This is a genomic window from Pseudomonas sp. AC247, from assembly GCF_979258015.1.
The window spans coordinates 335,001-392,408 of record NZ_OZ409829.1 but is presented as its reverse complement, the minus strand read 5'-3'; the positions used below and the strand labels follow the sequence as shown (position 1 = coordinate 392,408).

At 59.0% G+C, this 57,408-nt stretch carries 47 protein-coding genes, 2 tRNA genes, 2 rRNA genes and 3 pseudogenes (1 of these 54 cut by a window edge); 26 read left to right on the top strand and 28 right to left on the bottom strand.

Annotated elements, in window-relative coordinates:
• Positions 1 to 42: 42 nt before the first annotated feature.
• From ACZZ0B_RS01905 to hemA, 6 genes are all read right to left on the bottom strand, one after another.
• Positions 43 to 561 (bottom strand): acyloxyacyl hydrolase, encoded by a 519-nt coding sequence (locus ACZZ0B_RS01905; protein ID WP_008086172.1) that lies wholly within the window; start codon positions 559 to 561, stop codon positions 43 to 45.
• Positions 562 to 674: 113 nt separating this feature from the next.
• A complete protein-coding gene (gene murI, locus ACZZ0B_RS01900) occupies positions 675 to 1,466 on the bottom strand; it encodes a glutamate racemase (RefSeq protein WP_463544261.1) in 792 nt (263 codons plus the stop codon).
• Positions 1,459 to 2,214, bottom strand: a complete 756-nt coding sequence (locus tag ACZZ0B_RS01895; RefSeq protein ID WP_463544260.1) for a molybdopterin-synthase adenylyltransferase MoeB — start codon at positions 2,212 to 2,214, stop codon at positions 1,459 to 1,461. The genes murI and ACZZ0B_RS01895 overlap by 8 nt, the downstream gene beginning before the upstream one ends.
• Positions 2,208 to 3,038: a peptide chain release factor N(5)-glutamine methyltransferase gene (gene prmC / locus ACZZ0B_RS01890; RefSeq protein ID WP_463544259.1), complete on the bottom strand. Its 831-nt coding sequence runs from the start codon at positions 3,036 to 3,038 to the stop codon at positions 2,208 to 2,210. Before prmC ends, ACZZ0B_RS01895 begins: the two co-directional genes overlap by 7 nt.
• A complete protein-coding gene (prfA, locus tag ACZZ0B_RS01885) occupies positions 3,039 to 4,121 on the bottom strand; it encodes a peptide chain release factor 1 (RefSeq protein WP_008086180.1) in 1,083 nt (360 codons plus the stop codon).
• Positions 4,118 to 5,404 carry a glutamyl-tRNA reductase gene (gene hemA, locus ACZZ0B_RS01880; RefSeq protein ID WP_007951716.1) on the bottom strand — a complete coding sequence of 429 codons (1,287 nt, stop codon included), beginning with the start codon at positions 5,402 to 5,404 and terminating at the stop codon, positions 4,118 to 4,120. Before hemA ends, prfA begins: the two co-directional genes overlap by 4 nt.
• A gap of 350 nt (positions 5,405 to 5,754) precedes the next feature.
• On the opposite strand from hemA, the gene ACZZ0B_RS01875 reads away from it, so the two are divergent.
• From ACZZ0B_RS01875 to ychF, 8 genes are all read left to right on the top strand, one after another.
• Positions 5,755 to 7,479 (top strand): tetratricopeptide repeat protein, encoded by a 1,725-nt coding sequence (locus ACZZ0B_RS01875; protein ID WP_008079556.1) that lies wholly within the window; start codon positions 5,755 to 5,757, stop codon positions 7,477 to 7,479.
• A gap of 3 nt (positions 7,480 to 7,482) precedes the next feature.
• A complete protein-coding gene (gene lolB / locus ACZZ0B_RS01870) occupies positions 7,483 to 8,100 on the top strand; it encodes a lipoprotein insertase outer membrane protein LolB (RefSeq protein WP_440094329.1) in 618 nt (205 codons plus the stop codon).
• Positions 8,101 to 8,103: 3 nt separating this feature from the next.
• Positions 8,104 to 8,955 carry a 4-(cytidine 5'-diphospho)-2-C-methyl-D-erythritol kinase gene (gene ispE, locus ACZZ0B_RS01865; protein WP_064387645.1) on the top strand — a complete coding sequence of 284 codons (852 nt, stop codon included), beginning with the start codon at positions 8,104 to 8,106 and terminating at the stop codon, positions 8,953 to 8,955.
• 36 nt (positions 8,956 to 8,991) lie between these two features.
• Positions 8,992 to 9,066: transfer RNA gene (locus tag ACZZ0B_RS01860), tRNA-Gln, on the top strand.
• Positions 9,067 to 9,111: 45 nt separating this feature from the next.
• Positions 9,112 to 10,053, top strand: a complete 942-nt coding sequence (locus ACZZ0B_RS01855) for a ribose-phosphate pyrophosphokinase (protein ID WP_003171603.1) — start codon at positions 9,112 to 9,114, stop codon at positions 10,051 to 10,053.
• A 142-nt stretch (positions 10,054 to 10,195) separates the two neighbouring features.
• Complete coding sequence (locus tag ACZZ0B_RS01850; RefSeq protein WP_463544258.1) at positions 10,196 to 10,795, top strand: 50S ribosomal protein L25/general stress protein Ctc; 600 nt, start codon at positions 10,196 to 10,198, stop codon at positions 10,793 to 10,795.
• Between the two features lie 171 nt (positions 10,796 to 10,966).
• Positions 10,967 to 11,551: an aminoacyl-tRNA hydrolase gene (gene pth, locus ACZZ0B_RS01845; RefSeq protein WP_008079560.1), complete on the top strand. Its 585-nt coding sequence runs from the start codon at positions 10,967 to 10,969 to the stop codon at positions 11,549 to 11,551.
• A gap of 22 nt (positions 11,552 to 11,573) precedes the next feature.
• On the top strand, positions 11,574 to 12,674 hold the full coding sequence (gene ychF, locus ACZZ0B_RS01840) for a redox-regulated ATPase YchF (protein WP_158836197.1): 1,101 nt from the start codon (positions 11,574 to 11,576) through the stop codon (positions 12,672 to 12,674).
• A gap of 180 nt (positions 12,675 to 12,854) precedes the next feature.
• Here the strand turns inward: ychF and ACZZ0B_RS01835 are convergent, their stop codons facing one another.
• Positions 12,855 to 14,072 carry an MFS transporter gene (locus tag ACZZ0B_RS01835; protein ID WP_463544257.1) on the bottom strand — a complete coding sequence of 406 codons (1,218 nt, stop codon included), beginning with the start codon at positions 14,070 to 14,072 and terminating at the stop codon, positions 12,855 to 12,857.
• 441 nt (positions 14,073 to 14,513) lie between these two features.
• On the opposite strand from ACZZ0B_RS01835, the gene ACZZ0B_RS01830 reads away from it, so the two are divergent.
• Entirely contained in the window at positions 14,514 to 16,571 is a 2,058-nt protein-coding gene (locus ACZZ0B_RS01830) for a methyl-accepting chemotaxis protein (RefSeq protein WP_463544256.1), read from the top strand.
• Here ACZZ0B_RS01830 and ACZZ0B_RS01825 read toward each other — a convergent pair.
• Positions 16,564 to 17,466, bottom strand: coding sequence for a LysR substrate-binding domain-containing protein (locus ACZZ0B_RS01825; protein ID WP_463544255.1), 903 nt, complete (start codon positions 17,464 to 17,466; stop codon positions 16,564 to 16,566). The two genes, ACZZ0B_RS01830 and ACZZ0B_RS01825, sit on opposite strands and share 8 nt — an antisense overlap.
• Before the next feature lie 226 nt (positions 17,467 to 17,692).
• Between ACZZ0B_RS01825 and ACZZ0B_RS01820 the strand changes: the two genes are divergently transcribed.
• From ACZZ0B_RS01820 to ACZZ0B_RS01795, 6 genes are all read left to right on the top strand, one after another.
• Positions 17,693 to 18,811 (top strand): ABC transporter ATP-binding protein, encoded by a 1,119-nt coding sequence (locus ACZZ0B_RS01820; protein WP_463544254.1) that lies wholly within the window; start codon positions 17,693 to 17,695, stop codon positions 18,809 to 18,811.
• A 15-nt stretch (positions 18,812 to 18,826) separates the two neighbouring features.
• Positions 18,827 to 19,747: an ABC transporter permease gene (locus ACZZ0B_RS01815; RefSeq protein WP_008079565.1), complete on the top strand. Its 921-nt coding sequence runs from the start codon at positions 18,827 to 18,829 to the stop codon at positions 19,745 to 19,747.
• A complete protein-coding gene (locus ACZZ0B_RS01810; RefSeq protein WP_034156044.1) occupies positions 19,747 to 20,553 on the top strand; it encodes an ABC transporter permease in 807 nt (268 codons plus the stop codon). Before ACZZ0B_RS01815 ends, ACZZ0B_RS01810 begins: the two co-directional genes overlap by 1 nt.
• Before the next feature lie 27 nt (positions 20,554 to 20,580).
• The gene (locus ACZZ0B_RS01805; protein WP_463544253.1) at positions 20,581 to 21,627 is read left to right on the top strand and encodes an ABC transporter substrate-binding protein; all 1,047 of its coding nucleotides are present in this window, start codon (positions 20,581 to 20,583) and stop codon (positions 21,625 to 21,627) included.
• Positions 21,628 to 21,687: 60 nt separating this feature from the next.
• Positions 21,688 to 23,142 carry an amidase gene (locus ACZZ0B_RS01800; RefSeq protein ID WP_463544252.1) on the top strand — a complete coding sequence of 485 codons (1,455 nt, stop codon included), beginning with the start codon at positions 21,688 to 21,690 and terminating at the stop codon, positions 23,140 to 23,142.
• An 86-nt stretch (positions 23,143 to 23,228) separates the two neighbouring features.
• Positions 23,229 to 23,305 (top strand) — tRNA-Met (locus tag ACZZ0B_RS01795).
• Between the two features lie 73 nt (positions 23,306 to 23,378).
• On the opposite strand, the gene ACZZ0B_RS01790 is transcribed toward ACZZ0B_RS01795, so the two are convergent.
• Together ACZZ0B_RS01790 and ACZZ0B_RS01785 are read right to left on the bottom strand one after the other, a co-directional pair.
• The gene (locus ACZZ0B_RS01790) at positions 23,379 to 23,771 is read right to left on the bottom strand and encodes a helix-turn-helix domain-containing protein (RefSeq protein ID WP_463544251.1); all 393 of its coding nucleotides are present in this window, start codon (positions 23,769 to 23,771) and stop codon (positions 23,379 to 23,381) included.
• 190 nt (positions 23,772 to 23,961) lie between these two features.
• Positions 23,962 to 24,264, bottom strand: a pseudogene (locus ACZZ0B_RS01785) (DUF2817 domain-containing protein); the annotation flags it as partial.
• 569 nt (positions 24,265 to 24,833) lie between these two features.
• Between ACZZ0B_RS01785 and ACZZ0B_RS01780 the strand changes: the two are divergent.
• Complete coding sequence (locus ACZZ0B_RS01780; RefSeq protein ID WP_463544250.1) at positions 24,834 to 27,749, top strand: aldehyde dehydrogenase family protein; 2,916 nt, start codon at positions 24,834 to 24,836, stop codon at positions 27,747 to 27,749.
• Positions 27,750 to 27,797: 48 nt separating this feature from the next.
• Complete coding sequence (locus ACZZ0B_RS01775; RefSeq protein ID WP_440094308.1) at positions 27,798 to 28,955, top strand: MFS transporter; 1,158 nt, start codon at positions 27,798 to 27,800, stop codon at positions 28,953 to 28,955.
• Positions 28,956 to 29,167: 212 nt separating this feature from the next.
• Here ACZZ0B_RS01775 and ACZZ0B_RS01770 read toward each other — a convergent pair whose 3' ends face one another.
• Complete coding sequence (locus tag ACZZ0B_RS01770; protein WP_463544249.1) at positions 29,168 to 30,268, bottom strand: DUF2817 domain-containing protein; 1,101 nt, start codon at positions 30,266 to 30,268, stop codon at positions 29,168 to 29,170.
• 269 nt (positions 30,269 to 30,537) lie between these two features.
• Here ACZZ0B_RS01770 and ggt point away from each other — a divergent pair, with 269 nt between their 5' ends.
• Positions 30,538 to 32,370 (top strand): gamma-glutamyltransferase, encoded by a 1,833-nt coding sequence (ggt, locus tag ACZZ0B_RS01765; RefSeq protein WP_463544248.1) that lies wholly within the window; start codon positions 30,538 to 30,540, stop codon positions 32,368 to 32,370.
• A 136-nt stretch (positions 32,371 to 32,506) separates the two neighbouring features.
• Here the strand turns inward: ggt and ACZZ0B_RS01760 are convergent, their stop codons facing one another.
• The 7 genes and pseudogenes from ACZZ0B_RS01760 to ACZZ0B_RS01730 all read right to left on the bottom strand — a co-directional run bounded on the left by ACZZ0B_RS01760 (position 32,507) and on the right by ACZZ0B_RS01730 (position 37,640).
• The gene (locus ACZZ0B_RS01760) at positions 32,507 to 33,139 is read right to left on the bottom strand and encodes a LysE family translocator (protein ID WP_463544247.1); all 633 of its coding nucleotides are present in this window, start codon (positions 33,137 to 33,139) and stop codon (positions 32,507 to 32,509) included.
• A gap of 81 nt (positions 33,140 to 33,220) precedes the next feature.
• Positions 33,221 to 33,442: a helix-turn-helix domain-containing protein gene (locus tag ACZZ0B_RS01755; protein WP_463544246.1), complete on the bottom strand. Its 222-nt coding sequence runs from the start codon at positions 33,440 to 33,442 to the stop codon at positions 33,221 to 33,223.
• Positions 33,443 to 33,449: 7 nt separating this feature from the next.
• Positions 33,450 to 34,010, bottom strand: a complete 561-nt coding sequence (locus ACZZ0B_RS01750; RefSeq protein ID WP_008079576.1) for a DUF2975 domain-containing protein — start codon at positions 34,008 to 34,010, stop codon at positions 33,450 to 33,452.
• Between the two features lie 92 nt (positions 34,011 to 34,102).
• Complete coding sequence (locus tag ACZZ0B_RS01745; protein WP_463544245.1) at positions 34,103 to 34,714, bottom strand: flavin reductase family protein; 612 nt, start codon at positions 34,712 to 34,714, stop codon at positions 34,103 to 34,105.
• A 179-nt stretch (positions 34,715 to 34,893) separates the two neighbouring features.
• Positions 34,894 to 35,331 (bottom strand): annotated as a pseudogene (locus tag ACZZ0B_RS01740) (methyl-accepting chemotaxis protein); the annotation flags it as partial.
• Positions 35,332 to 35,433: 102 nt separating this feature from the next.
• Positions 35,434 to 36,120: pseudogene (locus tag ACZZ0B_RS01735) on the bottom strand (PAS domain-containing protein); the annotation flags it as partial.
• Between the two features lie 206 nt (positions 36,121 to 36,326).
• A complete protein-coding gene (locus ACZZ0B_RS01730; protein ID WP_463544244.1) occupies positions 36,327 to 37,640 on the bottom strand; it encodes an MFS transporter in 1,314 nt (437 codons plus the stop codon).
• 313 nt (positions 37,641 to 37,953) lie between these two features.
• On the opposite strand from ACZZ0B_RS01730, the gene ACZZ0B_RS01725 reads away from it, so the two are divergent.
• Positions 37,954 to 39,372, top strand: a complete 1,419-nt coding sequence (locus ACZZ0B_RS01725; protein WP_440094296.1) for a short-chain fatty acid transporter — start codon at positions 37,954 to 37,956, stop codon at positions 39,370 to 39,372.
• A gap of 36 nt (positions 39,373 to 39,408) precedes the next feature.
• Here ACZZ0B_RS01725 and ACZZ0B_RS01720 read toward each other — a convergent pair whose 3' ends face one another.
• A complete protein-coding gene (locus tag ACZZ0B_RS01720) occupies positions 39,409 to 39,624 on the bottom strand; it encodes a HepT-like ribonuclease domain-containing protein (protein ID WP_440094295.1) in 216 nt (71 codons plus the stop codon).
• 125 nt (positions 39,625 to 39,749) lie between these two features.
• A complete protein-coding gene (locus ACZZ0B_RS01715) occupies positions 39,750 to 40,040 on the bottom strand; it encodes a nucleotidyltransferase family protein (RefSeq protein WP_045123053.1) in 291 nt (96 codons plus the stop codon).
• A 147-nt stretch (positions 40,041 to 40,187) separates the two neighbouring features.
• On the opposite strand from ACZZ0B_RS01715, the gene ACZZ0B_RS01710 reads away from it, so the two are divergent.
• From ACZZ0B_RS01710 to ACZZ0B_RS01700, 3 genes are all read left to right on the top strand, one after another.
• A complete protein-coding gene (locus ACZZ0B_RS01710) occupies positions 40,188 to 41,888 on the top strand; it encodes an acid phosphatase (RefSeq protein WP_463544243.1) in 1,701 nt (566 codons plus the stop codon).
• 103 nt (positions 41,889 to 41,991) lie between these two features.
• Complete coding sequence (locus ACZZ0B_RS01705; protein ID WP_463544242.1) at positions 41,992 to 43,158, top strand: hypothetical protein; 1,167 nt, start codon at positions 41,992 to 41,994, stop codon at positions 43,156 to 43,158.
• A 179-nt stretch (positions 43,159 to 43,337) separates the two neighbouring features.
• Positions 43,338 to 43,862 carry an SET domain-containing protein-lysine N-methyltransferase gene (locus tag ACZZ0B_RS01700; protein WP_158836225.1) on the top strand — a complete coding sequence of 175 codons (525 nt, stop codon included), beginning with the start codon at positions 43,338 to 43,340 and terminating at the stop codon, positions 43,860 to 43,862.
• Between the two features lie 8 nt (positions 43,863 to 43,870).
• Here the strand turns inward: ACZZ0B_RS01700 and can are convergent, their stop codons facing one another.
• On the bottom strand, positions 43,871 to 44,515 hold the full coding sequence (can, locus tag ACZZ0B_RS01695) for a carbonate dehydratase (protein ID WP_008079586.1): 645 nt from the start codon (positions 44,513 to 44,515) through the stop codon (positions 43,871 to 43,873).
• Positions 44,516 to 44,656: 141 nt separating this feature from the next.
• On the opposite strand from can, the gene ACZZ0B_RS01690 reads away from it, so the two are divergent.
• Complete coding sequence (locus tag ACZZ0B_RS01690) at positions 44,657 to 45,061, top strand: hypothetical protein (RefSeq protein WP_008079587.1); 405 nt, start codon at positions 44,657 to 44,659, stop codon at positions 45,059 to 45,061.
• 138 nt (positions 45,062 to 45,199) lie between these two features.
• Here the strand turns inward: ACZZ0B_RS01690 and rimI are convergent, their stop codons facing one another.
• Positions 45,200 to 45,652 carry a ribosomal protein S18-alanine N-acetyltransferase gene (rimI, locus tag ACZZ0B_RS01685; RefSeq protein ID WP_463544241.1) on the bottom strand — a complete coding sequence of 151 codons (453 nt, stop codon included), beginning with the start codon at positions 45,650 to 45,652 and terminating at the stop codon, positions 45,200 to 45,202.
• Positions 45,645 to 46,391, bottom strand: coding sequence for an energy transducer TonB (locus tag ACZZ0B_RS01680; protein ID WP_463546902.1), 747 nt, complete (start codon positions 46,389 to 46,391; stop codon positions 45,645 to 45,647). The genes rimI and ACZZ0B_RS01680 overlap by 8 nt, the downstream gene beginning before the upstream one ends.
• 232 nt (positions 46,392 to 46,623) lie before the next feature.
• Here ACZZ0B_RS01680 and mksB point away from each other — a divergent pair, with 232 nt between their 5' ends.
• The 3 genes from mksB to mksF are packed head-to-tail and all read left to right on the top strand — an operon-like array spanning position 46,624 to position 51,444.
• Positions 46,624 to 47,916 carry an Mks condensin complex protein MksB gene (mksB, locus tag ACZZ0B_RS01675; protein ID WP_008079590.1) on the top strand — a complete coding sequence of 431 codons (1,293 nt, stop codon included), beginning with the start codon at positions 46,624 to 46,626 and terminating at the stop codon, positions 47,914 to 47,916.
• Complete coding sequence (gene mksE, locus ACZZ0B_RS01670; protein WP_463544240.1) at positions 47,906 to 48,607, top strand: Mks condensin complex protein MksE; 702 nt, start codon at positions 47,906 to 47,908, stop codon at positions 48,605 to 48,607. The genes mksB and mksE overlap by 11 nt, the downstream gene beginning before the upstream one ends.
• Positions 48,604 to 51,444, top strand: coding sequence for an Mks condensin complex protein MksF (mksF, locus tag ACZZ0B_RS01665; RefSeq protein ID WP_008079592.1), 2,841 nt, complete (start codon positions 48,604 to 48,606; stop codon positions 51,442 to 51,444). The genes mksE and mksF overlap by 4 nt, the downstream gene beginning before the upstream one ends.
• Before the next feature lie 181 nt (positions 51,445 to 51,625).
• On the opposite strand, the gene ACZZ0B_RS01660 is transcribed toward mksF, so the two are convergent.
• From ACZZ0B_RS01660 to ACZZ0B_RS01640, 5 genes are all read right to left on the bottom strand, one after another.
• The gene (locus ACZZ0B_RS01660; RefSeq protein WP_463544239.1) at positions 51,626 to 53,929 is read right to left on the bottom strand and encodes a PqiB family protein; all 2,304 of its coding nucleotides are present in this window, start codon (positions 53,927 to 53,929) and stop codon (positions 51,626 to 51,628) included.
• The gene (locus ACZZ0B_RS01655; protein ID WP_008079595.1) at positions 53,922 to 54,545 is read right to left on the bottom strand and encodes a paraquat-inducible protein A; all 624 of its coding nucleotides are present in this window, start codon (positions 54,543 to 54,545) and stop codon (positions 53,922 to 53,924) included. The genes ACZZ0B_RS01660 and ACZZ0B_RS01655 overlap by 8 nt, the downstream gene beginning before the upstream one ends.
• On the bottom strand, positions 54,532 to 55,191 hold the full coding sequence (locus ACZZ0B_RS01650; protein WP_008079596.1) for a paraquat-inducible protein A: 660 nt from the start codon (positions 55,189 to 55,191) through the stop codon (positions 54,532 to 54,534). The genes ACZZ0B_RS01655 and ACZZ0B_RS01650 overlap by 14 nt, the downstream gene beginning before the upstream one ends.
• Positions 55,192 to 55,342: 151 nt before the next feature.
• A 5S ribosomal RNA gene (gene rrf / locus ACZZ0B_RS01645) occupies positions 55,343 to 55,458 on the bottom strand.
• A gap of 150 nt (positions 55,459 to 55,608) precedes the next feature.
• Positions 55,609 to 57,408, bottom strand: a 23S ribosomal RNA gene (locus ACZZ0B_RS01640); it runs 1,094 nt beyond the window's last position.

Below are 57,408 nucleotides of genomic sequence, written 5' to 3'. Positions count from 1 at the left end.
CACCTGTAGGAGCTGCCGAAGGCTGCGATCTTTTGATCGTGCTTACAACGGCATGGTGTAGTGCAGCGCGTAGCTTTCTACGCCGTCGTTACTGCTGGCCAGGCCGGCGTTGGAATAGTGCGTCGCACGGATTCCGACTTCATGTCCGCCGTTGAAACGCAGACCAAAACCGAGACGGTCTTCGAACTGGAATGAGCCGCCAATGTTGTTGGATTCGTACTTGGTGTTGGAGAACGCGGCGACACCGATCCCCGCTTCGATATACGGTTTGACCGACTGACCGGCAAACTCGTAAACAAACACCGGAGAGAACGACAGGCTGTTGTTGCTGGAGGTCTTGTCACCTTCCCAATAGGTATAGGCGCCGCTCCAGTAACCGGTCAGGCGACCGACGTCACTCTGTAGCCAGCTCTTGTCCCAATCAAAATTCATCCCCAGGCGGTAGGTCATGGTCGAATCGCTGGTGGCCCCCACTGCGAATTCAACGCCTGCGGCTTGTGCGGTAATGCTTTGCCCCATTAGTGCGGCCGCAATCGCGGCCAAGCAGAATAGTCGCTTCACTTTGAAACTTCCTTTTCCGGAACGATCGTTTGGTTTTTAAGGTGATTCAACGCTATAGAAATCTGCGCTTCAACAGAAGTTCAGCCTATTTCCATGTTTGTTTCACATTATTTTTACAAATCGAAGGATTGCACGCTGCCAGACGAATGCCACAGCACAGGAAGGACTTTTCTGAAATGACCCGGATCGGCGCTGGTCCAGAACTTCGCCGCTTGACTTGGCCCTTCGGCGAGTAGCTCGCGGTCGATCAGCAAGCGCTGCAGTTGCCGCGCCACGGCGGCGCCGGTGTCGATCAAACTGATGTCCGCAGGGATCATCGACTTGAGCATCGGTTTGAGAAAAGGATAGTGGGTGCAGCCGAGAATGATCGTGTCGCAACCGCTGGCCAACAGCGGATCGACATAACTTTGCAGCAGCGTGCGCAACGCAGCGCTGTGCAGATCGCCGCTTTCAATCAACTCGACCAGCCCGGGGCAAGGTTGGGTGATCACGCGCACATCGGTGGCGAAGCGATCGAGCAACGCGGCAAACTTGGCGCTCTGTAACGTGCCGGTGGTGGCGAGTACGCCGACCACACCGCTGCGGGTCGCGGCAGCCGCCGGTTTGACCGCAGGCTCCATGCCGACCAGCGGCCAATCGGGAAAATCACGCCGCAGATCGGCGACACCGGCAACGGTCGCGGTATTGCAGGCCAACACCAACGCCTTGGCGCCCTGCTCGCGGAAAAAACCGGCCATCACGCTACAACGCTGACGAATGAATTCCGGGGTTTTCTCGCCGTAGGGAATGTGCCCGCAATCGGCGACGTACAGCAGCGATTCATTGGGCAGCAAGCGCTGGATTTCTGCCAGGACCGACAAGCCGCCGACCCCGGAATCGAACACGCCGATCGGCGCTTCACGCATGGCGCGAGCCACAGACGCTGCAACCCGGATCACGCTTGACGCGCAGCTCACGGAAACGCGAGCCCAGTGCATCGATCAGCAACAGACGGCCTACCAGCGGTTCGCCGAAACCGACCAGCACCTTCAACGCTTCCAACGCCTGAAGGCTGCCGACCAGACCCACCAGAGGCCCGACCACACCTGCTTCGCTGCAGGTCAGTTCGGCTTCGCTGCCGTGGCCGTACAAGCAGTGATAGCACGGGCTCTCGTCGCGGCGCGGGTCGAACACCGATAGTTGCCCTTCAAGGCGAATCGCCGCACCGCTGACCAGCGGTTTGCGCGCCGCCACACATGCAGCGTTGACCGCCTCGCGGGTGGAAAAATTATCCGAGCAGTCGAGCACCAGATCCACCGCTGCCACGGCGGCGGCGAGGGAATCCTCGTCCAGTGCCTGACGATGCGCGATCAACTGGACCTCCGGATTGATCGCGCTCAGACGCTTGAGCGCCGAGTCGACCTTGCTCATGCCGACGCTGTCGGTGTCGTGAATGATCTGCCGCTGCAGGTTGGTCAGATCGACTGTGTCGAAATCCGCCAGATGCAACTCACCGATACCGGCCGCCGCCAGATACAACGCCACCGGCGCGCCGAGCCCGCCGAGGCCGACGATCAGCACGCGACTGTCCTTGAGCTTCAACTGACCATCGATGTCAATGTGTTGCAGCAGAATCTGCCGGCTGTAGCGCAGCAATTCCTGATCATTCAGCACGGCAGGCGCCCCAGACTGATGCGTTGATGGCCGCCCAGATCGGTGCGGCTGTGGACTTCTTCAAAGCCGCGCGTTAGCAACAGATCACGCACGGCTTCGGCTTGATCATAGCCGTGTTCGAGCATCAGCCAGCCACCGGCCTGCAGATGCTCCGGGGCTTGCGCGACGATCAAGCGCAGATCATCGAGGCCGTCTTCACCGGCGACCAAGGCGCTGGCCGGTTCGAAGCGCACATCGCCTTCGACCAGATGCGGATCGGCGGCGGCAATGTACGGCGGGTTGCTGATGATCAACTGAAAACGCTGACCTTCCAACGCGCTGAACCAATGGCTGCTCAGTACCGTGGCGTTGTTCAAATGCAGGCGCTGGCGATTGCGTTCGGCGAGGGCCACGGCTTCGAGCACACGATCCACGGCAGTGACTTTCCACGCCGGACGCTCGCTGGCCAACGCCAGGGCAATCGCGCCGCTACCGGTGCCGAGATCGAGCACTGTGGCCGGAGTCGCGGGGAGCAATTCCAGCGCCGCTTCCACCAGCAATTCAGTGTCCGGACGCGGGATCAGCGTGTGCGGCGCGACTTCCAGATCGAGTTTCCAGAAACCCTGCTGCCCGAGAATGTAGGCCACCGGTTCGCCGCCACGGCGACGTTGCAGATACTCGGCAAAGGTCAGCGCCGCGTCACTCGGCACGATGCGCTCGGGCCAGGTGTGCAGAAAGCTGCGCGACTTGCCCAGTGCGGCGGCCAGAAGCAATTCGGCGTCCAGACGCGCGGTGGGCGAGTCCGGCAGTTCGGCGGCGCGCAACAGGCTGGCAATGATGGTCATTTATTCACCTATCGCGGCGAGTTGGTCAGCCTGGTATTCGGCCAGTAACGGCTCGATCACCGCTTCAACGCCACCGGCGAGAATTTCATCAAGGGAATACAGGGTCAGGTTGACGCGATGGTCGGTGACCCGGCCCTGAGCAAAGTTGTAGGTGCGGATGCGCTCGGAACGGTCGCCGGAACCGACCAGCAACTTTCGCTCGCTGGCGATGGCATTGGCCGCCGCTGCGGTTTGCTGATCGTTGAGTTTTGCCGACAGCCAGGCCATCGCCCGGGCACGGTTCTTGTGCTGGGAACGTTCTTCCTGACACTCGACGACGGTGCCGGTCGGGATGTGCGTGATGCGGATCGCCGAATCGGTGGTGTTGACGTGCTGACCACCGGCCCCGGAAGAGCGGAACGTGTCGACGCGCAAATCCGCCGGGTTGATCTCGATGGCCTCGCGCTCGTCGGGCTCGGGCAACACCGCCACGGTGCAGGCCGAGGTGTGGATACGGCCCTGGGATTCGGTGGCGGGTACACGCTGAACGCGGTGCGCGCCGGATTCGAATTTCAGTTTGCCGTAAACGTTGTCGCCTTCGATGCGCGCGATGACTTCTTTATAGCCACCGTGTTCGCCTTCGTTTTCCGAAAGGATCTCCACACGCCAGCCACGACGTTCGGCGTAACGCGAGTACATGCGGAACAGGTCGCCGGAGAAGATCGCCGCCTCATCGCCACCGGTGCCGGCGCGAATTTCGAGGAAGACGTTGCGACCGTCATTCGGATCCTTCGGCAGCAACATACGCTGCAGATCGGCTTCCAGGGTGATCAGCGATTCTTTGGCTTCGCGGACTTCTTCCACGGCCATTTCACGCATGTCCGGGTCATTGTCCTTGAGCAGCGCCTGCGCGCTTTCCAGATCGCTTTGTACGCTGAGCAGCTTTTTATAGCCTTGTACGACCGGCTCGATTTCGGCGTATTCCTTGGAATAGGCGCGGAATTTGCTCTGATCGGCAATGACTTCACCGTCGCCGAGCAGCGCGGTCAGTTCCTCGAAACGGTCCTGGAGGATGTCCAGCTTATTGTGCAGTGACGCTTTCATTGCGGTTTTTTATCCGAAAAGCTATCCGGTGAGCCCTCAAGGGCAAAGAGTTCCTGGGCCATGGCCAGCGCATCGAGGCGGCCTTCGGCAGAAAGCTTTTTCAGTTGCACGCTGGGCGCATGCAACAGTTTATTGGTCAGGCCACGGGCCAGTTGCCCGAGCACGTCTTCGGCGTTGCCGCCATTGGCCAGCAGGCGCAGGGCTTTTTGCAGCTCTTCGTCGCGCAGGCGTTCGCTCTGTTGACGATAGGCCTTGAGCACATCGACCGCCGCCAGCTCGCGCAGGCGCACCATGAAATCATCGGCGCCTACCGACACCATCTCTTCAGCGGCTTGCGCTGCGCCCTGACGGCTCTTGAGATTTTCGGCGACCACTTCGTGCAGATCGTCGACGCTGTAGAGGTAAACGTCGTCCAACTCGCCGACTTCTGGCTCGATATCACGGGGAACGGCGATGTCGACCATGAAGATCGGCTTGTGCTTGCGCAGCTTCAGTGCACTTTCTACCGCGCCCTTACCGAGAATCGGCAACTGACTGGCAGTCGAACTGATCACGATATCGCTGCGCACCAGTTCTGCCGGGATGTCCGACAGCAACACCGCGTGAGCACCGAATTGTTCGGCGAGCAGACTGGCGCGCTCCAGCGTGCGGTTGGCGACGACGATGCGCTTCACACCCAGCTCATGCAAATGGCGGGCGACCAGCGTGATGGTCTCGCCAGCGCCAATCAACAACGCCTGGCTGCGTTGCAAATCACTGAAAATCTGTTTGGCCAGGCTGACCGCAGCAAATGCCACGGACACCGGGTTTTCACCGATCGCCGTGTCGGTGCGCACTTGTTTGGCGGCATTGAACGTCGCCTGAAACAGTCGCCCCAGCAGCGGACCAATGGTGCCGGCCTCGCGGGCCACGGCGTAGGCCGATTTCATCTGGCCGAGAATCTGCGGCTCGCCCAACACCAGCGAGTCGAGCCCGGAGGCGACGCGCATCATGTGACGAACTGCCGCATCATCTTCATGCACATAAGCACTCGCGCGCAGCTCATCGAGGCTTAAATGATGGTAATCGGCCAGCCAGCGCAGCACGATATCCGCCGACAGCTGATCCTGTTCTATATAAAGCTCACTGCGATTGCAGGTCGAAAGGATCGCAGCTTCGCGGCTGTCGGTCAGTCGGCAGAGCTGCTGCAAGGCTTCCACCAGCTGCTCAGGCGTAAAGGCCACGCGCTCGCGGACGTCTACTGAAGCAGTCTTGTGGTTGATACCGAGTGCAAGGAAGGCCATTCAAAGTCGCTGATGGTGACGTGAAGCCGGCAATTGTCCTACTTCGCCAGATTCAGAACAACTATTGGATATCTATCGCCCTTATTGTATCCACCTTATGCTGCGATCCATTCTCGTTCATGTACACACCACCGTGTAGGAGCTGCCGAAGGCTGCGATCTTTTGATTGATCGTTCCCCCGCTCGGCGTGGGAATGCAGCCCGGGACGCTCCGCGTCTCAATCAACGTCAAAAGATCGCAGCCTGCGGCAGCTCCTACAGGGCGATCAGCGTAAATTGCCAGAGCGGTTATGTTTGGCCGAAGGCTTGTGTCATGATGATCCGACCGCAGGTTAGTCGTCCTCTTCCTATATGAATAGATCTTCCGCGTTGCTCCTTGCTTTTGTCTTCCTCAGCGGCTGTCAGGCCTTGGCACCCGTGTCGCCGGACGGTACACCGCCGGTCGAAGACACCACGCCCGTGCCTGAAAAGCCCAAGGTTTACAGCTCGTTCAGCGAGGAAACCGTTTTCAGCCTGTTGAGTGCCGAACTCGCCGGCCAGCGCAATCGTTTCGACATTGCCCTGGACAACTACGTGACTCAGGCGATCAATACGCAGGATCCGGGCGTCTCCGAGCGTGCATTCCGTATCGCCGAATATCTGGGCGCCGATCAACCGGCCCTCGATACCGCACTGATCTGGGCGAAAAACGCGCCGGACGACCTCGAAGCGCAACGCGCTGCTGCCGTGCAACTGGCGCGCGCGGGGCGTTACGACGACTCGATGGTCTATATGGAGAAAGTCCTGCAGGGCAAGGGCGATACCCACTTCGACTTCCTCGCCCTGTCAGCGGCCGACACCGACCAGGAAACCCGCAACGGTCTGATGAAAAGTTTCGACCGTCTGCTGCAGCGTCACCCGAACAACAGCCAACTGATTTTCGGTAAGGCGCTGCTCCTGCAGCAGGACGGCGACAATAAAGCGGCCCTGACCCTGCTCGAAGACCATCCGCCGGAAGAAGGCGAAATCGCCCCGATTCTGCTGCGCGCCCGTCTTCTGCAGATCATGAACCGCGGCGACGAAGCCCTGCCACTTCTGCAAAAAAGCATCAAGAAATACCCGGACGACAAGCGCCTGCGCCTGACTTACGCGCGCATGCTGGTTGAGCAAGACCGGATGGACGATGCCAAGGCAGAGTTTTCCAGCCTCGTTCAGCAATACCCGGAAGACGACGAACTGCGCTATTCGCTGGCATTGGTGTGTCTGGAAGCCAAAGCCTGGGACGAGGCCAAGGGTTATCTGGAAGACCTGATCGCCCGTGAAAGCCACGTCGATTCGGCGCACCTGAACCTTGGTCGCATCGCCGAAGAGCGTAACGATCCGCAAGGCGCACTCATCGAGTACGCCCAGGTCGGCCCCGGCAACGACTATCTGCCGGCGCAATTGCGTCAGGCCGATATCCTGATGAACAACGGCAAGACCGCTGAAGCACAAAGCAAACTCGCCGCCGAGCGTGACGAGCAACCGGACTACGCGATTCAGCTGTACCTGATCGAATCGGAAACCCTGTCGGCCAACAAACAGGACGACAAGGCCTGGAAAGTCTTGCAGCAAGCCTTGCTGCAATACCCGGACGATCTGAATCTGCTCTACACCCGGGCGATGCTCGCGGAAAAACGCAACGACTTGGCGCAGATGGAAAAAGACCTGCGCCTGATCATCAAGCGTGATCCGGACAACGCCATGGCGCTGAACGCTTTGGGTTACACCTTGTCCGACCGCACCACCCGCTACGCTGAAGCCAAGGCGCTGATCGAGCAGGCGCACCAGATCAATCCGGAAGACCCGGCCGTACTCGACAGCCTCGGCTGGGTGAATTACCGCATGGGCAATCTGGATGACGCCGAGAAATACCTGCGTCAGGCGCTGGAGCGTTTCCCTGACCACGAAGTCGCCGCTCACCTGGGCGAAGTGCTGTGGACCAAGGGCAATCAGCGTGAAGCCAAACAAATCTGGGGCAAATTCCTCAAGGATCAGCCCGACAGCACCATTCTGCGCAGCACCATCAAGCGCCTGACCGGATCCGAGACTCTTTAACTCATGTTTTTGCGCCACGTTATTGTTTTCAGCTTCATCGCCCTGCTCGCCGGCTGCTCGGGTTTCGGCACCCGTGAATCGGTCGAGGGCCACGGCAGTCCGGCTCAATGGGCCGCGAACAAACAGCAACTGACCGGCCTCGACGGCTGGCAGATCGACGGCAAGATCGGCATCCGCGCAACGAAAGATTCCGGTAGCGGCACGCTGTTCTGGCTGCAACGTCAGGATTACTACGATATTCGTCTGTCCGGCCCGCTGGGTCGTGGCGCTGCACGCCTGACCGGGCGTCCGGGCAAGGTGTCGCTGGAAGTCGCCAATCAGGGCCGCTACGAATCGCAATCCCCGGAAGCCCTGCTGGAAGAGCAGTTGGGCTGGAAACTGCCGGTGTCGAATCTGGCCTGGTGGGTCCGTGGCCTGCCGGCTCCGGACAGCAAAAGTCGCCTGAATCTGGACGCCGACAGCCGTCTGGCCAACCTGGAACAGGATGGCTGGAAAGTTGAATACACCGCGTACACCGAACAAAACGGTTACTGGTTGCCCGAGCGCATCAAGCTGCACGGCACCGACCTCGACGTCACGCTGGTGATCAAGACCTGGCAACCGCGCAAGTTGGGGCAATAACGCATGACCGCTGCACGCCTGACCCTGCCCTCGCCGGCCAAACTCAATCTGATGCTGCACATTCTCGGTCGCCGTGAAGACGGTTATCACGAGTTGCAGACGCTGTTTCAGTTTGTCGATTACGGCGACGAAATCACTTTTGCCGTGCGCGATGACGGCGTGATTCAGCTGCACACCGAGTTTGCCGGCGTGCCGCATGACAGCAATCTGATCGTGCGCGCAGCAAAAATGCTTCAGCAACAATCGGGCTGTCCGCTGGGTATCGACATCTGGATCGACAAAGTGCTGCCCATGGGCGGTGGCATTGGTGGTGGCAGTTCAAATGCGGCGACCACTTTGCTCGGCCTCAATCATTTGTGGCAACTGGGCTGGGATGAAGATCGCCTGGCTACTCTGGGCCTGACGCTGGGTGCCGACGTCCCGGTTTTCGTCCGTGGTCACGCAGCTTTCGCCGAGGGCGTGGGCGAGAAACTGACCCCGGTCGATCCCGAAGAACCGTGGTATCTGGTGCTCGTACCGCAAGTCTCTGTAAGTACGGCAGAAATTTTTTCCGATCCTTTGTTGACACGTAACACGCCGCCCATTAAAGTGCGCCCCGTTCCCGAGGGAAACAGTCGAAATGACTGCTTGCCGGTGGTTGCAAGGCGTTATCCAGAAGTACGTAACGCATTGGATTTGTTAGGTAAATTTACCGAAGCAAAACTCACCGGAACTGGAAGTTGTGTGTTTGGGGGCTTCCCAAGCAAAGCTGAAGCTGATAAAGTCTCGGCCCTTCTGACAGAGACCCTTACAGGGTTTGTAGCAAAAGGCAGCAACGTTTCGATGTTGCACCGCAAGCTGCAAAGTCTGCTCTAAAGGAACCAAGTGCTCGGCACTTGATGCAACAGATACAGGGGCGTCGCCAAGCGGTAAGGCAGCAGGTTTTGATCCTGCCATGCGTTGGTTCGAATCCAGCCGCCCCTGCCATTTTCTATACTCATCCAGGTTACCCTCAGCCTCTAGGTACTGCGCGTGTCCAAGATGATGGTCTTTACGGGGAACGCTAACCCCGATCTGGCTCGGCGTGTTGTACGTCAGCTGCATATCCCTCTCGGTGACATCTCTGTCGGTAAGTTCTCCGACGGCGAAATTACTGCCGAGATCAATGAAAACGTTCGCGGTAAAGACGTTTTCATTATTCAGCCGACTTGCGCTCCGACCAACGATAACCTGATGGAACTGGTAGTGATGGCTGACGCCTTCCGCCGCTCCTCGGCTACTCGTATCACTGCTGTTATTCCTTATTTTGGTTATGCCCGTCAGGATCGCCGTCCGCGTTCCGCACGTGTGGCTATCAGCGCGAAAGTCGTTGCTGACATGCTTACCGTAGTCGGCATCGACCGTGTTCTCACGGTTGATCTGCATGCTGACCAGATTCAGGGTTTCTTCGATATTCCGGTAGATAACATCTACGGCTCCCCAGTATTGGTGGATGACATTGAAGATCAGCGCTTCGAAAACCTGATGATTGTGTCCCCGGACATTGGTGGCGTCGTGCGTGCACGTGCTGTTGCCAAATCCCTGGGCGTGGATCTCGGGATCATCGACAAACGCCGTGAGAAAGCCAATCACTCTGAAGTGATGCATATCATCGGTGATGTCGAAGGGCGTACCTGTATTCTGGTCGATGACATGGTCGATACCGCCGGCACTCTGTGCCACGCGGCAAAGGCCTTGAAAGAGCATGGCGCAGCCAAGGTCTTTGCCTATTGCACACACCCTGTGCTGTCGGGTCGGGCCATCGAGAATATCGAAAATTCCGTGCTGGACGAGCTGGTGGTGACTAACACCATCCCGCTGTCCGCTGCAGCACAAGCCTGTGCACGTATCCGTCAACTGGATATCGCACCGGTTGTTGCCGAAGCGGTTCGCCGCATCAGCAATGAAGAATCGATCAGCGCGATGTTCCGTTAAGGGCCCTGCCCTTCTCGAAATGTCTCGTTGACGAAAAGCGCCCCGCCCCGGCATTCCTGCCGGGGCGGGGCTTTTTTGCCCATACCGTGTTTGGCGCTGGTCGCAAACGTCAACCCGGTCATGGCTATTTTGGAGATACACAATGAACGATTTTACTCTGAATGCTGAAGTGCGTTCCGACCTGGGGAAAGGTGCGAGCCGCCGCCTGCGTCGTCTCGCCGCTCTGGTTCCAGCTGTTGTTTACGGTGGCGAAAAAGCCCCTGAATCCATCAGCATGCTGGCCAAAGAAGTTGCCAAACTGCTCGAAAACGATGCTGCCTACAGCCACGTTATCGAACTGAACGTTGGCGGCAAAAAGCAGAACGTCATCATCAAAGCTCTGCAACGTCACCCGTCCAAGGGTCACGTTCTGCACGCTGACTTCGTACGTGTCGTAGCCGGCCAGAAACTGACCGCTATCGTGCCTGTGCACTTTGTTGGTGAAGAAGCTCCGACCAAGAAAGGCGGCGAGATCTCGCACGTCCTGAACGAAATCGAAGTAACTTGCCTGCCGAAAGATCTGCCTGAGTTCATCGAAGTCGACCTGTCGGCTCTGGAAATCGGCGCAATCGTTCACCTGTCCGACCTCAAAGCCCCTAAAGGCGTTGAGTTCGTTGCACTGGCTCACGGTGACGACAAAGCTGTTGCAAACGTACACGCTCCACGCGTTGCTCCAGAAGCTGAAGAAGGCGCAGCAGAGTAATTCACTCTGTTCAGCCTGAGTGAGCAAGTAACATCGCGGACTGGAACGTAGCGAGAAAGCGGGCGAGATCGCGGAGTTTACATTCATGGTAAATGAGCATTTTTCGTCCACTTTCGCCGCTATCCCTGATCGCGGCGATGTTATCCACCACTCAAAGGAAGGGCCCCTATCGTGACTGCCATCAAACTGATCGTTGGCCTGGGAAATCCAGGCGCCGAATACGACCAGACCCGGCATAACGCAGGGGCCCTTTTTGTTGAGCGCATCGCCCACGCACAGAATGTGAATCTTGTGGCCGATCGCAAATATTTCGGCCTGACCGGGCGCTATTCGCACCAGGGTCAGGATGTTCGTCTGCTGATTCCCACCACCTACATGAACCGCAGCGGCCAGGCCGTGGCGGCACTCGCCGGTTTCTTCCGCATCAAGCCTGAAGAAATCCTCGTGGCGCACGACGAACTCGACTTGCCTCCGGGCGTTGCCAAGCTCAAGCAGGGCGGCGGCCATGGCGGTCACAACGGGTTGCGCGACATCATTGCGCAACTGGGCAATCAGAATACGTTCTACCGCCTGCGGCTTGGCATTGGCCACCCGGGCGTCGCCAGTATGGTTTCAAATTTCGTCCTGGGTCGTGCGCCACGCGCCGAACAGGAAAAACTCGATGCCAGCATCGACTTTGCCCTCGGCGTGCTGCCGGATATCCTCGCCGGTGAATGGAACCGCGCGATGAAAAACCTGCACAGCCAGAAGGCCTGACTCTACTCCGAGGGGAAACACCATGGGATTCAATTGCGGCATCGTCGGCCTGCCTAACGTCGGCAAGTCCACCCTGTTCAACGCCCTGACCAAATCCGGTATTGCGGCCGAGAACTTCCCCTTCTGCACCATCGAGCCGAACAGCGGCATCGTGCCGATGCCGGATCCGCGTCTGGAAGCACTGGCGGCCATCGTCAATCCGAAGCGCATCCTGCCGACCACCATGGAATTCGTCGACATCGCGGGTCTCGTTGCCGGCGCCTCGAAAGGTGAAGGCCTGGGCAACAAGTTCCTCGCCAACATCCGTGAAACCGACGCGATCGCTCACGTGGTGCGCTGCTTCGAAGACGAAAACGTGATCCACGTTTCCAACAGCGTCGACCCGAAGCGCGACATCGAAATCATCGACCTGGAACTGATCTTCGCCGACCTCGACAGCTGCGAGAAGCAACTGCAGAAAGTCGCGCGTAACGCCAAGGGTGGTGACAAGGATGCAGTGGTTCAGAAAGGTCTGCTGGAGCAGTTGATCGCGCACTTCACCGAAGCCAAGCCGGCACGCAGCCTGATGAAGAACATGAACGCTGACGAAAAGGCAGTGATCAAGGGCTTCCACCTGCTGACCACCAAACCGGTCATGTACATCGCCAACGTCGCTGAAGACGGTTTCGAGAACAACCCGCACCTGGACGTGGTTCGCGCCATCGCCGAAGAAGAAGGCGCGATGGTCGTTCCGGTGTGCAACAAGATCGAAGCGGAAATCGCCGAGCTCGATGACGGCGAAGAGAAGGACATGTTCCTTGAGGCCCTGGGCCTGGAAGAGCCTGGCTTGAACCGCGTGATCCGCGCCGGCTACGAAATGCTGCACCTGCAGACCTACTTCACCGCCGGTGTCGAAGAAGTCCGCGCCTGGACCGTCAAAGTCGGCGCCACCGCACCTCAGGCCGCCGGCGTGATCCACACCGACTTCGAGAAAGGCTTCATCCGCGCCGAAGTGATCGCCTACAACGACTTCATCCAGTACAAGGGCGAAGCCGGTACCAAAGAAGCCGGTAAATGGCGTCTGGAAGGCAAGGATTACATCGTCAAGGACGGCGACGTGATGCACTTCCGTTTCAACGTGTAAGCATTACGCCCAAGAAAAAGCCGCGTTTGATACGCGGCTTTTTTGTGCCTGACATTTATGCCTCAACACATTCCCCTGTAGGAGCGAGCCTGCTCGCGATAGCGGTATGTCTGTCGAATCAACTGTAACAGACACTCCGCTATCGCGAGCAGGCTCACTCCTACAATGGTCATGTGTGAATCAGGCCTTTTTGGTACGCGGCAAGAAAATCGCCAACACGCCAAACAACGGCAGGAACGAACACAGGAAATACACGTACTCAATCCCGTGCACATCCGCCAGATGCCCCAGCAACGCCGCGCCAATCCCGCCAAAACCAAACATTAGACCGAAGAAGATTCCGGCAATCATCCCGACATTCCCCGGCACCAGTTCCTGCGCATACACCACAATCGCCGAGAACGCCGAAGCCAGAATGAAGCCGATCACCACGCTAAGGACAGTCGTCCAGAACAGATCAACGTGAGGCATCAGCAGCGTGAACGGCGCCACGCCGAGGATCGAGAACCAGATCACCGCCTTACGCCCGATCTTGTCGCCAATCGGCCCGCCGAAGAAGGTCCCCGCCGCTACCGCACCGAGGAACAGGAACAGGTGCAGTTGCGAACTCGCCACCGACAGGTCGAACTTCTCGATCAGGTAGAACGTGAAGTAACTGGTCAGGCTGGCCATGTAGAAATACTTCGAAAACACCAATAGCCCCAGCACCACCAACGCACTGGTCACCCTGCCCTTCGACAGCCCGTGAGTTGCCGCCTGGCCGGCCTTGAGTTTGAACAGGTTCAAGTGATGGGCGTACCAGCGACTGATGCGGTACATCACGAACAGCGCAAACACAGCGAACAAACCGAACCACGCGACGTTGGCCTGACCGAACGGAATGATGATCGCCGCCGCCAGCAGCGGACCGAACGCGGAGCCGGCGTTACCGCCGACCTGGAAGGTCGATTGCGCCAGACCAAAGCGTCCGCCAGAGGCCAGTCGCGCAATTCGCGATGCCTCGGGGTGGAACGTCGAGGAGCCGATGCCGATCAGCGCCGCCGCCAGCAGAATCAATGGGAAACTGCCGACCATCGACATCATCACGATGCCGATCAACGTGCAGATAGAACCGGCCGGCAGTAGCCATGGTTTCGGATGCCGATCAGTGTGATAGCCAACCCACGGCTGCAACAGCGAGGCCGTCAGCTGGAAGGTCAAGGTGATCAGGCCGACTTGAGTAAAACTCAGATCGTACTTGGCCTTGAGCATCGGGTAGATCGACGGCAGTACCGACTGGATCAGGTCGTTGATCAAATGCGCCAGCGCCACCGCGCCGATGATGCGCATCACCAATGGACTGCTTTGCGGAGCAGCGGGCGCCGAGGCAGCGGCGGTCTGAGCGTTGCTGATAGCCATGAGAATTTCCGGACAACAGATGGGTGCGCACAGGCAGGTGCGTCAATGTGCCATTTTTCAGTGCGCGAGCGCCATCCCCTTAGCCAGCTAACTAACCAACAAAACCTGACCAACTGACTGACCAACTGACATGAATTATGTAGGAGCTGCCGAAGGCTGCGATCTTTTGATCTTGAAAACAAAGATCAAAAGATCGCAGCCTTCGGCAGCTCCTACATGGGATAGGTGATAGCGCAACGCCATGGTCTGAATCTTGCCTTGTTTCATCTCTTGAACGCGGCGCCCTTACAAAGGGCACCGACAATGGGAAGTTTCGCTACAGAGCCGGCCTACAGAGCGGGCGAGAGTGAACTTTCGAGGCCTTTTAGCAGGGCACAACATCCAGGTCGCACGACCGCGATGCACGCCATTGGTGCGTGGTGTCCAGAGGAGTCATGGGGCATGCAGGCTTTCCTTTCACCGGGGATCAAATTGCTGGGGCGGTTTGGCTTCGCAGGTAAATTCCAGTTGTTGTTTCTGCTGTTCATTCTGCCGTTGGCCGGCAGTCTGCTGATGATCGGCCAAGACTATCGCGACAAGCTCAATCTGATTTCCGGCGAACGTGCCGGCGTGCGCCAGTTGCTGGCGCTGGATGCGCTGGACAACCTGCTCGCCGCCCAACGTGATCGCGCCGCCCGTTGGCGCGCCACGGAAACCAATCGCCAGCCGACGCCCGCTACCCTCGCCGCCATGGGCGCATTCGACACAGTGCAACCGGCAGTTGTGCAAGCCACCACGGACTTGGGTAACGCGCTGAAAAACGAAGGTGCCGAAGGCGAAACCCTCAGCCGCTTTCAGGCGCTGCAAACCGCGCTCAATGGCCTGGACTCGAAAAGCCTCAGCAGCGTCGGCTGGTGGCCAGACGGTTACGATCGTTTCACCAACGCCCTCAGCGCTCTGCAGGCGTTGCGCGAACAGATCGTCATGGACAATCGCCTGACCCTCGCGCCGTGGCTGGAAACCTACCTGTTGACGCAGATTTCCACGCAACACGCGCCGGACCTGATCGAACGGGTCGGCCGCCTCGCCGCCGTCGGTCAAGCCTCGGTGGTCTCCGGCCAATTCACCCTGCAAAGCCGTTTGCAATTACGCGACCTGCGCAGCCGCATCGGCGATGCCCGCGAACAACTGGTGAAAACCGCCACGCTGCTCGAAGCACGCTTGCCAAAAGATCAACAGACCTGGGCCAGCCAATACCACGACAGCCTGAAACGTCTCGACAGCGGCCTGAAGGTGCTCGACGACGGCGTGTTCGGCGGCAGCATCACGCTCAAACCGGACGACTTCGAGCGCAACCTCGATGCCCTGCTGACCGATCTCGCCGCCCTGCGCCAGCAATCACTGGTATCGCTGGATCAGCGACTTGACGCCTATCACGGCTCGGCGATCCGTCAGTTCATCCTCGTCGCGGCGATCTTCGGCTGCTTGCTGCTCGCGGCGCTGTATCTGTTCATCTGCCTGCAAGCTTCGATTCGCCGCAGCGCCAGCGGCATCACCCTGCTCGCCGAAGCTCTGCGTGACGGCAACCTGAGCCTGCAAGTGCCGGTGGTGGGCCGCGATGAGTTGGCGGCGATCAGCACTGCGCTCAACGTGGCCGTGGTGCAACTGCGCACGAGCATGCTCGGCGTCGATCACGAGACCTCGCAGTTGAGCCATGCCGTGCGCAGCCTCAACGAGCACTCCAGCGGCGCCCTCGGCGAAGTCGAGGCGCAACAGTTGCAGATCAGCCAGATCGCCGCGGCCGCCACACAATTGGCCGCGACCTCGCAAGGCGTGGCGCAAAGCTGCGAACAGGCCTCAGGCAGCGCTCAGCACACCCAGCGCATCGCTGCTGACAGCAGCCGCGACAGCCAACGCACCACGGCGAGTATTCAGCAGCTCAATCAACGCTTGAACGACACCGCAGCGGCACTCGGTCGAGTCAGCGAGCAAGGCCAGCAGATTCAATTGGTGGTCGACACTATTCGCGGCGTTGCCGAGCAAACCAATCTACTCGCGCTCAACGCGGCCATTGAAGCTGCGCGTGCCGGTGAACAAGGTCGCGGTTTCGCCGTGGTCGCCGATGAAGTGCGCAGCCTGTCGCAACGTACGCAATCATCCACCGCGCAGATCGCCGGTACGGTCGACAGCTTGCGCGCCACGGTCAACGAAGCGGTGAGCTTGATGGAAGCGGCGTGCGGCCAGGCGCAAACCGATGCCGAGTCGGTCACCGGTCTCGGTGAACGCCTGGGCGAAATCGCCAGCGCCGTGCAGAGCGTCACCGATACCCTGGCGCAGATCGCCACAGCCGTTGAAGAACAAGCGAGTACCGCCGATGAGGTCAGCGGCAATATCCAGCAGGTCGATCAGGCCGCCGTACGTTTGCTCGAAGGCGCACGCGCAGTGAATCTTGCCGCAGACACCCTCAGCCAAGGCAGCAAGGCGCTAAGCGACAACACCGCACGCTTCCGCCTCAGTTGATCACGGCTTCGGGGAAGTCCGTTTCCAGTTCAGCCTTGAGCCATTGAATAAACCACGCCACATCCGCCGAGAGTTCGGCGGACGGCGTCAGCACTCGATAGCTCTCAAGCTTCACCTCAGCATCGACCGCACGCACCAGTCTGCCGCTGGCCAGTTCATGACGCACCAGCACCTCGTTGGCCAGCGCGATGCCCTGCCCGCTCTCTGCCACCGACAGCGCGTGATCGTTGTTGACGTAGAGCATGTCAGAATTGAGATGAATATCGAGGTCGTGCGCGGCGAACCACAGGTTCCACCATTCGCCGTCATCGACGTGGATCAGATCGTTTCTGACCAGGTCAGCGGGACTGCTGATCGGGGCGATGCTGGCCAGATACGCCGGTGTGCAGATCGGGAATACCCGTGGGCAAATCAGCGCTTCCCGTGAGTCGGCGTATTGCCCATCGAGGCCGTAAACGATGCCCAGATCGGCGCTCTTTCCGTCCACTTCGGTGAAGGTCGAATTGGGCTCGATCGCCAGTTTCAATCCCGGGCGCAAATGCCGCAGCGCTTCGATCCGAGGCATCAACCAGCGCTTGGCGAAACCCGGCACCACCATGATCCGCAGCCAGCGCTCAGCATCTTTCGGCCGGGCTTCCTTGCCCGCTTCAATGATCAACTGCAAAGCGGCGCTGATCTTGCGGTGGTACTTGTCCCCCGCCGGCGTCAGGTTGACTCCGCGCGAGGTGCGCTCGAACAATTGAATGCCCAACCAGTCCTCGAGCAATTTCACGTGGCGGCCAATCGCAGGCTGGGTCACGTGCAGGGCTTTCGAGGCTTCGACGTAGCTGCCCAAACGCGCAGCGGCATCAAAGGCGCGCACCGCGTTGAGCGGCGGCAAACGGTGGTCGGGCATGATTCCTGGCACCTTCGGCTGTTAAATTAACTAACACCTGCCATGTTTAAATTGAAGTGTCGCGCCGCGCAACCCCTGGCTGATAATCGAGCCACAGCAAAACAAAAAAACAGCTGGTTACACACCCGAACGCAATCTCGATCCTGCCCAAAAAAATAATATCCATGGCCCGACGGCAACGTTTTTCCAAGCGAGTCGCAGGCGATGGGGGAATCGGAGGTAACGCATGAATGCCCTGCATTCGCTGCAAACGCTGGCGGTCTCGATCCGTTCAGTGCGCAAGGTTTACGGTGATCCGCAGACCGGTCCGGTGGCGCTGAAAAGCATCGACCTGGATATCCGCGACAACGAATTCTTCACCCTTCTCGGCCCGTCCGGCTGCGGCAAGACCACACTGCTGCGGATGATCGCCGGTTTCGAATTTCCCACCGAAGGCGAGATTCTCCTCTACGGCGAAAACATCGCTGATCGCCCGCCGTTCCAACGTCCGGTCAACACAGTGTTCCAGCATTACGCGCTGTTCCCGCACATGACCATCGCCGAAAACCTGGCTTTCGGTCTTGAATCACAGCCGATGGGCAAAGTCCTCACCAAGGCGCAAATCGCCGAGCGTGTGCGCGAGATGCTGGCGCTGGTGCAGATGGAGCGCTTCGCTAATCGCAAACCGGCGCAGCTGTCGGGCGGTCAGCAACAACGTGTCGCCCTCGCCCGCGCTTTGGCACCGCATCCGAAAGTGCTGTTGCTCGATGAGCCGCTTTCCGCGCTCGATCTCAAGCTGCGTCAGGCGATGCGCGAAGAGTTGAAAATCATCCAGGCCAAGACCGGTATCACCTTCATCTTCGTCACCCACGACCAGGAAGAAGCGCTGACCATGTCCGACCGCATCGCCGTGCTTTCCGAAGGTGAAGTACAGCAGGTCGGTCGGCCTGAAGATATCTACGAACGCCCGCGTAATCGCTTCGTCGCCGACTTCATCGGCGAAACCAATTTCATCGAAGGCACCGTCACTCGCGTTGAGGACGGGAAGGCGTGGTTCGCCGGGCCTGCCGGGCATCCGCTGCCCGCGCAACCGTGCAGCGATGTGCAGGTCGGCACCAACGTCAGCCTGTCGGTGCGACCTGAGCGTCTGCATCTGGTGCCAGCGGCTAACGAAACCGCGCTGCCGTGCCGGATCGAAGCGCAGATCTATCTCGGCACTGATCTGCAATATCAGGTCAGCCTCAGCGACGGTTCGCGCCTCACCGTGCGTACGCCCAATTGCGTCGACCAAAGCCTGCGCTTTGCGGTCGGCTCCCAGGCCGGTTTGCTGTTCGACCAGGGCAGCGCCAGCGTCCTGCACGATTGAGCCGGAGGAATTGCCATGCACGCCTTACCGATTGCCAACACGCTGGAGCGGCGCAAAGCCTTCCAGAGTTTCCTCGGGGTCAGCCCGGCGCTGATCGCTATCTGTTTGTTTCTGGTGGTGCCGATTCTCATCGTCATCGGCTATTCGCTGATGGAGGCCAACCCCTACGGCGGGGTCAATAAAGTCTTCAGCAGTGACGCCTACACCTCGCTGCTGTTCGAGCGCCAACTGGACGACAGCCTCGCCTTTGCCGACTCGTATTTGCTCATCGCCCTGCGCTCGATCGGTATTGCCGGGCTGACCACGATCATCACATTGCTGATCGGATTTCCGGTCGCCGTGTGGCTGGCGATGCAGCCGGCGCATCGTCGCGGCTTGCTGATCTTTCTGATCACCGTGCCGTTCTGGGCCAACCTGCTGATCCGCACTTACGCGTGGATTCTGCTGCTGCGTAACACCGGAGTGATCAACAACAGCCTGATGGGCATGGGCGTTATCCACGAACCATTGCAGTTGTTGTACACCGACGGCGCGGTGCTGCTGGGGCTGGTTTACACCTATGCGCCGTTCGTGGTGTTGCCGATTTACGCAACGCTGGAAAAGATGGATATCCGCCTGCTCGAAGCCGCGCAGGATCTCTACGCCGGACGCATACGCACCTTGCGCAAAGTCGTCTTGCCAATCGCCAAACCGGGCATTCTCGCTGGCGCGATCCTCACCTTCGTGCCGTGCCTGGGCGCGATGATCGCCCCGGAACTGCTCGGTGGCGGCACGCGGATGATGCTCGGCAACCTGATTTTCCGGCAGTTCAGCGATGCGCGTAACTGGCCGTTTGGCGCGGCGTTGTCGCTGGTGCTGATGGCTGCGGTGATGCTGGTGTTGACCGTTTATGCCCTGCGCGCCGAGCGCCAGCGCATCGCCAAAGGAGGTGCGTGATGATCGGGATTTTCAAACGCAAAGGGCTGGGTGTGCAGGACTTTCCCGGCTTCGGCGGCTTCAGTTTTCTGTTCTATCTGTACCTCTACGCGCCGATCGTGGTGTTGGTGGTGTTCTCCTTCAACGCCAACCAATCGGCGACGGTGTGGACCGGTTTCAGCCTCGATTGGTATCGCGCCGCGTTCGCCAATCAGGCCTTGCGCCAGGCCGCCGGCAACAGCCTGTTGATCGCCGTCTGCGCAAGCATGATCGCCACGGCGATTGCCACCCTCGCCGCTCTCGGCACCTCGCGCGGCGCCAAGTTCAAGGGTCTGCAATTGTCGATGGGCGCGATCATGTTGCCGCTGGTGTTGCCGGAAATTGTCGTCGGTGTGGCGACGCTGGCACTGTTCTCGACCATCGGTCTGTCGCTGGGTTACGGCAACCTGATCATCGCGCACACGGTGTTCTGCATTCCCTTCGCCTACCTGCCGATTCGCGCAAGATTGAACGACATGGACCTGTCGCTGGAACAAGCCTCGGCCGACCTGTATGCCGGGCCTTGGCGAACCTTTCGCAAGGTCACTCTGCCGCTGCTGATGCCAGGGATTTTCTCCGGGCTGATGCTGGCCTTCATCGTCTCGCTGGATAACTTCGTGATCTCGATGATGGTCTCGCAGGCCGGCACCACGACCCTGCCTATCTTCATCTTCGGCCTGCTGCGCATGGGCGTGACACCCGACGTCAACGCCGTGTCGACGCTGATCCTCGGCGTCTCGGTGCTGTTCGTCAGCCTCTCTTACCTGTTGGGCAAAAAGAACGCCTGAACCTTCTACGACCTGTGGGGAAATAACATGAGCAAGTGGATAAAAAGCGTTGGCACTTCGTTGTTCCTGACTGTGCCGCTGGCGATGACGGGCAGCGTTCAGGCCGCCGAAAAACTCAACGTGGTGAGCTGGAGCGGCTACTTTTCGCCGGAGATTCTCGCCAAGTTCCAGAAGCAGACCGGTATCGAAGTCACCGTCGATTCCTACGATTCCAACGAGACGCTGCTGGCGAAATTGAAACAGGGTGGCGCCGGTTATGACGTGGCGATTCCGTCGCACCAGTTCGTGCCGATTCTGATCAAGGAAAACCTGCTGGAACGCTTCGACCCGGTCAAAGAGCCCTACTACGCCAGCGTTGTGGATAACTTGAAAAAACCGAGTTGGGACCCGGAGGGCGCGTATTCGGTGCCGTTCATTTGGGGCACCACCAGCGTCGTCCTCGACAGCGCGCGCTACAAAGGCGCGGCCGACAGCTACAAGGTTTTGTATGAGCCGCCAGCCGAGCTGCAGGGGCGCATCAACATGTTCGACTCGGTCAGCGACATGGTCGACATGGCTAGCCTGTACCTGAACATTCCGCTGTGCAGCGAAGACCCGAAACAGATGCAGCAAGTGCTGACGCTGCTCAAGGCGCAGAAGCCGTTCGTGAAAACCTACAGCTCCAAGGCCGGCTCGATTCGCGAGAACCTCGCCTCGGGTGAAATCGACATGTCGATGTTCTGGGGCGGTTCGTCGATGCGTGCCCGTGAGATGAAACCGACGCTGAAATACCTCTACCCGAAAGAAGGCGTGCTGGCCTGGGTCGACAACATGGTCATCCCTGCCGGCAGCAAAAATCCGGCGAATGCCAAGGCGTTCATCGCCTTCCTCAGTCAGCCGGAAAACTCGGCGATGACGCAGAACTTCCTCAAGCACCAGAGCCCGATCAAAGGCGTCGAACCGTTCCTCGACGCAGCGCTCAAGGACGCGCCGGAATTGCACATTCCCGAGGGCACCAACGTGGTGTTCAGCAGGACCTGCGGTGAAGGCGCGATCCGCCTCGCTGACCGTCTCTGGACCAACCTGATGCGTTGATCGCTACCGCCCCGTCGCACTGGCGGGGCGTTTTTCCAGCCGTCTGAAAGGCCGCTTGCAATGAACTCTAATAACATCAGCGAACTGGTCCTGTTGCAGGCCCACGCGCTCGCCGAACGCATCCGCCTGCGCCAGGTTTCCTGCCGGGAAGTGATGCAGACTTACCTTGCCCATATCGAACGTTTCAACCCGCTGGTCAATGCGTTGATCAGCCTGCAATCGCCGGAACATCTGCTGGCCCAGGCCGACGAACGCGATGCCGAACTGGCGCGTGGCGAATACCGGGGCTGGATGCATGGCCTGCCCCATGCGATCAAGGATCTGTCACTGACCCAGGGCATCCGCACCACGCTGGGTTCGCCGTTGTACAAGGACTATGTGCCTGAGCGCGACGGCATTATGGTCGAGCGGATCAAAGCTGCCGGCGCGATCATTATCGGCAAGACCAACACTCCGGAATTCGGCCTCGGTTCGCAGAGTTACAACCCGTTGTTTGGCGCCACCGCGTGCGCGTACGACCCGAGCAAGACGGCGGGCGGCAGTAGCGGTGGCGCGGCGGCGGCGCTGGCGATGCATCTGGTGCCCGTCGCGGATGGCAGCGACATGATGGGTTCGCTGCGTAATCCGGCGGCGTTCAACAACATTTTTGGTTTTCGCCCGTCGCAGGGACGTGTGCCGTTTGATGACAGTGCCGATCTGTTTTTTGATCAGCTCGGTTACGAAGGGCCGATGGCGCGCAGTGTGAAAGATGCGGCGTTGCTGTTGTCGGTGCAGGCTGGCAGTGATGCGCGGGCGCCGCTGTCCATCGCTGAATCCGGTGAGGCGTTTGCAGCGCCGCTGGGGCGTGATTTCAAAGGCACGCGATTGGGTTGGCTGGGCGATTTCGGTGGGTATCTGCCGATGGAGCAAGGCGTGCTCTCGCTGTGTGAGAAGACCTTCGCCGACTTTGAGAGCCTCGGCTGCCACGTTGAGTCCGTTCTGCCGGATTTCGCGCCTGAGCGGCTGTGGAGCAGTTGGCGGACGTTGCGGCACTGGATGGTCGCGGGGTCGTTGGGCGCGACGTATGCCGATCCACAGAAGCGTACATTGTTGAAGCCGGAAGCGATTTGGGAAGTGGAAAACGGCCTGAAGCTGTCGGCCAGCGAAGTGTTCGCCGCCTCAGTGGTTCGCAGCGATTGGTATCGGGCGATTTCTCGGCTGTTCGAAAAGTACGATTACCTGCTATTGCCCAGCGCCCAAGTGTTCCCGTTCGATAAAACCCAGCCTTGGCCGACGTCGATTGAGGGCGTGGCGATGGACACGTATCACCGCTGGATGGAAGTCGTGATTCCCGGCACTTTGTCGGGTTGCCCGGTTGCGAACGTCCAGGCGGGGTTCAATGCGGACGGTTTGCCGATGGGGTTGCAGATCATCGGCAAGCACCAGGCCGACTTCGCTGTCCTGCAATTGGCGCACGCGTATGAGCAGGCCAGCCGCTGGTTCCAACGCTGCCCTTCGCCGCTGCTCAGCCGGTGATTTTGATAAACGGTTGAAAGCGTAGAAAAAATTTTTAAATTTACGCTTGACGCTTTTCCATTTCAGGGGAATAATGCGCGCCACTTGGCTACATAGCTCAGTTGGTTAGAGCATAGCATTCATAATGCTGGGGTCCGGGGTTCAAGTCCCTGTGTAGCCACCAAGTACTAAAAACGGCTTACCGAAAGGTAGGCCGTTTTTTTATGTCTCGAGAAAAGTCGAAGTGATCTGTCACTTCAAACATCCTTCTCTTCGTCGCTCGCTTTGGTCGCTGCCTGTGCGATCAGGGCGTCGAGCATCTGCGCAATGACCTTCTGTTGAACCTTCGAAAGCTCATTGATGGACTGCAGGCGTCGATACCATGTCGAGGTCAAGCTGCGTCTGGGCGTCTCCGTGTACGAGGGCACCCCAAGCAGGTCCTCAACAGGCACGCGAAGCGCAAATGCCATCTTCACCAGTGTCGTGACCGGCATGCTGCGCGTGCCCTCCTCGTAGCCCTGAAAGGTTTGCCGGGAAAGACCTAAGGCCCGTGCAAACCGCGTCTGTGTGATCTCGTGCACTGTGCGTAAGTGAGCAATGCGACTGCCCAGCGCCACCAGAAAATCACGGTCCTCATTGGAAATACTCATGACAATGGCCGACTGAAAATAGAGTTGATTGGCAACGGACTCATCCTTTTCATCTGAAATCCATCCTGGAAAAACAACAGAAAACATCCTCAGGTAAAGGCGCGTAAGTTGTCGACCTGAAAGGTTTGTAGGAGAAATGCAGAACAACCGCTAGGTCGGGGGCGAGGTACTACAGGCGCGAAATGCCTTTTCAGCAAGCCAACGCCGACAACCCTTTCGCCCAGATTTGTCGAGTGCGCAAACCGACCATCTCGCGCCACTCCGGATCGGCCGGATAGAACTGCTCCAGCAGATTCAACTTGATCGCCCTCCCCGTCGCATCCGGCGGATTGCCATGCAGATGCAGCCACTGGTCATCGCGCAAATAACGATGCACATCCGGCCCAGGATACGTCCCGCACTCGATCACCAACGGCATTAACTGCACGTCCGGTAAAGCATTGAGCAACGCCTGTGAGGTGTACCCGGTAGCCGTCGCTGCCACTCCGGTTTCGCGTCAGGCAATCGGACGCACTCTCCAGAGCAGAATGAACCCTTGTGGTTTTGTCTGGTGGGGTTAATGTCCGGGGGATTGATTTCTGATGAGCCGCTGACGTAGGCTGTTTCCGTTGATCGTGTCAGTCATTTCTCAAGGTTGAGTCGGATGACGGCACACATCAGTACCAGATCAGGAGCTTCATTTTTACAAGGGTTGGTAGGCGTTTTGTTGCCTGCCTGTAATCGAACACGGCGAACGCGTAGGTAGAAGCGTTTGCGAATATCTGGTTATTGATACTCTCATGTTCCCTTCCTTATTGAGCCCACATCGACTCATCGCGCATGTCCGCCCGGATATCGCCCTTTTCGATAGCCATGTTGCGAACAGTCGTCGTCGCAGCATTTTGTTTGCCTTTACTTTCTCTCCTCCCCCCCAAAAACGCTAAGTCGTTATTGAACCTATTGCCTTCCTGATAACTGGCCGGGTGCCTTGGCCTGCCTGTCAGCGATTGCCTGAGCCTTTTTAACGGGACGTCCACTTGGGTGGGGCGGGTCTTTTGATGCATCTAACAGGGAGTTCACTGCATGTGGTGGAAGAGTCTTGCTCGGCAAATTCAGGAAAGAACTGCCGATAACAATGGGGTCGTCGCGTTCGGCGCAGGTTTCGGACCCTCCGGGCTTCCCCATATCGGAACGTTGTGTGAGGTGTTGCGCGTCAGCATCGTAAAAACCGCCTTCGAGAAAATATCCAGCAAGGAAACCCGGCTGTTTATTGTTTCCGACGATCTGGACGCGCTGCGAAAAGTACCTGGAACATTCCCTCAGCCGCAGCTCCTGCAAAGTAGTCTGGGGCTACCGCTGTGCGATATTCCCGACCCTTTCGAACAGGCGGGCAGTCTGTCGGCAGGCATTAACGCTCGACTTGATCAGGCACTGATGCCCTATGCGCTCGACTATCAGTTGATTGAAAACAGTGCGCTCTATCGATCCGGTTACTACAACTCGACCATCAAGCAGTTTCTCTCTCGAATGGAGGCGATCAATCAGGTCGTGGCCTCACGTCTGGGAATTACCCGTAGAAAGAGCTACAGCATGTTCATGCCCGTTTCGCGCTTTTCAGGGCGGATCATCGAGCATCTGGTGGTTCGGCATGTGGATGTGCAGCGCGGCGAAATTGTCTATCAGATCCCGCCAGACCTGCTGATCAACCGGCCAGGCGAGGAGTACAGCATCACGTCACAGGAGTACTACGCCGACGAGCCGATTGGCGAAGACATCACCACCTCAGTGTTGGATGGTCACTGCAAGTTGCAATGGAAGGCCGATTGGGCAATGCGCCTGATTCACCGCAATATTGCTTTTGAAATGCATGGCGAAGACCTGACTGACTCGGCGAATACGGTGCGCGATATCTGCCAGGTATTGGATGTGCGAGCTCCGATCCTGATGAAGTACGGGCTGTTTACCGACATCGCCGGCAAAAAAATATCCAAAAGCAAAGGCAACGGCTTTTCTCTGGAGCAAGTGAACAAATACATGCCCGAGGGGGCGTTGCAGCATTTCATGTTCAACAACCCTTATCGCACCACGCGCTTCCACCCCGAGGTGTCGATCAAGGCCTATGACCATTACCGGGCTGACCATGCGCGCATGGTCGAGGGCGACGATGACAATCCCGTCGGTTATTTCCATCGCCCACCGCGCCATGGCAAGCGTCGCACCACCTATCAGCGGATGCTGAACATATTTACTGCCTGCCATCCAGAAAACATTGATGCGGCTTACCACTACCTGCTCCAGCACGACAAAACCCGACAGGACATCGTGGCGGATGACGGCTTTACCGATGTGGTCCAGAAAGCATTTACCTATTACCAGGAACGAGTTGCCCCACTTTTCCTGCCACGGATGCTCAACAAGAACGGGGAGCCGGTGCTCTATCGGATGTCGGAGCAGTTCAAACAACTGGCGGTCCACCCAGGACCGGTTACTCGCGAACAGATAACGCAAATCTTCGATCAGGTTGGCGTCGCCAGTCACGGCGATGCCTACCGGATGCTTTACGCCTGTCTGTTCGGCGAGGAAAGCGGGCCGCGACTCCACGGGTACGTCAATCGTCTGGGTGTTCAAGCTTTTAGTGCGCAACTCGAATCACGGATCAAACAGGCAACTCAATACAGGGAAAGTGAAACCATGAGCGAAGTGCAGTTCAATCAAGCCACCACCGAGTTGTCCGAAGTTTCGCGCCCGATGGTCACGATCGAAAGGCCACCAGAGGCCCGGCAAGTGCTGGAAGCCATCGATTTCGAAGAGGTCAAAGCCCGTGCCGCCGCGTTTGCACAACATCTTCGAAGCAACAGTGAGGCGATTGCCGAGAGCCTTTCGGGGTTCGAATGCTACAACGTGGCGGTGGATGAGATTGAGCGGTGTGTCGAGTTTCTTGAGTGCCTGGCGCTTAACAGCCCTTTCTTTGAACGCCGGGTGCGTTGCGTGACCAGTTACTTGCCGCTCAACCAGCCGATCTATGCCACGACTTGTTTTGGCATTATTCCTTCATTGCTGGCCGATTCAGCCTGGCTTCGACCGCCGACGGCGATGCACTCGCACTACAGGAAGTTGCTGGAGTCGTTGCAGCTGGAGCGCTTCTTTCCGAACCTGAATGTCTCTTTTGCCGACAAAGAAACGTTCGTCAGCCAGACCGCTGCGATGTCCGATGTGGTTATTTTTACCGGCACGCCGGAAAACGCGACCAAAGTCAGAAAGTCCTACCTCAAGCGCACCTTGTTCATCCTCAACGGGGCGGGCCATAACCCACTGGTGGTGTCGGCAGATGCATCAATCGACACCGCGATCGAAAGTGCGCTGCGGGTGGTGTTGTACAACCAGGGACAGGATTGCGCCGGTCCCAACAGCATCATGGTGCATCGCCAGGTCTACGGTGAGTTCATCCGTCGGCTGCGCGAAGAGCTGGTCAAGTGCGAGGACTATGTGGGCGATTACGCACGCAAAGAGAACATCGTCGGCCCCAATAGCGACCCTGACCATACGTTGAAAGTGGTGAAGATGTTCAAGGAGTATCGCGAACACTGTACGTATGGCGGCGAGATCAATCCGATCAGCGGGTTGATACGTCCAACCGTGTTCGAGCGGCCATTGTCGCTGGGCGGCAACTACAAAGAGTTTTTTGCCCCCGTGTTCTTCGTTCAACCTTATGCAGATGACAGCGAGCTGGCGGGCTACTTCGAACATCCGCTCTATGCCCCCAATTCCATGTACGTATCGTTGTTTGGCAGCAGTGGCTACATCGACGAGCTGGTGGCGTCAGGCAAACATGCCGCGGAGACGGTGCTGAACAACACCGACCTGCATGTCGTGGAGAAGGGCTACAACCCTTACGGCGGGTATGGGGTCGCGGCGTCCTGCCTGTATGTGAACGGCGTGCGAATTGCCAAACCGACGTTGCCTCAACGGGATATCCACGAGCATCTCGTGGCGGTTTGAGCGTGCGCGGGCCAGCTATCGATGGGCAGTGAGCCTGAGGTGTGATGAATGAATAGATTATTGTTGGCGGCGCTGGTACTCGGCGTTTCCATTGTCGGGTTATGTATCGGTTCGACCGTGCCAGTGGTTGCGTTGCGCCTGTACCAGGCGGGAGCGTCGGCTGTGCATATCGGCGTGATGTCGGCACTGCCCGCAGCCGGAATGATGCTGTCGGCCTTTCTGGTGGACTGGATCTGCCAGCGGCTGAGCCGTCGACATATTTATTTGGGCTGTTTCGCCCTGTCGACCCTGAGCGTGGCCGCCGTCGAGTTCTTCGCCTCGACGGTGTACGCCCTGGCACTGGCCAGGTTTGCGATGGGGCTGGCGGCGGGGGTGATCATTATTCTGGGGGAGTCCTGGGTGAATGAAATCGCCGAGGACCATTACAGAGGCCGGGTTGTCGCGATCTACACCACCTGCTTTACGGTGTTCCAGCTACTGGGGCCCGGGATGGTGGCTCTCTTCGGCACTGCTGGCCCCCAGGTGATCAGTGTGGTGATTGGCGGACATCTATTGGCGCTAGGGATGATCTGGTTCACCTTGCCCAGGCAAAAGGAGCATCACGGGCATTCGGAAAGCAAGACGTTCTCGGTGCTGGGCTTCATTCAAGTGGCGCCGGCGCTGTGTATGGGCATCATTTTCTTCTCGTTTTTCGATAGCGTGATCCTCTCGATGTTTCCGGTTTACGCTGCCGATCACGGCTATGCGATCAAATTCGCTGCGCTCATGGTGACGGTGATTCTGCTCGGTGACGCGGCCTTCCAGTTCCCGCTGGGCTGGCTCTCGGACAACGTTGCCAGGCCGATTGTCTATTTGGGGTGCGGTGTGCTTTCTCTGGCCATCGGTGTCTGCTTGCCGTGGTTGATGAACTATCCCCTCTTGCTCTGGCCAAGCCTTGTGGTACTCGGCGCCGTTGCTGGCGGCGTTTATACCCTGGCGATCATTCTGATCGGCGAAGGGTTCAAGGGCCCCGACCTGGTCACCGCGAATGCCAGCGCCGGTTTTTTATGGGGGGTCGGCAGTTTGCTCGGGCCCTTGGTCAGCAGCGCAGCGATGACAACCAGCGCCCACGGCCTGCCGTTAGCGCTGTCTGCTGCGGCGGCGCTGTTTGTGTTGTTCGCGTTGCCGCTGTTCAGAAGGACAGTCAGGGTGAAAGCGTTGCGATAAAAAACGCTGAGGCCGGGGAGTTTTTCTTCGGCGCCGTCGGTTTTTTCGACGTTTTACACGTACTGAAAACGGCTTACCGCAAGGCAGGCCGTTTTTTTATGCCCGTTGTGGCGAGGGGATTTATCCCCGATGGGAAACGAACCGACCTTTTTTTACCGGATGAACATTGGGGCTGCTTCGCAGTCCATCGGGGATAAATCCCCTCGCCACGATTAGTCAGCCAGTGCCGCCAGACCTTTGGCCCAGATCTGCCGGGTGCGCAAACCGACCATCGCGCGCCAGTCAGGATCGGCTGGATAAAACTGTTCGAGCAGATTCAGCTTGATCGCCCTCCCCGTTGCATCCAGTGGATCGCCGTGCAGATGCAGCCAATGGTCATCACGCAAATGCCGGTGCACGTCCGCGCCCGGATAGGTCCCGCACTCGATCACGAACGGCATCAACTGCACATCCGGTAAAGCATTGAGCAACGCCTGCGAGGTGTATCCGGTAGCCGTCGCTGCCACTCCGGTTTCGCTCAACGTGTCGGCGCCGGTGTGCAGGGTGTAGAGCCATTGGCCGTAAATTGCCTGAGCTTGCGCGAGTGCCGGGTAAGGTGCCTGCGTAATCGTCAGCAACATCGGATGACCGTATTCGCCGGCGCCGGTGTGCAGGTCGAAACACATCACGGTTTCAGCGCCAGCCAGGTGCGCCTCGATGATTTGATGCAACGTGCGATTCGACCAGCTCGGCGCACGGCCACCGTAAAACAGTCCGTCGGGATGACTGTGCTGACCGCCCTCGACAATCGACATTACCGCTGGCCAGCCGTGTTCGTTGATTTGCGCATCGAGCATGGCATCCGCGAGTTGACGCTCGGCGCCGTTCAGTTCGGTGCAGGCGTAGATTTCATGCAGTGCGGCGTACGCGCGGTTGTCCGGCAGCGGCACGGTGAAATCCAGGTGATTGCGGTTGAGGTCGATGTTGTCTTCGTTGACCCGGCGCAGCCATGCGGTGCCCCATGGATTGATCAGATGCACCATGACCACCGCGACATCCTTGGGCAGGGAGCCAGGGACGAAATCTTTCAGCCAATCGATTTGGCAGTCGGAACCGTAATACCCCTCCACGCCGTGAGTACCGCTGAGCGCTACCAATCGGCGTTTGGCCTGTGGATCACCGAGCACAGCGACGTCGGTGCTCAACGGTTCGCCAAATGGCCCACAGCGCGGATGTGCGTAGGAGGTGAGCGTGGCGCCGGCGGCGTTGGCGGCGGCCAGGAACTGTTCGCGTTGATTGCGGTAAGTGGAGTCGGTGGGGAACTCGCTGTGCATTCTTGGCCTCTTGTGATTTTTATGGTTTGACCTCTGTAGGCCTTCGCCTGCTCGCGATAGCGTCATCACATCCAACATCATTGCTGACTGACCCACCGCTATCGCGAGCAGGCGAAGGCCTACAGGGGGACGTGTGCGGTCAGTCAATTGACGCTGACCCTAGCGAACATCCGCCCCGAAAAGAAAGACAAAAATGCCCACCGGTTTGCGTCGCGACCGAGCGGTCGATAAAGTCCCTCAGACTTTTAATCCACGGACGGAGAGCCCGCGTGTTTTCAGCCTTGCCCTTGAAGCGCTTTCGCCTGCCTGCCCTGACACTGATCATCAGCGCCCTGACCCTCACCGCCTGCAACGCCCCGCCCTCCTCGACTTTGCCACTCGCGCCAGAGGCGGCCTCGGGCTTTCGCACCAATCTGCAAACCCGTCACGCCAGCAAACACATGGCCGCTGCTGCCAATCCGCTGGCCGCTGAAGCAGGGCGCGAGATGTTGCGTCAGGGCGGTTCGGCGATTGATGCGGCGATTGCGATGCAAGCGGTGCTGACGCTGGTTGAGCCGCAATCCTCCGGCATCGGTGGCGGCGCGATGATCGTGTTGTGGGACGGTAAACAGGTGCGCACTTACGACGGGCGCGAAACCGCACCGGCCGGCGCTACCGAGAAGTTGTTCTTGCGCGCTGACGGCCAGCCCATGTCGTTCCCGCAGGCGCAGATCGGCGGTCGCTCAGTCGGTACGCCGGGTGTATTGCGTGCACTCGAGCTGGCGCATAAACAACACGGTCGCCTGCCTTGGGCGAAGCTGTTTGAACCGGCGATCAAACTGTCGGAGCAAGGCTTTGCGATTTCGCCGCGTTTGCACTCGCTGCTGGAATCAGACCCGGTGATCCGCCATTCGCCCGACATGGCCAAGTATTTCCTCAACGCTGATGGCAGCGTCAAAGCCGTCGGCACGCGCTTGCAGAATCCAGCGTTGGCCGCCGTGCTCAAACGCATCGCCAATGAAGGTGCCGATGCGTTGTACAAAGGCCCGATCGCCGAAGAAATCGTCGCCAAAGTGCAGGGCCATGCCAACCCCGGCAGCCTGTCGCTGAACGATCTTCAGCACTATCAAGCCAAAGAACGCGCGCCGCTGTGCACCGATTACAAACGCTGGCAGGTATGCGGCATGCCGCCACCGTCGTCGGGCGGCATCGCGGTGGCGCAGATTCTCGGCACCTTGCAGGCGCTGGAAACCCGCGATCCGCGCTTGTCACTCACCCCACTGAAACCGGTGAAAACTGACAAACCCGCCGGCATTGAACCCGCGCCACAAGCGGTGCACTTGATCGCCGAAGCTGAACGTTTGGCCTACGCCGACCGTGCGCAATACGTGGCCGATACTGACTTCGTTCCTGTACCAGTGAAAGGCCTGGTCGACCCGGGTTACCTGGCCAGCCGCGCCAGCCTGATCGGCGAGCGCAGCATGGGCACCGCTAAACCTGGCACACCGCCGGGTGTGCAGGTGGCATACGCGCCCGACCGTTCGCCACTGCGTATCTCGACGTCACAAGTCGTCGCGGTGGATGACCTCGGCGGTGCCGTGTCGATGACCACCACCATCGAAGCAGCGTTCGGCTCGCACCTGATGGTTCAGGGTTTTTTGCTCAACAACCAGATGACCGACTTCTCCTTTATCCCTGAAGAGAACGGCCAAAAAGTCGCCAACCGCGTCGAACCCGGCAAACGCCCACGCTCGTCGATGGCTCCCACGCTTATCTTCGATCGCAACAGCGGCGAATTCCTCGCCAGCGTCGGCTCACCGGGCGGCTCGCAGATCATCGAATACGTGGCAAAAACCACCATCGGCCTGCTCGACTGGAACCTCGACCCACAAAGCGCCATCAGCCTGCCCAACTTCGGCAGCCGCAACGGCCCGACCGAACTGGAGCAAGGCCAGTTCAGCCCGATGCTGATTCAGGCACTGAAAGACAAGGGACATGCCGTGAACGAAATCGACATGACCAGCGGCACTCAGGCCATCGTGCGCGTCAAGGATGCGCAGGGCAAAGCAACGCTTGAAGGTGGCGCGGATCCGCGGCGTGAAGGCGAAGCTTTGGGGGATTGAGGATTGTGGCGAGGGAGCTTGCTCCCGCTGGACTGCGCAGCAGGCCCTGCTCCTGGATTCAAGATTGGGGCCGCTTCGCGCCCCGGTGGGAGCAAGCTCCCTCGCCACAAGTTCTGTTCGTTCAGCCTGTTTTCGCTCAACGGCTCGCCACCAAGTGCGCGCCAAACAGCAAGTAGCAGCCACCCGCCAGTCGATCCAGCCACTTACGCGAGCGTTCGTAAATACTTGCCATCCGGTGGCTGGCGAAGAACAGCGCTACGCTGCAATACCAGCTGAATGACAGCGTGGCCATGGTCAGCACCGCCAGCGCCAGCAATAACGGCGGTATGTGTGCCGGCATTGCGGTAGCGAAGATGGTGGCGACAAACAGTGCCGATTTCGGGTTGGTCATGTTGCCGAGAAATCCTCGGGCATAAGCGCCGCGCAGTGTTTGCTGCGACGCATCCAGCGTACCCGGCGCGGCAGCGGCTTTGCGCTTGAATTGCTTGAGGCCGAGGTAGATCAGGTAGCAGCCACCCGCGATCTTGAAACTGAGGTACAGCGTCGGTGCGGCGCTGAACAACGACTGGATGCCCAGCCCGCCAGCCAAGCCCCACAGCACCGTGCCGCTGGCCACGCCAAGTGCGGCGACGACGCCATGGCGCCGCGAACGGCTGACGGCCAGTTGCGCGATATTGAAGAAGTTTGGCCCCGGCGTGATCACCGCGACTGTCCACAACAGCGCCAGCGACAGCAGTGGAGCAAAGTAGCTCACAGTTGAGAGATCCATGGGGCATGTGCCTGATTGATTCGACAATGCCCCATACCTTGCAGCATCCCACAGCGTTTTGCCATGGGTTGAACACTGCTTTTAAACAGCAGGTTCGCCATCCGGCACGCGTATCAAAAGGTCGCCGGGTTGGCAGTGCAGGTATTCACAGATGGCGTCCAGAGTTGCCAGACGCAGGCCCTTGACCTTGCCCTGCTTGAGCAACGACAGATTGGCCTCGGTGATGCCGATGGCTGCGGCCAAATCCTTCGATTTGACTTTTCGCAAGGCGAGCATCACATCCAGCTGAATCACGATAGACATGGCGATCTCAAATAAAAGTACGGTTTTCGGAGTCCACTTCGCTGGCTTGCGACAGGATGCGCGCAATGATCGAAATGCAGCCGGCCATGAACAGCGCGACGAAGGTGGAAGCCGTGACGCTCAAGGTCACCATTCGCTCGCCGACCGGTGCGTTTTGCGTAACCCACAGACTGAGCATTGGCTCGCAGAGAAAATCCAGCAGTACCCAAAGGGCCACGGCGCGCCCGACCTTGCCCAGATGACCGGCGGCTTCAGTGGAAAAATACTCACCCATGGCATAACACTGGAACAGACGGCGCAGCGCTTTCAAACCAAAGGCCAGTGCGATCAGGGGAATACTCGACAGCACGATGGCGCCCAGGGTTTGCCACCACGGAAACACCGCAGCGGCGCTGGTCATGTCCGAGAGCTGGCGTTCGCTCAACGCGAACCCCAGGCCCAGACCGTCCTTGCTGCCCAGCGTCGGGAATAACCAGACTGCGGCGTTGAGTACCAGCATGAGAATGATCAGCAGCAGCGTGATCGTGGCCATGCGACGGCTGAATTGCGCGAGAGAAACGGAAGTCATGGGATGCCTCACAGAATGAATGTGAGACAAACCATAAACGATAAAATTATCGTAAAACAATAATTAATTACTGCAAAACGTTAATTTATATTTCACACCGATGGTTTCGCCTCCAGCACTTTGCCATCCAGCGCATCACCGATGGTGAGGAAATGCCCGCCCGCCACATGGTGCAGCGTGCGCAGTGAATCGTGGCCGTCGAAATGCCAGCGCCCTTCGCTGAATACGCGCGCATCGGCGTGAGCGGCAATCACTTCGGCGAGGAACAGATCGTACTGCTGATGGTTGTGCGGCTCCGGCAGCAGCCGGCATTCAAGCCAGGCAACGCAGCCGTCGAGCAGCGGCGCGTCTAGGAGATCTCCGGCAAAAGTTTGCAGGCCATACGCTTCAAACTTGTCGTGGCCCTGATTGCCAACGAGATCCAGACCGGAAGTGGTGCCGACGGTTTGCACGATATCGGCCTGTTGTGCGCACGGTACGTTGAGGACGAAAGTGCCCGATGCTTCGAGCAACTGCCGCGTCCAGGTCGCTTTATCGAGCACCACGGCAACTTTCGGCGGTTCGAAATCCAGCGGCATCGCCCAGGCGGCGGCCATGATATTGCGCTGGCCGTCATGGGCGGCACTGACCAATACGGTCGGCCCGTGGTTGAGCAACCGGTAGGCTTTGTTGAGGGGAACCGGGCGGCGGTGGGAATCGCTCATGGGGATCTGCTCCGGGGAGAAAAGGAGCCGATTGTAGCGCCAGCATCGAAATATCTGCTGGTGAAAAACCTGCAGGAGCGGCGGAAAGCTGCGATCTTTTGATCTTGGACCTCAACATTAAGATCAAAAGATCGCAGCCTCGTTTTACTCGACAGCTCCTACAGGGATTGGGTGGGGCTTCAGTGCGAGAGTTGGTTGGCGAACTGGCCGACGGCGTTGACGACTTTCTGCGCGCCGTCCTGAATCTCGACGATCACCGTGCCCGCCTCTGCCGCCAGCGCCAGGCCTTGTTCAGCCTGGAGCTTGCCGTCGGTCATCAGCGCCACGGCGTTGCGAGCCATTTCCTGGTTCTGTCGCACCACACCAACGATCTCGTCGGTCGCCTGGCTGGTACGTGAGGCCAGTTGGCGTACTTCATCGGCCACTACCGCGAAGCCACGGCCCTGCTCACCCGCCCGCGCGGCTTCGATGGCCGCGTTGAGCGCCAGCAGGTTGGTCTGCTCGGCAATCCCGCTGATGGTTTTGACGATGGTGCCGATCACCAGCGACTGCTCGTTCAGCGCTTCGATGCCTTCCCCGGCGGTTTGCATGTGCCTGGACAAATCGCGCATCACGTTCACCGCTTCGGTCACCACCGTGGTGCCACGCTGGGCGGTGCTGTCGGTTTGCTGCGACGTGCTGTAGGCAATGTTGGCGGCTTCGGCCACGGCTTGTTCGCGGTTCACCTGATCGGTGATCACCGTGGCGAACTTCACTACTTTGTACAGTTTGTCGTTGGCATCGACCACGGGGTTGTAGGACGCTTCCAGCCAGACCGTACGACCATGACTGTCGACTCGCTTGAACCGTTCAGCCACGAATTCGCCATTGTTCAGACGCCGCCAGAAATTCTGGTAATCAACGCTGTTGTACTCCTCCGGCGTGCAAAACATGCGGTGATGTTTGCCCTTGATCTGCGCCAGGCTGTAGCCCATGCCGTTGAGAAAGCGGTCGTTGGCGTTCAGCACATTGCCATTGAGATCGAACTCGATTACTGCCGTGGAACGCACCAGCGCGCCGATCAGGTTTTCGTGTTCGCGAGACGCTTCGATGGTGCGGGTCAGGTCACTGGCAAAGATCGAGATGTGCTTGATCCGCCCATCCGAAGAGCGCACCGGCTGCACAATCGAGCGCAGCCACGCCTCTTCACCATTGCCGCGCATCAGGCGAATGGCCCCGGCGAAATGCTCGCCGCGGGTCAAGGCGTTCTTGAAGCGATGATGGAAATCGTCGGACTTCACATGCACCGGTACGATGTCTTCAATCGCCCGACCAATGAGGTCGTGGCTCTTGTAGAGCATCTCGTTGAGGAAGTTCTGGTTGACTGACTGCACCCGGCCATCGGGCTCAAGGTTCAGCACCAGCATCTCGCTTTCCAGGCTTTCCTTCACTTGTACAAGGCTGGAGAGTTCTTCACGAAGAGCGGCCAGCTCTTGCTTCAGGCGTTTGTTGAACATGGCAAGGTACCGATGGGCAGGATAGAAAGCGGGATGCAGCCTAACCATCGGCCTTGGAAAGTTTTTCTGAAGCGCCCTTGCGACCCGTCAGTCAAAAATAATTCGACTGCGCACGATCAGGCCGGGCCCGCCACCTGACACTGTCCCGTACGCGGCATCCGCGCGCCGAAATACGCCGCAGCCAGAATGCCCACCACGCCCATCACCGCGCAGAAAATCACACAGATCCACGGGCTCCACGGCATCAGACCGATCAGCAACAACGGTGTGAAACTGGCCCAGGCGGCGTAAGCAATGTTGTAGGTGAAGGAAATACCCGACACACGAATGCGCGCCGGGAACAAACCGACCATCACCGAAGGCACCGCGCCGACAACGCCACAGGCGAGACCGGCGATGGCGTAGGCGATGCCAATCCAGTCGCCGCCGCTGATCAGGCAGCCGTAGAGCACGCCAATGCCCAACGGTAGCAACAGGCTATAGAGCATGACCGTGCGCCAGGCGCCAATGCGGTCGACCAGCAGCCCGGCGAGCACGCAACCGATATTCAGAAAGACGATGCCCAAGGCGCTGAGGGCGAAGGTGTGGCTGGCGGACATGCCGAAGGTTTTCTGCATCATCGTCGGGGTGATGACCACGAACACCACCACCGCCGAGGTCAGCACGCAGGTCAGCAGCATGGCCGGCAACATCGCCAGACGGTGTTCCCGCAGCACCGTGCGCAACGGCAGTTCGACGCGCGCCTCGCGTTGCGCTTCCATGGCCATGAACACCGGGGTTTCGCTCAGCCAGCGACGCAGGTAGACGCCAATCACGCCGAACACACCACCGAGCAGGAACGGATAACGCCAGGCGTAATCGAGGATTTCCGTCGGGGTGAAGACTTGTGCCAGGAACGTCGCGGTCAGCGCGCCGATCAGGTAACCGAAGGTCAGCCCGGCTTGCAGAAAGCCCAACGCATAACCGCGATGGCCGGTCGGCGCATGTTCGGCAACGAACACCCAAGCGCTCGGCACTTCACCGCCCACCGCCGCGCCTTGCAGGATGCGCAGCGCCAGCAACAGCAGCGGCGCGAAATAGCCGATCTGCGCATACGTCGGCATGATCCCGATCAGCAGGCATGGCAGCGCCATCATCAGGATGCTCAGGCTGAAAACTTTCTTGCGCCCGAGTTTATCGGCGAAATGCGCCATCAGAATCCCGCCCAGCGGCCGAGCCAGATAGCCGGTGACGAAGATGCCGAAGCTTTGCAGCAGACGCAGCCACTCGGGCATTTCTGGCGGGAAGAACAGCTGGCTGAGGGTCAGGGCGAAGAATACGAAGATGATGAAATCGTAGATCTCCAGCGCCCCGCCAAGGGCCGCAAGGCCGAGGGTTTTGTAGTCGGAGCGGCTGAACGGCGCGGGTTTGGCCGTGGATTGGGCAGTCATGGCAAAGAACTCTGGATCAGGCAAAAAACCAAGGCGCCCATGGTCTACGCAAACGGGCGGATGGACAACCCGTTAGACCATAGTCCCGGTTTTGCAAAACCTGCTCACAAAGCGTCGGCAGTTGAATTACTGTTGAGACATGGCGACCCCCACAGTCAAACCCCTGTAGGAGTGAGCCTGCTCGCGATGGCGCCAGATCAGTCAATTCACATGTTGAATGAACGGACGCTATCGCGAGCAGGCTCGCTCCTACACAGGTAATGGGTGTTTCGTCCGCAACACCACAATAACCATAAAAATCCGAGGTATTCCTGTGGCCGTTGATATCGAAGATAGCCGCTCTGCACGATTTGCCCTGCGCTGTTCAAGTTTTGCCGAACGCTGGTTTCCCGATTCCTGGGTGTTCGCCGCGTTAGCCGTCATCATCGTTGCGCTGGCGACGCTGGCGATGGGCGCCAAGCCCACCGATGCCGCCATGGCCTTCGGTGACGGTTTCTGGAGCCTGATCCCGTTTACCATGCAGATGGCCTTCGTGGTGATTGGCGGTTACGTCGTCGCCAGTTCGCCGCCCGCTGTAAAACTGATCGACCGTCTGGCGCGAATCCCCAAGAACGGCCGCTCCGCCGTGGCCTGGGTCGCATTGATCTCGATGGTCGCTTCGTTGCTCAACTGGGGCCTGTCGTTGGTGTTCGGCGGTTTGCTGGTGCGCGCCCTCGCCCGCCGCAGCGATCTGAAAATGGATTACCGCGCCGCCGGTGCCGCAGCGTATCTGGGCCTCGGCGCGGTATGGGCGTTGGGCCTGTCCTCGTCGGCGGCACAGTTGCAGGCCAACCCCGGCAGCCTGCCGCCATCGATCCTGTCGATCACCGGGGTGATTCCGTTCACCGAAACCATTTTCCTCTGGCAGTCCGGGGTCATGCTGCTGGCGCTGATTGTGATCTCGATCATCATCGCCTACGCCACCGCGCCCGGCCCGAACTCTGCGCGGGACGCCAAGGCCTGCGGCATTGACCCGGCCTTCAATCTGCCGCCGCTGCAACCACGCACCCGCCCGGGTGAATGGCTGGAACACAGCCCGCTGCTGATCATCGTGCTGGTGCTGCTGGCGGCGGGATGGCTGTTCCACGAGTTTTCGACCAAACCGGCGATCACCGCGATCTCCGGGCTGAACACCTACAACTTTCTGTTCATCATGCTCGGCGCCCTGCTGCACTGGCGTCCGCGCAGCTTCCTCGATGCCGTGGCCCGTGCGGTGCCGACCACCACCGGCGTATTGATCCAGTTCCCGTTGTACGGCTCGATCGCCGCGCTGATGACCACGGTCAAAGGCACCGATGCGCAAACCCTGGCGCATCACATCTCGACGTTCTTCGTCAGCATCGCCTCGCACGACACCTATGCGCTGCTGATGGGCGTGTATTCGGCGATTCTCGGCTTCTTCATTCCGTCGGGCGGCGGCAAGTGGATCATCGAAGCGCCGTACGTGATGCAGGTCGCCAACGATCTGCAATACCACCTCGGCTGGGCGGTGCAGATCTACAACGCGGCGGAAGCCCTGCCGAACTTGATCAACCCGTTCTACATGCTGCCGCTGCTCGGGGTGCTTGGGTTGAAGGCGCGGGATCTGATCGGCTTCTCGTTCGTGCAGTTGCTGGTGCACACGCCACTGGTGCTGCTGTTGCTGTGGGCGCTGGGGACGACATTGGCGTATACGCCGCCGGTGATGCCGTAGTTTGAGTTGATTGCACCTGCTTCAGGGCGGGTGCAATCAATCTGACGCGGTGGGTAAGGAGGCTAGTAATTCAGGCAAAGCGCAATGAACCGTTTCCCACACTACAGCCAGGTTGATATCGAAGTAACCGTGAGCAATCCGGTTACGCATTCCGCGCATATTGCGCCAGGGAATCATTGGATGCTGCGCCACGAAATCCGGAAAGCGGTCCATTATTTTGGTCGCGGCCTCGCCAATGATGATCAGACTCATGATGACCGCTTGCTGAGTTCGCTTATCGTCAACGAACTCTTCCTTGCTCAGGCCTTACACAAAGATCAACGCATCGCTCGACGCCTGGCGCATGTGCTCAAGGTAATCGCTGAGGCGGTTTTCGGTCATACGGGACGGGCCTGATCAAGAACCTTCTGGCGAAATTTCAGCGGGAGGTCTCCTGGAGTCAGTAAATCAACAGTGACACCCAGCAGGTCCTCCAACTCAACTTGAAGCCCACCTAGATCGAACAGGGTAGTGCCGGGCAAGGGATCTACCAACAAATCAAGATCGCTTCCTTCCATGTCCGTACCTAACAACGCGGAACCAAACACCCGAGGATTGGCCACGCGAAAACGGCCTATAACCTCGCGAACGGCTGATCGCTGCAAATCAAGAGCAGTGGAAGGTTTCATGGCTCACCCATGCCAGATTCAATGTAGCGCCAGTCTAGCAGTGCTTGAGAGCTGCAAACACCGCGCCTTTTGTAACCCAACCGTCACACACCCTTGCTAGCGTCCGCCCGAAACATACTGAAACATTTAAGCAGAACGGGCTGAGACATGATCGACGAAACAGACGGCACCGACGCACCTTCCCCTGAATCCGACAATCCCACCGACACCAGTCGCCGCCGCTTCCTCGGGGGTGTCGCGGTGCTCGGCGTCGGCGCGACGCTGGCGGCCTGTGGCAACACCGGCGAACAGCCCGGCAAACCGGCCGAACATCCGTTAACCCCGACCGAACTGGACAAGGCCCTGCGCGAGCAGGTGAAAACCGTAGTTGTGATCTACGCCGAGAACCGCAGTTTCAATAACCTGTTCGGTGATTTTCCCGGTGTCGAAAAGCCGCTGGCGGCGCTCAAGCCCGCCGACTATCAACAACGTGATCGCGACGGCTCATTGCTGCAAACCTTGCCGCCCGTCTGGGGCGGCACCTTGCAGATCGGCCCGCAAACCCTCGATGGCGTGACCTACCCCAGCGCCACACAGTTTCAGGAAAACCTGCCCAACGCGCCGTTCGCCCTTAAAGGCCCGAGCGGCGAGGATCTGCCGTTCGGCCTGGTGACGCGCGATCTGTGGCACGTGTTCTACCAGAACCAGATGCAGATCAATGGCGGCAAGAACGACAGCTTCGTCGCCTGGGCGGACTCCGGCGGTCTGACCATGGGCCATTACGCCCAGAGTCGCTATTCATTGCGCCTGTGGGATGTCGCCAGGGAATTCGTGCTGTGTGACAACTTCTTCCAGGGCGCTTTCGGCGGCTCGTTCCTCAATCACCAGTACTTGATCAGCGCCACCGCGCCGTTCTATCCGGACGTGGCCAATTCGGTGGCCAAGTCGCAGATCGCTGCCTTGCACAGCGACGATCCGAAAGATTCGCGCCTGAAACCGCTGGAACAGTCCCCAGCCAGCGCCATGACCGGCCCGCCGCAGTTCGGCCCGAGTGCATTGACCCCGGATGGTTTTGGCGTCAATACCCTCGCCCCGCCCTACTGGCCGACGTGGATTCGCGACCCGCAACGCCCGGCGTATGCCAAGCCCGATCTGCCCAACGTCATGGTGCCGCAGACTCACGAACACATTGGCGACAAGCTGTCGAAGAAGAATGTCGATTGGGCGTGGTACGCCGGTGCGTGGCAAGCGACGCTGGAGCAGTTCAAGGATTCCGGCGGCATCCCGAAAATCCCCAACTTTCAGTATCACCATCAGCCATTCAACTACTTCAAACAGCAAGGCCCGGAAAACCCCGCCGAGCGTGACAAACGCCTGCGTGATGCCGGTCTGGGTGACGAGTCAACCAGCAACAAGTTCTTCGCCGATGCCGAGGCCGGCAAGCTGCCGGCGGTGAGTTTCTATAAGCCTCAGGGCAACCTGAACATGCACGCCGGTTACGCCGACGTTGCCTCGGGGGATCGCCATATCGTCCGCGCATTGAAGGTTTTGCGTGAAAGCCCGCAGTGGAAAAACATGGTGGTGATCGTCACGGTCGATGAAAACGGCGGCTGGTGGGATCACGTCGCGCCGCCCATAGGCGATCGCTGGGGGCCGGGGTCACGGGTGCCGGCGTTGGTGGTGTCGCCGTTTGCCCGCAAAGGTACGGTGGATCACACGGTGTACGACACCGCATCGATCCTGCGTCTGATCACCCGGGTGTTCCAACTGGAAACGCTCGACGGTCTCAAGCAGCGCGATGAAGCGATGATCGCTCGTGGCCAGAAACCCATGGGCGATCTGACCAACGCCCTGCAGTTCCGGGCCTGAGCAAAGGTGCAAAAAACTGCGCATGACCGCTTTTCTGCGCCACGCGGCTGATCCACTATGAGCCGCCCCGACCGACGGGAACCACGCTGAAAAGGATCTGAGCATGTTCAAACTCGCAGGACTGACCCTCGCCGCGCTGACGTTGAGCGCGGCCGCCCACGCCGATGTCGACTTGAAGCTGGGCAGCACCGAACGCGTCACGCGCCTCTTCGCCTACCCCAACAATTGCAACGTGATCTGCTTTCGCAACTGGTCGCTGGAGCAGACCGTCGCCCACTACCTGAGCCAAAGCGTGCAGCGCGACGGCTACACCGAAGCCAGGGTTCTGGTAAAAAACGATAACGGCCGGCTCTACGCTGAAATCAGTGGTGTGCCAAAGGGCTATGACAAGCCGCTGTCCGCGCTGCTCGACGCTGGCGACCTGGCTTATACCGGCGCCAGCAAACTCAACGCCGACGGCAAATGGGCGTACAGCTGGTACCTGTTCCTGCCGCTGGGCATGGCATTGGAAAATCGCAAAAGTATTGAGTTGCTGCACTTCCCGCCGGATTACTCACTGACTCAGGCGCAGGATTATTTACGTTCCAACACCACGGATCGCTGGGCGGCGCTGCTCACTTTCAACGGCATTCCCGCCGAGCAGACGCCAGCCTTCCAGACCATCATCGACATCGCCCCGATCGCGGCGCCGTCCAGTGCGGGCAAGGATCTCGAAGGCGTCTATGACTACTTCAAGGACTATCAGACCACGCTGGTCCAACAGTTCAGCCAGAACGGCGCCGGCACCACCCTGCCGATGGTCGCATTCGGGGCGCCGGTGCGTAACTGGATCAAGCAGCAATACGGGCCGACCGTGAATGTCCTCGGCCTGGCGACCATCAGCCCGAGCGCAGGCGTGAAAGTGCCGGTATTGGGCTCCAACCACCCGAGCTACATCTGGTACGCCGCTGACCCGGCGAGCTACGACGGCGACGCGGCCAAGGCAGACGCGGCCGGCCTCAAGGTCATGGGTCAGGACTTGAGCGCCGCCTGCTGGCAGGCCGACATGGGCACCAGACCGGCAAGCAATGCGCAGACCACGCTCAACAATTGCACGCAGACCTGGCAAGTGACGCAGAAAGGCAAGACCTGTGAACTGTTCTACACCTCGATCCGTAACCTGAGCCAGCCAGAGGCCGCCGCCAAATGCGCCTCGACGCCAATCAAGGCGCAACTCAAGCAATTGCAGGCGCCACTGCCGCAAGCCGCCGTTGCAGCACCGCATCTGTAACCGATGACGGGATTCCCGTGTCAGCCAGAGCTGACGCGGGGATGCGTCTATCTCGCCTGTCAGATCTGACAGTAGACCCGTCTCGGCACATACACGACGATTGGTTCCACAGAACGTGTTGCAGGACTGACAGGACGTCAGCCTTCGGGAGTCGCAACACCCGAACAACAAGGAACGTTATGAACAGCCATGCCTTTCAAGCCAGTCAGGCGAGGGATGCAAAAGGGATTTATCCGTTCGCCGGACTGCCTGTTCGCCTGGGTTTCCCCTCCTGCCTTGATTTCGAAATCGTTCACCCGGACGCGGGCAATGGCGCAGCAGTGGTGGCCCGGCGGGATTTTCTGCGTATCAGTCGGATGTGCCGGGTGTCCGGGCAATTGCTGCCCTATCGGTGTCGGCAAACCCGCCAGTTGCAGATCGGCATTCACATTTACGACCCGCGTTTTTGCGGCCTGCTGGAGCACTCCTGCGACCCCAACGTCTTTCTCGACATGAGCGAGTTATGGCTGTGGGCGCTGAAAGATATCCACAGCGGCGAGCGCCTGACCATGGATTACGCCGCCACCGAAGACAAACTCCTGCAGCAGTTCGCCTGCACGTGCGGAGCGTCGCTCTGTCGCGGGTGGATCACCGGCTACGACGATCCACCCAACCTTGAAGGTCAGCGTTTTCTCCAGCGCTGGCGACATTCGAGCGGGCGCTGACGCGTGTCTTACGGCGCGCCGACCGGACGCAAACGATATTGCGGCGGCAACTGCTCGAAACCACTGATGGTGGTGTTGAGACTTTTCCAGCGACCGTCCTTGATGCCATAGATGCACCCGTGGATCGACAGGCTCTGCCCGCGATGCCAGGCGTTCTGGATGATGCTGGTGTGGGCGACGTTGGCCACTTGCTGGACCACGTTGAGTTCGCAGAGCCGATCGACCTGCTCTTCTTCGGTCGGCAACTTGGCCAGTTCTTCGCGTTTTTCGTAGTACAGATCGCGGATCGACCGCAGCCAGCCGTCGATCAGGCCGAACTGACGGTCCTGCATCGAGGCGCGCACACCGCCGCAGCCGTAGTGGCCGGTGACAAGGATGTGTTTGACCTTGAGCACATCGACCGCGTACTGAATCACCGACAGGCAATTGAGGTCGGTGTGCAGCACCACGTTGGCAACGTTACGGTGAACGAACAGGTCGCCGGGCAACATGCCAACGATTTCGTTGGCCGGCACGCGGGCGTCGGAGCAGCCGATCCACAGGTATTCCGGCGTTTGCTGGCGCGCCAGCTTGGCGAAGAAATCCGGGTCTTCCTTGGTGATCGCGTCAGCCCAACGCTCGTTGTTATCAATCAGGTCTTGTAAGTCGTGCATGCTGTAAGGCCTCAAGAAAGATGCGCTGGTATGACAGTCGACCGCCCGTCGGGGTCACGCCGCCAACGCAAGTGATTTCATGGGAATTCTCGTGTGCCTGGTGAGTCCACCTTAGTAAGGCCCACAGTATGAGGATTTGCCATGACTGATTCACGACGCCCTTACGATGCGGTGCAACCGGAGCCCATCGATGATAACGAAGACCGCATGGGTTCGGTGCATGAGCTGGATTTCGATGAAGACGAGCCGAGCGCGAAGATTGGTGATGAGATTCCAGAACGTGAACGCGAGCAGTTGATGCCCAGTGAGCGCGTGCGTGAGGCGGGCATGACCGGGGCTTCGGTCAGCGATCATGAGCCAACGGACGATGACATGAGCCCGGAAACCCTGATTCATGAAGACGGTGCGCGGGATGCCGAAGAGGCCGGTGAAGGTAATCCGGCAGATTGGGACTTGAGCCTGGTCGATGAAGACGACATCGGCGGCGGTAACGGGCTGGATGAAGCGGAGCTGGCGCGACGCGATCCGCTGGACGGTAACCGCTAACAGCCCCGATCCCTGTAGGAGCTGCCGCAGGCTGCGATCTTTTGATCTGTTTTTGCATGAGCCGGAACAGGATCAAAAGATCGCAGCCTGCGGCAGCTCCTACAGGGGGATGTTGTATCCGCAGAATGAGTCAGGGGATCAGTCGACTAGGGTGCAGGCCATGACCACAGCGTCTTCGCGCCCGCCCACCGCCGGATAATAATCCCGGCGCCGGCCGATTTCGTTGAAACCATAGCGCTCGTACAAGCGGAACGCCGAGCGATTGCTGTCGCGCACTTCGAGAAAGCACTCCCGAGCTTGCGCCGCATACGCCCGCGACATCAGATGCTCGAGCAACGCCAGCCCCAAGCCTCGCCCCTGATTCTCCGGTTTAACCGTGATATTGAGCAGGTGCGCCTCATCCAGAATGATCTGCACCACGCCATGCCCGACCTGTTGCTGCCCTTCGAACATCAGCCAGATCTGGTATTTACCCAGGCCGTCGAGAAAAATCCCCCGAGTCCATGGATGGCTGTACGCGGCGAATTCAATCTTCAGCACAGCGTCCAGATCCGCCTCGATCATCGGGCGGAAGGTTACAGCGTCACTCATTCGATTCTTTCCAGCGCGCCATCAGCCGACGCATGGCTTGCCACACAGCGGCTTTGCGCTGTGGCTCTTCCATTAACAACTCCAGACCGGGAATGGCCCAGGCCGAGCCCAGACCTTCGATCTGCAATTCACGATTGAATGCTTCAGCGTCCGCCTCACCGGCAAAACGCACCGCCGGCAGGCCGATCAGCCACAGGCAGGCGCACGGTGCGGCTTCCATTTGTACCGAAAGGAAACCCTGGACGAAGTCGCGCGCCGCCTCCGGGCCCTGATCCATGGTGCCGCGATTGAGCCACGGCCAACGCACTGGCTCGCCGACGATTTGCGGTGCATCCGGCAGACCGGCGGCGCGCAGCATGTCTTTGAGCAGCAGATAAGCCGGGTCGCGGCTCTGGAACGGTTCGCCTGTGGGTAACTCGACCAACAGCAGGCAGCGCCCGGCACGGAGCAATTGCAGAGCGAAACGCGGTGGCGGCACCGGCGCGGGTTTGGCCACCACGGGGGTGTCGTCGGCCGCTTCTACCGGTTTGGCATTGGTTCGGGTGCTGGCCAGCGAAGGGCGCGGCACTTCGATCTTTGGCCGTTCGCTCGGGCGCACAGCAGGCTGCGCGGGCGCTTCAACCTGAGGCGCGTGCATCACCTGCGCCTCTACCTCGGGCTCGGGCATGTCCAGCAGCTCGGGCCGCGACGGCGCGGCGAAAGGCAATTCGGTGCGCGGCAGCCAGTTGACCACCTGCATGGCGTTCAAATAGGCGCGGCGGCGGGACTCGATTAGCAAGGGTCGGCCACTTGTGGATAACTGAAGTGGGCTGATTCTACCGCCCTTCGCTCAAGATCGCCCGTTGTTGATCGATAGACTTGATCAACGTCTTCCACAGGGAGAAACGCGACAGTCCGTCCCGAGAGTGAATCGCCTCCTTCATGATGCAGTACAATCGCCGCTTTTCATTGCCAACCAGCCGGGCATTCCGATGATCGAACCCAAGCGCGTCTTGCGCGCCCTCGCTGAACACTGGGCGCTTCTGGAGCCTTTGTGCGAGCATTTCGACCAAGGCACATTGAGCCTCAACGAACTGCGCGCGCAACTGGCCGCCCAACAACTGGACAGCACGCCACAGGACATCACCAGCCTGCTCGACGTGTGGATTCGCCTCGATATTCTGATTCCGGTGGCGAAAAGCCCGAACCGTTTCGAGCTGAACGCGCAGATTCACGACTTCCTCGCGTACTTGCGCCGTGAACACCGCTTGGGCCTATGCCTGGAAATCGAAGCGTATCTGCGCCACCTCGAGCGTCTGGCTGGTTACATCCAGGACGCCTTCGACATCCGCGACGGCCACGACCTCGCGCGCCAATTGCGTTTGCTCGACATGCGCGTGCGTGACGTGCTGAAGAAACTCGACAACGACGAACAGGCGCTGGTGGCGGTGGCCGAACGCGCCAAGACCAGTGACCGGCAGATTCCGCTGCGTCAGCGTTACGCCGAAGTGCTGGCGACGTGGGACGAATACGTCGAGCCGATGATCGATCTGGTGAACGCCGACGGCGCCTTCGAACAAGGCGTGCGCAAGGTCGAAACCGTGTTGCTGAAGATGCTCAGCGAGCAACAGCGCCTCGGTCACTTGGTTGATGACGACATGTTGTTGCGCACCCACGCGCGCATCCTCGAAATGCAGACCAGCGCTCAGTTGACGTTGCGTCACGCCCGCGAATTGCTGCTGCCGCTGCGTGAAGAAGCGCGCCGGCACAACGCCGTGACCCGTGGTGCCGCGCTCGCATTGGCGGCGATTCGCCGCAAAGGCATCGACGCCGTGCCGCAAGCGGCGATGCCGCTGTTCACCCGTCCGCAAAGCACCTTCCTCGGCAGCGCCAGTCAGGTCGAAGCCTACGTGTATGCGTTGGCGCGTTTCGAGCCGAAACCGGCGCGCTTCCCGAAAGCGCACAAGACCCAGAAAGGCGAAGCCCCCCGCGCGCCACGCACCGTGCGCGAGATGGTCGACCGTTGCGAAGAAGCCCTGCCGATGCCGGATCTGATGACCTGGCTGCTTGAGCAGGAACCAGACGGCGCCACCGACGAATTGCTCTACTGGTTCTCGCGCCTGTCGCGGGAAAAGCGCTTCAAGCGCGAGCGTCTGGAACGCCGCGAATACCACACTCACGAGCACCAGGTCAGCCTGCGCTCCTTCGCCCTGCTCTCGGCTAGCGACAGCGCCGCCGAGGATTCTGCGAGCGCCCTCTCTGCAGGTACTTCAAATGCAACTTGATCTTTCCGAACTGTCGCAACTCGCGCCGATCTTCCGCGAGCTGTTCAAGGGTTACCACGTCAGTCGCCGTGATCCGGAGTTGTACGCGCAACTGTCGAACTTCCAGGATCAGTACCGCACGCTGTTCAAGGCGTTGGGTTTTGAACTGGTCTGCGACACCCGTGGTTTCTACTACTTCGTACCGGACATGGCCGCAGCGGCGGTGAACAAGACTGCCCAGCGTCTGGCGTTGTTCACCTTCATCCTCGTCGAGCACCTGGCCGATCAGGGCCGCGACCCGATCGCCGTGCTCGATGGCGGCAGCCTCGGCCGTGAAGAACTGCCATCGTTGCTGGAGAAGTACCGCGACCTGTTCATTCAGGCCGAAGTGCAGACCGTTGAAGAACTCGAAGAAAAGATCATGCGCCGCATGACTCAACTGGGTTTCGCCGGCGAAGAAAACGGTGTGTATCGCTTCCTGCCGCCGATGCACCGTTTCCTCGACGTGTGCCTGTCGGTGCAGCAAGACCGCGATCTCGCGGCCAGCGTGCACAGCGTTCTGCCGCTGCCAGCCCCGGTGCTGATCGACGAAGCGGCGGAAGCCAAATTCCTCGAAACCGACGACCCGCTCGATCTCAGCGAATTCGATGAAGAGAGCGAAGAAGAAGCACTGGCTCGCGCCATTGCCGAAGAACAGGAGTCCGACGCATGAGCCAGGAACGCTACGGCATCCGCCGCTTTGCCCTTTTGAACACCGCCGGTTACAGCCTCGGCCTGTTTCCGCTGGAAGAACCGTTGTCGGTTTACGGCGCGAACAACCTCGGTAAATCGGCGTCGATCAACGCCTTGCAGTTCCCGATTCTGGCGCGCATGTCGGACATGAGTTTCGGCAAGTACAGCCTCGAACAATCGCGGCGCTTTTACTTCGCTTCCGACACCAGCTACATCCTCGTCGAAGTGAATCTGCCGCACGGCCCGCACGTGATCGGCGTGGTCGGGCGCGGCCCGGGCGGTGGTTTCGGTCACCAGTTCTTCGCCTACGCCGGCAAGCTCGATCTGGCGCATTACCAGAAGAACGACACCTGCCTGCGCCAGAAAGAGCTGTTCAGCAACCTTGAGAAAGAAGGCCTGAAAGCCTACGAACTCAAGCCGGATGAACTGCGTCGTTTGCTGGTGGGCGGTCACACGTCTATTCCTTTGGATCTGACCCTGATCCCGCTGCGCTCCACCAGCGAGCAGAGCCTGAAGACCTTCCGCGCACTGTTCATCAACCTGCTGCACATGCGCGAAATCACTGCGGCCAAGCTCAAGCAGTTGTTCCTTGATGCCTTCGAACACAGCCTGCGTTCGGGCAGCGTCGACTACATCGCCGCGTGCGAAGAAGCCTTCCGCGACGTGCGTCGTATGGAACAGGACTACAACTCGCTGGTCGCTGCCGGCCCGTTGGTTGAAGCCTTGGCCAACGGCGTGAAACAGCGCGACGTGCTGCGCGGCAAACTGCATCGGCTGTCGCCGCTGCTCGACTCGTTGCTCGGTACCTGGTCGGATTACGCCAGTGCGCGCAAGGAAGAATTGACGATTCAGGCCGACCATTACCGTGGTGAGCAGGACAGTCTGCAAAACGATCAGCGCGGTGGCACCCAGGAACTGATGCGTCTGGAGCGGGAAATTTCCGGCATCCAGCGTTGGCTCGGCGAATTGTCGGTGTTGAAGAATCGCTTCGCCTTGGTCGATGACGTCAAAGTGCTGGAGCAACAGTTGCTCGCGGCCAAAGACGCGCACGACGAACTGGCCGGTGCCTTGGCGCAATCGCGTCAGTTCAGTGCCGAAGATCTCGAAGAGCGTCTGCGCGATCTGGAAAAACGCCTGAAGTCGGTGAAGCTGCAACTCGATCACGCCGACAACAACAGCTATGCGCGTCTGCGCGAAGAGTTCTCGCAACAGGACGTCGAGCGCCTGATGCGCCTGTTCAACAGCGCACTGTTCAGCCTGCCGCTGGGCGAACACGGCATCACCCTCGACGACGATGGCGAGTGGGTCAAATCGGTCGAGCTGATCCTTGATGGCTTCAAGGGCGAGCGTTTCGAAGTGCCGGGCCTGTCCATCGACATCTCCAATATCGAACCGCCGGCCCTGCAAGCGCTGGCCGACCGTGCCGCTTTGCGCGATCAGAAAGAGCGTCTGGAAAAAGAACTCAAGCAACTGAAAACCCAACAGGCCGTTGCTGCCGACCGCGCCGCGAGCAAGACCCAGACCGAAGCGCTGTACCAGCAAGTGCTGGACGCGCAGAAAGCCTTGGAAGATTTCCGCCGTACGCAGACTTTGAGCGCTGAAGAAAGCGACAAGCTCGAGCAACTGGCGCAGATGGAAGGCGCGCAGGACGAACTCAAGCGTTCCAGCGATGCCTTCACCGAACGCGTCCAGCAACTGTCGGCCAAGCTACAACTGGTCGGCCGGCAGATCGCCGATATGGAAGCCAAGCAACGCACCCTCGACGATGCGCTGCGCCGTCGTCAGTTGTTGCCGGCGGATCTGCCGTTCGGGACGCCGTTCATGGATCCGGTCGATGATTCGATGGACAACCTGTTGCCACTGCTCAACGACTATCAGGACAGCTGGCAAGGCTTGCTGCGCGCTGACGGTCAGATCGAAGCGCTGTATGCGCAAGTACGTCTGAAAGGCGTGGCCAAGTTCGACAGCGAGGACGACATGGAGCGCCGTCTATCGCTGCTGATCAACGCTTACGCGCACCGTACCGATGAAGCGCTGACGCTGGGCAAGGCCCGTCGTGCAGCGGTCACCGACATCGCCCGCACCTTGCGCAACATCCGTAGCGACTACGACAGCCTCGAGCACCAACTGGCGCTGTTCAACCGCGAGATCAACAAGCGTCAGGTCTCCAACCTGCAGAGCTTCCGCATCGTCCTTGCGCCGAACAAGGAAGCGCTCAAGCACATCGACCAGATCATCCACAGCGCCGGTCAGTACGAAGAAGGCGAAACCCTGTCGGTGTTCGACCTCAGCCAAAGCGCCGAGCAGGACAACAAGAACGAAGAGGCCAAGGAATATCTGGCGCGGCTGGTGGCGGCGAACCACAACCAGCTCGGTCTCAAGGATCTGTTTGAGCTGGCGTTCGAGATCACCAAGGTCAACGGCCAGCCGGTGATTCACACCGACATCGACGGCGCGGCGTCCAACGGTACGACCATGACCATCAAGGCGCTGACCAACATGTACTTGTTGCTGCACTTGATGGATCGCGACCTGGCCGGCCGCGTGCGTCTGCCGTACTACCTCGACGAAGCGGCGGACATCGACGAGAAGAACCAGGCCGCACTGCTGGAAACCAGCCTGCAACTGGGCTTCGTGCCGATTCTGGCGAGCGTGAAGCCGCAGGTCTGCGCCAGTGTCGCGATCGACCTGGAAGGCGGCAGCGGGCCGGCGGGTATCTACATTGATGAGGCGGACTGGAAGTACATCCGTCGCCATGATGTGGTGAAGGCGACGGTGAATGTTGAGGCGGATGAGCCGGCGCTGGATGCGGTTTGATCGGCGTTAACTGAAGGCAATAAAAAGGGCCGCGATCTGTTTGGATCGCGGCCTTTTTTATGCTTGGGATTTGTGCTGATTTTGCGGGCCCTATCGCGAGCAGGCTCACTCCTACAGTTGGAATGCATTCCCCTGTAGGAGTGAGCCTGCTCGCGATGGCGCCACTTCAGACGCCGCGAGGTTACTTACCGAGTGAAATCTTCGGCGCCCACGTCAGCCACTCATCCTCAAACTTGTCGAACAACGGGAAAGTCTGCTCAGCCCGCGCCGGGTTGCCCATGCGCTCACCCTCCGGCGTAGCAAAAGCAATCCCGCCCTGAATCGCCGTCTCCAGCGATTCGGTCCGCACTGTCAGCCCGTTGAACAACCCGATATCAAACCCAACACCGCTGGTGTTCCAGAACCGGCTGCCACTGCGCACCAGTGGTGCGTATTTCGGCTCGATCAGAATGTGCACCAACACGCGATCAGCGGTCTGGCCCAATTCATAACCGGTCACCTTACCCACGGTTATTTCACGGTAAGTCACCGGCACACCCGGTTTCAGCGAACCACGGCGGGCAGCGCTCAGTACCAGACTCAACCCTGCTTCCTGCTTGGTCACTTCCGGCGCATTGGCCAGCGCGACAAAGTTCTTCTGTGGGCCAAGATTCTTCGCCGCCGGTTGCACTTCGATGTACTTGCCGGTCACCAGGGTTTCCAGATTCTCGGTCTTGATCAGGCCGAGCTCAGGCTTGACCACCCAGAACTGGCTACCAACTCGCGCGATCTTTTCTGGCACTTCAGTGATGCGCGCGGTGAGGATGACCGACTGCAGGTCATCAGTCAGATCGACACTTTCAATCTTGCCGACGTCCAGTCCTTTGAAGCGAACCGGCGTGCCACTGCTGAGACCGTCGGCGCGATCGACTTTGATCGTCACTACGCTGCCTTTTTTACTGGCATCGTCATGATTGGCGAACAACCGGAAGCGCGGAATGCGTTTCTGCAGCGGCGCCTTGGCTTGCGGCGTTTCGAAGGCGATACCGCCGGCCATCAGGGTTTGCAGCGACTCACTTTTTACTTGAATACCGCCAGTCAGACCACCAGTGAGGGTGACACCGCTGACGTTCCAGAAACGCGTCGAGGCGTTGACCAGATTTTCATATTCCTTCTCGATGTGCACGCCAACGATGATCTGCTTGCGCGTCCTGGAGAACTGATAGCTCTGGACCGAACCGACCTTGACCTGCTTGTACAGGATCGGACTGCCGACATCGATCGAGCCAAGGGTATCGGTGAACAACACCAGGTGCAGGCCCGGCGAGCGCAGATCCAGTGGCGGCGCTTTCGGCCGTGCTTCAAACTCGCGTTTCGGTGCTGCGCCTTTGTCACCCGGGCGTACGGCGATATAGTTACCCTTCACCAGAGCTTCCAGCCCGGTGATACCCGCCAGGGAAATCGACGGTTTGACCACCCAGAACTGCGTGCCGTCGACCAGATAATCTTCGGCCAAAGGATCAAGCGTCAGTTCGGCGGTGGCGCTGTTCAGATCCGGATCGACCTTCAAGGCTTTCAGGTTGCCGACCTGAATGCCTTTGTACATCACTGGCGTGCGGCCAGCCTGCAGGCCTTCGAAGTCGCTGAGTTTGACCTTCACGCGAATCCCGGCAGCAGCGGCGTCGAAATCCTCGTAGAGACGGAACGGCAGGCTTGGATCGGTCGGCGGACTGTCCTTACGGTTTTCCGGCGTGGCGAAGGCGATACCACCGGCGACGATGCTGGCGAGCGACTCGCTGCGCACTTTTACCCCGGACAGGTTGGCGTCGATGCTGATGCCGCTGGCGTTCCAGAAACGCGTGTGTTTGCGCACCAGTTTGGCGTAGGTCGGTTCGATGAAGACTTTCAGTTCAACGGTGCTTTGGTCTTCCGAGAGCAGGTAACTTTTGACCTGGCCGACCTTGATCTGTTTGTAGAACACCGGGCTGCCGCGGCTCAGTGAACCGAGTCGATCAGCCTTGATGGTCAGGTGCAGGCCAGGCTTGGCGTCGGACAGCGGCGGCTCTTCGGAAAGCGCCTTGAACTTGCGAGTCGGCTCGCCTTCACCAGGACTGATGGCGACGTAGTTACCGGAAACCAGGGTTTCCAGTCCGGTGATACCGGCCAGAGTGACGCTCGGTTTGACCAGCCAGAAGCGCGTGCTGGTCTTGAGGTATTGCTCGACGTCCTTGTTCATCTCCACGGTGGCGATCACGCCTTTGGAGTTGCCCTCGTCATCGAGCTTGAGCGTCTTGACCTTGCCGACCGACATGCCTTTGTACATGACTTCGGTCTTGTTGGCCTGGATGCCTTCGCCGCTCTCGAAGCGGACCTGGATCTCGATACCGGTTTCGGAATAGGCACGCCAGCCGAGCCAGCCACCGATGATCAGCGCGATCAGAGGCAGTACCCAAATGGCAGACCAGTTCGAGGCCGGTCGGGTTTTCGCTACGGGCAAATCAGTCATGGTCGTCGTCCGACTCCGTGTTATCCCAAATCAGTCGGGGATCGAAAGTTACTGCGGCGAGCATCGTCAGAATCACCACACTGGCGAAGGCGATGGCGCCAAGATTGGCTTCGACACTGGCTAGCCGGCCGAAGTTGACGACCGCCACGAGAATGGCGATCACAAAAATATCGAGCATCGACCAGCGACCGATGAACTCGATGAAGCGATACATCCAGATGCGCTGACGGGCCGACAACGGCTGGCGTCGTTGCACCGAAAACAGCAGCAGCGCGATGCCGACCAGTTTGAAGGTCGGCACCAGAATACTGGCGATAAAGACTACGGCGGCAATCGGAATCATGCCGTGCTGCACCAACTGGATCACCCCGGACATGATGGTGCTCGGATCACCCTGCCCCAAAGAACTGACAGTCATGATCGGCAGAACATTGGCCGGAATATAGATGATCGCGGCCGTGATCAGCAGCGCCCAGGTGCGGGTCAGGCTGTTCGGCCGGCGAGCGTGAACCAAGGCACCGCAGCGGGTACAGGTTTGCTCGTCGGTGTCCGCTTCCCGCCTGTTTAACTCATGACATTCGGTACAGACCAGAATGCCCGCATCAATCGCCCGCATGCGCGTCTTCTCCTGATAACGCCTGCCAGATCTGATGCGGTGACATCACCACTTCCAACCAGACCTGTACCAACAACAGTCCGATAAAACACGCCAGCCCGAGGCCTACAGTAATCGCCGCCATGTCCGCCAGTTTGACGATCGCCACCAGTACGCCCATGAGGTAAACCTCGAGCATTCCCCAGTCTTTGAGGTGGTGGTAAATGCGATAGAGCAGCAGACCGTAGCTACGGCCGAAGTTGAAACGAATCGTCAGTAAAACGAACAGCTGACACAGCAACTTGAGCAGCGGTATGGCCATGCTGCACAGGAATACGACAATCGAAACGCCCTGCATGTCGGTGTTGAACAGGCCGAGAACGCCGCTCCAGACCGTATCCTGCGAAGACTGTCCGAGGATATTGAGCTGCATGATGGGCAAAAAGTTTGCCGGGATGTACAACAATAACGCTGCAATCACCAAGGCAAGGCTGCGCTGCACCACGTTATGACGGTGAGCGTACAGTTCGTAACCGCAGCGTGGGCAGAGGGCTTTCTCGCCGTGGGCAAGCGTCGGCTTGCGCATCAGCAGGTCGCACTCGTGACAGGCCACCAAGTCTTCCAGCGGTAAATCTGACAGCCCGGGGGCGTCAACCGACTCTGACATAAAGGCTCTGGCTCCGAATAAGGTGGGGCTATTCTAGTGTTCTGGTTTGAAAATAACTGTGCAAATTTGTTCGCTGATCGCAGTTGAAAAACTTTTCTTGCGGGCAAAACAAAACCCCAACTGCTTTCGCAATTGGGGTTTCGGAATTTAATCTTGACGATGACCTACTCTCACATGGGGAAACCCCACACTACCATCGGCGATGCATCGTTTCACTGCTGAGTTCGGGATGGGATCAGGTGGTTCCAACGCTCTATGGTCGTCAAGAAATTCGGGTACTGAGTCGTGACCAGATGGCCTCGCTTCAGCAAATTGGGTATGTGATAGCTTTCGGTGTTTGTGAACATCGAACTTTCGGTTCGTTTCGTCTTCACACACCGCAATCTGGCCTTTCGACTCAAATTGCTTGGGTGTTATATGGTCAAGCCTCACGGGCAATTAGTATTGGTTAGCTCAACGCCTCACAGCGCTTACACACCCAACCTATCAACGTCGTAGTCTTCGACGGCCCTTCAGGGAACTCAAGGTTCCAGTGAGATCTCATCTTGAGGCTAGTTTCCCGCTTAGATGCTTTCAGCGGTTATCTATTCCGAACATAGCTACCCGGCAATGCCACTGGCGTGACAACCGGAACACCAGAGGTTCGTCCACTCCGGTCCTCTCGTACTAGGAGCAGCCCCTCTCAAATCTCAAACGTCCACGGCAGATAGGGACCGAACTGTCTCACGACGTTCTAAACCCAGCTCGCGTACCACTTTAAATGGCGAACAGCCATACCCTTGGGACCGGCTTCAGCCCCAGGATGTGATGAGCCGACATCGAGGTGCCAAACACCGCCGTCGATATGAACTCTTGGGCGGTATCAGCCTGTTATCCCCGGAGTACCTTTTATCCGTTGAGCGATGGCCCTTCCATACAGAACCACCGGATCACTAAGACCTACTTTCGTACCTGCTCGACGTGTCTGTCTCGCAGTCAAGCGCGCTTTTGCCTTTATACTCTACGACCGATTTCCGACCGGTCTGAGCGCACCTTCGTACTCCTCCGTTACTCTTTAGGAGGAGACCGCCCCAGTCAAACTACCCACCATACACTGTCCTCGATCCGGATAACGGACCTGAGTTAGAACCTCAAAGTTGCCAGGGTGGTATTTCAAGGTTGGCTCCACGCAGACTGGCGTCCACGCTTCAAAGCCTCCCACCTATCCTACACAAGCAAATTCAAAGTCCAGTGCAAAGCTATAGTAAAGGTTCACGGGGTCTTTCCGTCTAGCCGCGGATACACTGCATCTTCACAGCGATTTCAATTTCACTGAGTCTCGGGTGGAGACAGCGCCGCCATCGTTACGCCATTCGTGCAGGTCGGAACTTACCCGACAAGGAATTTCGCTACCTTAGGACCGTTATAGTTACGGCCGCCGTTTACCGGGGCTTCGATCAAGAGCTTCGCGTTAGCTAACCCCATCAATTAACCTTCCGGCACCGGGCAGGCGTCACACCCTATACGTCCACTTTCGTGTTTGCAGAGTGCTGTGTTTTTAATAAACAGTCGCAGCGGCCTGGTATCTTCGACCGGCATGAGCTTACGGAGCAAGTCCTTCACCCTCACCGGCGCACCTTCTCCCGAAGTTACGGTGCCATTTTGCCTAGTTCCTTCACCCGAGTTCTCTCAAGCGCCTTGGTATTCTCTACCCAACCACCTGTGTCGGTTTGGGGTACGGTTCCTGGTTACCTGAAGCTTAGAAGCTTTTCTTGGAAGCATGGCATCAACCACTTCGTGTTCTAAAAGAACACTCGTCATCAGCTCTCGGCCTTAAGATCCCGGATTTACCTAAGATCTCAGCCTACCACCTTAAACTTGGACAACCAACGCCAAGCTGGCCTAGCCTTCTCCGTCCCTCCATCGCAATAACCAGAAGTACAGGAATATTAACCTGTTTTCCATCGACTACGCTTTTCAGCCTCGCCTTAGGGACCGACTAACCCTGCGTCGATTAACGTTGCGCAGGAAACCTTGGTCTTTCGGCGTGGGTGTTTTTCACACCCATTGTCGTTACTCATGTCAGCATTCGCACTTCTGATACCTCCAGCAAGCTTCTCAACTCACCTTCACAGGCTTACAGAACGCTCCTCTACCGCATCACCCGAAGGTGATACCCGTAGCTTCGGTGTATGGTTTGAGCCCCGTTACATCTTCCGCGCAGGCCGACTCGACTAG

Excerpts from the sequence above, each read along its gene's own strand:
- murI (WP_463544261.1), bottom strand. The coding sequence starts at position 1,466 with ATGCGTGAAGCGCCGATCGGCGTGTTCGATTCCGGGGTCGGCGGCTTG.
- prmC (WP_463544259.1), bottom strand. The coding sequence starts at position 3,038 with ATGACCATCATTGCCAGCCTGTTGCGCGCCGCCGAACTGCCGGACTCG.
- prfA (WP_008086180.1), bottom strand. The coding sequence starts at position 4,121 with ATGAAAGCGTCACTGCACAATAAGCTGGACATCCTCCAGGACCGTTTC.
- hemA (WP_007951716.1), bottom strand. The coding sequence starts at position 5,404 with ATGGCCTTCCTTGCACTCGGTATCAACCACAAGACTGCTTCAGTAGAC.
- ACZZ0B_RS01875 (WP_008079556.1), top strand. The coding sequence starts at position 5,755 with ATGAATAGATCTTCCGCGTTGCTCCTTGCTTTTGTCTTCCTCAGCGGC.
- lolB (WP_440094329.1), top strand. The coding sequence starts at position 7,483 with ATGTTTTTGCGCCACGTTATTGTTTTCAGCTTCATCGCCCTGCTCGCC.
- ispE (WP_064387645.1), top strand. The coding sequence starts at position 8,104 with ATGACCGCTGCACGCCTGACCCTGCCCTCGCCGGCCAAACTCAATCTG.
- ACZZ0B_RS01850 (WP_463544258.1), top strand. The coding sequence starts at position 10,196 with ATGAACGATTTTACTCTGAATGCTGAAGTGCGTTCCGACCTGGGGAAA.
- ychF (WP_158836197.1), top strand. The coding sequence starts at position 11,574 with ATGGGATTCAATTGCGGCATCGTCGGCCTGCCTAACGTCGGCAAGTCC.
- ACZZ0B_RS01835 (WP_463544257.1), bottom strand. The coding sequence starts at position 14,072 with ATGGCTATCAGCAACGCTCAGACCGCCGCTGCCTCGGCGCCCGCTGCT.
- ACZZ0B_RS01830 (WP_463544256.1), top strand. The coding sequence starts at position 14,514 with ATGCAGGCTTTCCTTTCACCGGGGATCAAATTGCTGGGGCGGTTTGGC.
- ACZZ0B_RS01825 (WP_463544255.1), bottom strand. The coding sequence starts at position 17,466 with ATGCCCGACCACCGTTTGCCGCCGCTCAACGCGGTGCGCGCCTTTGAT.
- ACZZ0B_RS01820 (WP_463544254.1), top strand. The coding sequence starts at position 17,693 with ATGAATGCCCTGCATTCGCTGCAAACGCTGGCGGTCTCGATCCGTTCA.
- ACZZ0B_RS01815 (WP_008079565.1), top strand. The coding sequence starts at position 18,827 with ATGCACGCCTTACCGATTGCCAACACGCTGGAGCGGCGCAAAGCCTTC.
- ACZZ0B_RS01810 (WP_034156044.1), top strand. The coding sequence starts at position 19,747 with ATGATCGGGATTTTCAAACGCAAAGGGCTGGGTGTGCAGGACTTTCCC.
- ACZZ0B_RS01805 (WP_463544253.1), top strand. The coding sequence starts at position 20,581 with ATGAGCAAGTGGATAAAAAGCGTTGGCACTTCGTTGTTCCTGACTGTG.
- ACZZ0B_RS01800 (WP_463544252.1), top strand. The coding sequence starts at position 21,688 with ATGAACTCTAATAACATCAGCGAACTGGTCCTGTTGCAGGCCCACGCG.
- ACZZ0B_RS01790 (WP_463544251.1), bottom strand. The coding sequence starts at position 23,771 with ATGAGTATTTCCAATGAGGACCGTGATTTTCTGGTGGCGCTGGGCAGT.
- ACZZ0B_RS01780 (WP_463544250.1), top strand. The coding sequence starts at position 24,834 with ATGTGGTGGAAGAGTCTTGCTCGGCAAATTCAGGAAAGAACTGCCGAT.
- ACZZ0B_RS01775 (WP_440094308.1), top strand. The coding sequence starts at position 27,798 with ATGAATAGATTATTGTTGGCGGCGCTGGTACTCGGCGTTTCCATTGTC.
- ACZZ0B_RS01770 (WP_463544249.1), bottom strand. The coding sequence starts at position 30,268 with ATGCACAGCGAGTTCCCCACCGACTCCACTTACCGCAATCAACGCGAA.
- ACZZ0B_RS01760 (WP_463544247.1), bottom strand. The coding sequence starts at position 33,139 with ATGGATCTCTCAACTGTGAGCTACTTTGCTCCACTGCTGTCGCTGGCG.
- ACZZ0B_RS01755 (WP_463544246.1), bottom strand. The coding sequence starts at position 33,442 with ATGTCTATCGTGATTCAGCTGGATGTGATGCTCGCCTTGCGAAAAGTC.
- ACZZ0B_RS01750 (WP_008079576.1), bottom strand. The coding sequence starts at position 34,010 with ATGACTTCCGTTTCTCTCGCGCAATTCAGCCGTCGCATGGCCACGATC.
- ACZZ0B_RS01745 (WP_463544245.1), bottom strand. The coding sequence starts at position 34,714 with ATGAGCGATTCCCACCGCCGCCCGGTTCCCCTCAACAAAGCCTACCGG.
- ACZZ0B_RS01730 (WP_463544244.1), bottom strand. The coding sequence starts at position 37,640 with ATGACTGCCCAATCCACGGCCAAACCCGCGCCGTTCAGCCGCTCCGAC.
- ACZZ0B_RS01720 (WP_440094295.1), bottom strand. The coding sequence starts at position 39,624 with ATGAGTCTGATCATCATTGGCGAGGCCGCGACCAAAATAATGGACCGC.
- ACZZ0B_RS01715 (WP_045123053.1), bottom strand. The coding sequence starts at position 40,040 with ATGAAACCTTCCACTGCTCTTGATTTGCAGCGATCAGCCGTTCGCGAG.
- ACZZ0B_RS01710 (WP_463544243.1), top strand. The coding sequence starts at position 40,188 with ATGATCGACGAAACAGACGGCACCGACGCACCTTCCCCTGAATCCGAC.
- ACZZ0B_RS01705 (WP_463544242.1), top strand. The coding sequence starts at position 41,992 with ATGTTCAAACTCGCAGGACTGACCCTCGCCGCGCTGACGTTGAGCGCG.
- ACZZ0B_RS01700 (WP_158836225.1), top strand. The coding sequence starts at position 43,338 with ATGAACAGCCATGCCTTTCAAGCCAGTCAGGCGAGGGATGCAAAAGGG.
- can (WP_008079586.1), bottom strand. The coding sequence starts at position 44,515 with ATGCACGACTTACAAGACCTGATTGATAACAACGAGCGTTGGGCTGAC.
- ACZZ0B_RS01690 (WP_008079587.1), top strand. The coding sequence starts at position 44,657 with ATGACTGATTCACGACGCCCTTACGATGCGGTGCAACCGGAGCCCATC.
- rimI (WP_463544241.1), bottom strand. The coding sequence starts at position 45,652 with ATGAGTGACGCTGTAACCTTCCGCCCGATGATCGAGGCGGATCTGGAC.
- ACZZ0B_RS01680 (WP_463546902.1), bottom strand. The coding sequence starts at position 46,391 with ATGCAGGTGGTCAACTGGCTGCCGCGCACCGAATTGCCTTTCGCCGCG.
- mksB (WP_008079590.1), top strand. The coding sequence starts at position 46,624 with ATGATCGAACCCAAGCGCGTCTTGCGCGCCCTCGCTGAACACTGGGCG.
- mksE (WP_463544240.1), top strand. The coding sequence starts at position 47,906 with ATGCAACTTGATCTTTCCGAACTGTCGCAACTCGCGCCGATCTTCCGC.
- mksF (WP_008079592.1), top strand. The coding sequence starts at position 48,604 with ATGAGCCAGGAACGCTACGGCATCCGCCGCTTTGCCCTTTTGAACACC.
- ACZZ0B_RS01660 (WP_463544239.1), bottom strand. The coding sequence starts at position 53,929 with ATGACTGATTTGCCCGTAGCGAAAACCCGACCGGCCTCGAACTGGTCT.
- ACZZ0B_RS01655 (WP_008079595.1), bottom strand. The coding sequence starts at position 54,545 with ATGCGGGCGATTGATGCGGGCATTCTGGTCTGTACCGAATGTCATGAG.
- ACZZ0B_RS01650 (WP_008079596.1), bottom strand. The coding sequence starts at position 55,191 with ATGTCAGAGTCGGTTGACGCCCCCGGGCTGTCAGATTTACCGCTGGAA.